The organism is Halanaerobium saccharolyticum, assembly GCF_003053565.1.
GTDB classification, from domain to species: domain Bacteria; phylum Bacillota; class Halanaerobiia; order Halanaerobiales; family Halanaerobiaceae; genus Halanaerobium; species Halanaerobium saccharolyticum_B.
This window is the reverse complement of the sequence record NZ_QAXS01000010.1, coordinates 1-57671: the sequence shown is the minus strand read 5'-3', so window position 1 is coordinate 57671 and position 57671 is coordinate 1. Positions and strand designations below refer to the sequence as shown.

The following is a 57671-nucleotide window of genomic DNA, read 5'->3' as shown; positions in this document are numbered from 1 at the left end:
AAATGGCTGTGGGAAATCAACACTGGCCTACACTCTGATGGGGATTAATAATTACCACCCGCAAAAAGGAGAAATTCTTTATAAGGGTGAAAAAATTAATGACCTGAAAATTAATCAGAGAGCAAAAAAAGGAATCACCCTAGCCTGGCAGGAACCTGCCCGCTATCAGGGAGTAACTGTGAGAGAGTTTTTAGCATTAGGTTTAAGAAGCAAAGGTGAAGAAGTAACAGAAGAAAAGCTGCGGGATGCCTTAAATAAGGTGGCAATCAGTCCTTATCAGTATTTAAACCGCTTTGTCGATAAAAGTTTGAGTGGAGGAGAAAGAAAACGGATTGAGCTGGCTTCCTTAATTTTAATGCATCCGGAGCTGATAATTTTAGATGAACCGGATTCTGGAGTTGATATAGTTGCTTTAAATAATATTGCAGATATGATTAAGTATTTTAAGGATTCAGGCAGCGGCCTGCTTTTAATAACTCATTCTGAGGAGATGCTGCAGTATGCAGATAAGGCTGCCTTAGTCTGTGAAGGAGAAATCATTCGTCAGGGTGACCCAGCAGATATCAGCGAATATTTTAAATCATTCTGTTTCCCCTGTGCCAAAGAAGAAGACTGTGAGACGGAGGTGGCCAGCTGATGAATGACTACGAAATGATGGTCGATGCCTACAAAGATGCAGGTGGGGATGATATTTTTTCTGACAGTGAAGTAGCACATGTTGTTTTAGAACAGGACAGAATTCTCGGTATGCATGCTGTTGAAGGACTGGAAGTTGAAGCTGATAAAGTCGAAGCTAATAAAGTACGGGTTAAGGTTACTGTCAGAGAAGGATATAAAATCAAAAACCCGGTGCATATGTGTTTTGGAGTTCTGCCTAAAGAAGGCAAGCAAATTATAGATATGAATGTTGATATCCAAAAAGATGCCCAGGTAGAAGTAAGAGCTGACTGTGTATTTCCCAACGCTGTTAAAGTTCAGCATATCATGGATGCGGTGATTAATATTGGTGAAGGCGGCAGCTACATTTATAAGGAGCACCATTTTCACGGAGATAATGGTGGGGTAGAAGTAATTGCTAAATCTGATATTAATGTTGAAGCCTACGGAAAACTGGTGACCAAATTTGATCTGCTTAAAGGTAGAGTTGGAAAAATTGATTTTGATTATGAAGCTGAGATAGCAGAGCATGGAACTGTTGAAATGCTGGCCCGGATCAGCGGTCAAAAAGATGACCTGATTAAAATACGGGAGGCAGCTCATTTAAATGGTGAGTCAGCCAGAGGAATTCTGGATTCTAAGATTGCTATAAAGGATCAGGCAGAAGCTGAAATTTACAATGAGCTGACAGCAGATGCGGCAGATGCGATGGGACATGTGGACTGTACTGAGATTATTAAGGATCAGGCAGTTGCGCGGGCAATTCCAATAGTAGATGTCCGCCATCCTGAGGCAAAGGTGACTCATGAGGCAGCAATTGGTAGTGTAGACAGCACCCAGCTGCAGACTCTGATGGCACACGGCTTAGATGAAGAAGAAGCTTCTGATGTAATTATTCAGGGCCTTTTAAACGATTAATGTACATGCACCGGGAACCACCCGATTTATGTCACAATTAGTCGAAAATAGGGTGTTTTAGACAAAAAAACATAAAAACCGACAGGTTCACGGTGCGTGCACATAAATGAGCACAAATAAACATAAACGAAAATACAGGAGGAATAATTTATGTTAAAGAAAAAGAGATTATTAACATTAATTTTATTAGTAAGTATTATGGCTTTAGCAGTATTACCTGCTGCTGCCAGGGAAATAAATATTCAGACACCTACTGTTCCAGCTGCACTTCCATTTTTATGGATGCAGGAAGAAGCTGAATTACCGGAGGCAGTTGACCTAAATATTAATCTGTCTTCTGATCATCAGCGCGGTATTTCACTGCTGGCCCAGAATGATATAGACTTTTTAGTTACTGGTTCTAATCTTGGTGCTAATGCCTATAATCGAGGAATTAATATAAAGATGCTTAATGTTAATACCTGGGCGATTGATTATCTGCTGACCGATGGTTTTAAAGCAGAAAGCTGGGAAGATTTAAAAGGAAAAGATCTGGCACTGCCGCTGCAGGGAGGTCCGCTGGATTTTCTGGCCCGCTATCTGGCCTCAGAAAATGGACTTGATCCAGAAACCGATCTCAACCTGGTTTATAGAGCCCTGCCTGGTGCTGCTCAGTTATTTATGGCTGGAGAGCTTGATGCTATTATTCTCCCTGAGCCGCTGGCAACTGTCAGCCTGGCTAATAGAGAAAGCGCAGAACTATCAATGGATATTCAAAAAGAGTGGGCTAAAATTCATGGTGATGAGAGAATTCCTTTTGTAGCACTTTTTGTAAATGGAAATTTTGCCGAAGAAAATCCCCAGTTTACAAATATAATTAATGGTTATTATAAACAGGGTGTGGAATGGGTAAATAACAATCCAGAAGCAGCAGCTCAGCTTGCTTCCAAAAATTTTGAGATGCCGGCACCTGTTTTGAAAAAGTCATATAGCAGAGTTAACTTAAATATTTATTCTGAAGCAGAAAGCCGTGAGTTGACAGAACTCTACTTTGGTGAGATTTTGGAGATGTATCCAGACTTATTAGGTGGAAGTCTGCCCGATGAAGAATTTTATTACTAAACCATTCTGGCTCTTATTAATAGTAATTTTTCTGATCTGGGAAAGGGGTGCGGCCGGCTTAAACAGCCTCATCCTGCCCTCGATTGGAGAAAGTTATCAGGCTTTAAAAGAAATTGCAGTTTCAGGAATTTTAGTTAAAAGCTTTATCATAACTTTAAGAAGAACACTTATTGCCTATGGGGCTGCGGTGCTGGCTGGAATAATTCTGGCACTTCTACTGCACCGCTTCTCTCTGCTGCAGCGGACATTTCGACCCCTGATTACAATTATTCAGGCTACCCCACCAGTTGTCTGGGTTTCACTGGCTGTTGTCTGGTTTGGTGTAGCTGATGATCTGACACCAATATTTTTGATTTTCACCGTTTCGCTGCCTGTGATTTTCGTTAATATCTTTCAGGGGCTGGAGGAGATGAATACCGATCTAATTGAGATGGCGAAGGCCTATTCAACCCCACGCTTAAGAATTTTAAAGGAGATATATTTACCTTCACTACTCCCGGCTCTGGTTTCTGCTTTAAGTGTAGCTTTTGCCTTTGCCTGGAAGTCATCAGTTTTTGCAGAGTTTATTGCTTCCTCGAGTGGGATCGGTTATCAGCTCAGTCGGGCTAATTCTATGATGGCAACAGACCGCCTTTTTGCCTGGACCATAGTTTTAGTACTGTTTATGCTTTTTGTGGAATACTATCTTTTAGAAAAATTAAAAGCTCATGTCAGCAGGTGGAAAAATGACTGATCAAGAAAAAATTTTAGAACTCAATAATATCAATAAATCATTTCAGGATTTAAAGGTACTGCAGAATTTGAATTTGGAAATCAACCAGGGAGAAATTTGCTGTCTTTTAGGACCTTCAGGCAGCGGTAAAACAACCCTCTTTCGTATTGCAGCCGGGCTCGAGGCAGCAGATTCGGGGCAGATAATTAAAAAGAACAGGCCTCGTTTTGCTTATGTTTTTCAAAGCCCACGACTTTTACCCTGGAAAACAGCTGCAGAAAATTTAATTTTTGTTCAAAAAAATTATGGTCTGGAAAAAGAAGAGAAACTCAGAAACTTACTTTTTAAATTATCCGGACTGGAAGATTTTAAGGATTCCTACCCGCATGAATTATCGGGAGGAATGCAGCAGCGGCTTGAATTGATCAGAGCCTTTGCAGTAAAGCCAGATTTAGTGTTTTTAGATGAGCCGTTTAAATCCTTAGATATGAAAACCAGGGTTAATTTAAGAAAACTGATCAGTTTAATTCAGCGAGAAAGTGGAATCTCAATTTTTTTGATCACCCATGATCCGGAAGAAGCCCTCCTGCTTGCTGACAGAATTTATATTCTAGCAGCCGAAAAAAAGGGGATCCTAAAAGAAATCAGGGTAGAAGAGCCGCGGGAAAATCGTAAACTAGCTGATCCTGAGCTTTATCAGCAGCTGGAAAATATAATGAATATTTTTACCAGTTTAGTCTCTGATTTAGATTATGCAGTTGAAGATATTAGGAAGCTCTTTTAGCCAGTAATTTTTTAAAAATTTAATTTTATTAGATAAATATAAAGAGAGGATGATTTTATGGCACCAAAGATAGGAATTGCCTTATCCGGGGGAGGAGTTAAGGGTTTTGCTCATTTAGGAGTTCTGCAGGCCTTAAAAGAAAAGGGGATTGAGCCAGATCTGCTGGCAGGAGTCAGTGCCGGGGCTATTGTGGGTTCTTTTATTGCAGCCGGAAAAAGTCCAGCAGAGGTGATGGAATTAATTAATGAAAATGATTTCTTTGATTTCGCCAAGCTGAGTATTCCAGACCGAGGTATTTTTACCTTAGATAATATGACAGAAAACTTAGAAAAATCACTCGGAGCTAAGACTTTTGAAGAATTAAAAATTCCATTTTATGTTGGTGCAGCAAATATTGAAAAAGCGAGAATGGAATATTTCAGCAGTGGGGAGTTAGTGAAGATTATTCAGGCTTCTTCTTCAATCCCTGTGCTCTTTTCTCCAGTTGAAATTAACGGAGATCTCTATGTTGACGGCGGCTTATTTGAAAATCTTCCGGTTAACCCACTAATTAATAAATGTGATAAACTGATCGCTGTCAATGTAATGCCGGTAAATTTAGAAGAAAAAATGGAGAGTATTACAGATATTGCTGTCAGAACCTTTCAGCTGAAGAAAGTTGTTAATGCCATGGAACTGAGAGAAAAGGCAGATATTTATATTGAGCCGACAGGGATAGAAAAGTATAATATTTTAAATACTAAATACAGTCAGGAATTATATGATCTCGGTTATAATTACTGTAAAAACTTAGAGATTGATTTATAACTCAAAAACAGGCAAGAGGAGGTTATAAAGATGCTGACAAAGAAAATTCTGAATGCTGTTTTTAAAAGAGTTGACGGGCAAAAATTTGAAATTGAATACTGGGACGGAGAAACTCAAGTTTTTAATTCAGAACTTAAGTCTAAACCTGCATTTAAAATAATTTTCTCAGAAAAATTAAGTTTAAATGAAATTAGAAAAAGTCCACAGCTTAAACTTGCAGAAGCCTATATGGAAGAAAAAATCAATTTTGAAGGTGATATCAAAAATCTGATTGAAACAGCAGGTGACAATGTTTTCGAGCTGATGGAAGAAATTAAAAAATATAAAGTTGATCAGCCGCTCAACTTTCAAACTTCTGATTCGCTGGCAGAAGAGGAAGAAGGAGTTAGAAAACATTATGATCTCGGCAATGATTTCTTTAAACTCTGGCAGGATGAGACAATGACCTATTCCTGTGCTTATTTTAAAGATGAAAATGATGAGCTTAAAAAAGCACAGCTGCAGAAACTTGACCATGTTTTGAAGAAATTAAATTTAAAACCGGGCGAAAGACTGCTCGATATTGGCTGCGGTTGGGGTTCACTTGCCCTGCGTGCTGCTGAAAAATATGGAGTAGGTGTAATGGGGATTACTTTGAGTAAGGAACAGGAGATAGAAGCCAAAAAGAGAGCCGCTGAGGCAGGTCTGGCTGATAAGATAGAAATCAGAAGACAGGACTACCGCAGGCTGGCTGAGGAAGAACAAAAATTTGATAAAATAGTAAGTGTAGGAATGTTTGAACATGTGGGTAAAGATAATATCCCCCAATATTTTGAAGCTGTAGATAAGATGTTAAAAAACAGGGGGCTTTCACTGCTGCACAGTATTACTCACTTAAAAGAAAAGCCAACTCATCCCTGGCTGCAGAAATATATTTTCCCCTGGGGCTATATTCCGTCCCTGAGAGAAATAGTCTGGGAGCTGCCCGAAAAAAACTTTCATCTTGTCGATGTCGAGGATATTGGCTATCATTATTCACTGACTGCAGAAAGATGGCTTGATAATTACGAAGAGGTCAGTCAGGCAGTTAAAGAAAAGTTTGATGATCATTTTTATCGCATGTGGCAGACTTTTTTAATGGGGGCTGTATTTACTTTTAGGTTTGCCTCAACTTCAGTCCACCAGCTGCTTTTCTCAAAAGGTAAAAATACTGATCTCCCCCTGACGAGAGATTATATCTATCAAAATGATTGATAAATTAGAGCAATTAAAATAGACAATAATAATAATTTAAAAATAAAAGGAGCTGAAAAAATGGCAGACAAAAAATATAAAATTGCAATCATAGGAAGTGGGCCCGGAGGCTATACAGCCGCTTTAAGAGCCGGTCAGCTGGGTGCGGATACTGTTTTAATCGAGAAAGAAGCTCTGGGAGGGACCTGCTTGAACTGGGGCTGTATCCCAACCAAAGCTTTTGTTCGTTCGGCAGAGGTTTTTGCCGATATTCAGAATGCTGAAGATTTTGGAATTAAGGTAGAAAAGGCTGAGCTCGATTTCCCAGCAGTTGTAAAAAGAAAAGATAAAATAGTTAAGCGGCTGGTAAGAGGGATTGATCATCTGCTCGGCAAAAAAAACATAGATCGAATCGACGGCAGGGCATCATTTATTGATCAGAACAAAATAAAAATAGAAAAAGAAGCGGAAACTATAGAAATTGAAGCTGAGAATATTATTATAGCGACCGGGTCTGAAACTGCTGCTCTTCCAATTCCGGGTGCGGATCTGGACGGGATTTTAGACAGCCGCTCTGCCCTTGATCTGAATGAACTGCCGGAATCAATGGTTATTGTTGGTGGTGGAATAATTGGGATGGAATTTGCTTTTATCTTCCGCAATTTTGGGGTTGATGTAACAGTAGTTGAATACTTAGATCAGCTGGTAAGCGGAGTCGATTCTGAAATTGCTTCTGAACTAAACCGCTCTGCCCGCCGCCGCCGGATAAGTGTTAAAACTTCTGCTGAGGTCAAAGAAATCAGAAAGCAGGCTGATGCTTTTGAGGTAGTCTACCAGCAGAAAGGAAAAGAAAAAACCGCTGCAGCCGAAAAAGTTCTGATGGCAGTCGGCCGCCGACCATATACTGAGGGCCTTAATCTGGAAAATGTAGGGGTGAATCTTTCTGAAAAAAGAAGGGCAGTTCAGGTAAATGAAAAAATGGAGACAAATGTTCCGGGGATTTATGCGGTTGGTGATGTGACAGATAAAATTCTGCTGGCTCATGTAGCTTCTCATCAGGGAGTTATTGCGGTAGAAAATATAATGGGAATGGATAAAAAGATGGATTATCAGGCTGTACCTGGTGCTATTTTTACTTCACCTGAAATTGGAACAGTTGGTTTGAGTGAAGAAGAAGCGAAAGAAAAAGGCATAGATTATGAGGTCGGTAGTTTCCCCTTTGCAGCCAGCGGTAAAGTTATGGCCATGGGCGAAAGAGAAGGTAAAATTAAGCTGATTACTGAAAAAGAAAGTGATAAAATTATTGGAGCGGCTCTGATTGGAATTGAAGCCAGTGATTTGATTGCCGAACTGACTCTGGCGGTAAATCTTGGTCTAACTGCAGAAAACTTGAGGGAGACCATTCATGCTCATCCGACAACAGCAGAAGTTGTTCACGAAGCTGCTTTAGACCTTGGCGATGGGTCTCTCAATGCCTGATTAGAATTGGATTAAATCTGTGAAGCTCACTTTTTAAATACTATCAGGACAGGGTTTATCAACATTTTTCGACAAAGTTAAAATTTGACTTCAGCAGAAAATGAAGATATAATTAATTTGAAAATGAATATCAATTTTCCGTTTAAATTTAGGTATTAAAATTTAAGGGAGGTTAGATTTATGAGCGAATATCATGAACCAGAGGAAAAATTATCTGAAGAAGCGATTGATTATCATCGTGTTATCAAAAGTGTAATTGAGGAGTTAGAAGCCGTTGATTGGTATAATCAGCGTGCTGAAGCAACAAATGATCCCGATGTTCAGGCAATTGTAGAACATAACCGTGACGAAGAGATTGAACATGCCTGTATGGGTCTAGAATGGTTGCGCCGTAAAAATCCTGTCTGGGATGAAATGTTAAGAACTTTCCTTTTTCAAACAGCAAAAATAACTGAAATAGAAGAAGAGGGTGAAGGTGAAGAAGGTGGAGAAGGCGGCGGAGAAGAAGCGCCTGCTTCCAGCAAATCACTTGGTTTAGGCAGTATGAGAGGAGGAGAATAAATGGATATTTTAAAACGCTCTTTAGCACCATTTGCAGCAGAAGCCTGGAATTTCTTAGATGAAGAGGCAACTGACGTACTGAGCCAGAAATTAAAGGCTCGTAAGGAAGTTGATTTTCTGGGACCTAAAGGCTTAGAACTTTCTTCAATAAACACCGGCCGCTTTAGTCCGGTAGGAATTGAAGATGTGGAAGGTGTAACTTATTCCACCAGAGAGGTTCTACCTTTAGTAGAATTAAAAGTTCCATTTACAATGAAGCTCAGTGAGATAGAAGCGCTGGCTAGAGGAGCAGAAGATGTTGACACAGATGATTTAGTTGATGCTGCTTCTAAACTGGCTAAAGCTGAAAATAAAGCTGTATTCTATGGTCTTGATGAAGTAGGAATTGAAGGTATTGTTGAGGCTTCAGAATATGATGAAGTTAGTGTTTCCGGTGGCGAAAAAGAACTGATTTCTGGTCTCTTGAGAGCGCTAACCTTATTTGAAGAAAATAGTGTTGGTGGATCCAAGCGTTTACTCTTAGGACCTGAACTTTATTCTCTGCTTTATGAATTAGATGATAAAGGTTATCCACTAAAGCGTAAGGTTGAAGAAATGGTTGATAATGGTGCTGTCTTAGTACCTGATCTCGGCAACAGAGGTCTATTAATTTCCGAGCGCGGTGGAGACTTTGAATTAACAGTTGGTCAGGACATTTCTCTAGGATATGAAGATAGAAATGGTGATGAGGTAGAATTATTCTTCCTTGAAACCTTTACCTTTAGAGTTAATGGTCCAGAAGCAGCTGTTGTCTTAAAGTAAATCAAATCTAAATAATATAGAATCTAAACTACCGTCTGCTGAATAATTTTAGCGGGCGGTATTTTTTTTACTTCCTCGACAAACATTTGTTTGAAAAAATTGTGTAAGTATAGTATAATGTAATTAAAGATATCAATAGTAATACAATCTTCATTTAACGTATATTTTGTTATTTTTAATTACTGGGTTAAGATTATTAAACAGCAAAAAACTAATTCCCTATTATGGATTATTTAAAGCTATTTCGATGTAATCATTTATTTGAAACTGTCTAATTATGAGGGGCAGGAGTTTTCCTAACTCCTTTTAGTCAGACAGAGGAGAGCCATAAACCTCAAAATTTAATATAATTTATGATTTAATTACTTAAATGTAGTATACTAAAAATAGGAAAATTTAATAAAGGAGGGAGAAATAATGGAATATATTAGAAAAATAATAGATAGTGAAATTTTAGAGACAATCATTAATATTCCTGACGAATTAAAACATAAAAGAGTAGAAATTATTATTCTTCCGATCGAAAATGAGGTCGAGACAGATGAGAAATCACAAAAAGAAAAAAAATTATTTGGCATTTTTGAGGAATATGCCAATCCTTATTTAATTAAAAAAGAGGAGAATGCATGGAGAAATGCGGTGAGTGAAAAAAATGCTGATAATTGATGCAAATGTGATTTTAAGATATTTTATGAATGATTCTAAAGATATGTCAAAAAAAGCTGCTCAAATTATTGAATCTGAAAATATTTTGCTTTTATCTGAAGTGATAGCTGAAGTTGTTTATGTACTAGAAGGAGTATATAATCTTGATAAAAATAAAATATCAAATACCATATTGGAATTAATTGACTATGATAATATTAATATAAAAGAAGAAGAACTCATAATTAATTCTTTAAAAAAATATAAAGAGGTTAACTTGGATTTTGTAGATTGTATTTTATATTCTTATAATCAGATTAAAAAATTTGATGTCTTTTCTTTTGATAAGAAATTAAATCGTGAAATGAAAAGAGATTAAGAAAGGAAAAAAAGATGGATCTTCAGAAAAAACTTGAAATTTTAAGTGACGCAGCTAAATATGATGTTTCCTGTTCTTCAAGCGGCAGCAGTGGGCGTGGTGACAGCTCGAGTCTTGGCAATACTGCCGCAGGCGGAATCTGCCACAGCTGGACTGATGATGGCCGCTGTGTTTCCCTGCTCAAAATTTTATTTACTAACTACTGCATCTATGACTGTCAGTACTGTGTAAATAGGGCCAGCAATGATCGACCGCGTGCTTCTTTTACTCCGGAAGAGGTGGCCCAGCTGACTGTTGATTTTTATAAGCGCAACTATATTGAAGGTCTGTTTTTGAGTTCAGCGGTTAATAGAGATCCCGACTGGACCATGGAGCAGCTTCTAAAAACTGTGCAGCTTCTGCGCAACAAACATAATTATCAGGGATATATTCATCTTAAAGCAATTCCGGGCGCTGATTTTAAACTGATTTATCAGGCGGGACTGCTGGTGGATCGGATGAGTGTCAATATTGAGCTGCCCAGCGAAAGCAGCCTGGAAAAGCTGGCTCCCCAGAAGAAAAAAGCAGGAATTTTAGCTCCGATGAAGGGGATCGGAGAGGGAATAGAAAATAATATTATAGAGCGCAAGAAATATAAGCTGAAAGATAAATTTGTGCCGGCCGGTCAGTCAACTCAGCTGATTGTAGGGGCCAGCCCCGAATCAGACAGGCAGATTATTTCTTTATCAGAAGGCTTATATGACCATTTTAATTTAAAGCGGGTATATTATTCGGCCTATTTACCGGTTAATAATTCTTCACTTTTACCTGCTTTACCAGGACCACCACTAAAACGCGAGCACCGGCTCTATCAGGCAGACTGGTTATTGAGATTTTACGGTTTTAAGGCGGGAGAATTGTTAACTCCCGGCAGAGAAAATTTTGATTTAAAAATTGATCCCAAAGCTGACTGGGCCTTAAACAATCTGGATAAATTTCCGGTAGAAGTCAACACTGCTGATTATGAGATACTGCTTAGAGTTCCAGGGATTGGACTCCGCTCAGCTGCTAAAATTGTAAAGGCCAGAAAAGAAAAGACTTTAAGCCATTATAACTTAAAAAAGATGAGAATTGTTTTAAAGCGGGCAAATTTCTTTATCACCTGTGACGGCAAGTATGCAGCCGCAGTTCCTTTTGAGAGCGAGGTTATTTACAACCGGCTGGCTGAAAAGGAAAGTGAACAGCTGTCCTTATTCAGCGCCGATCAGAGCCAGGAAAAAGAATGGGATTTAGATTTAGTTAATTAAGTTATTTTTGAGGATATCAATCTAAAAAAGGTTTGATGAGAATGGATAGCAGTAATGATTCAAAAAAAGTATATATTTATGACGGCAGCTATCAGGGGTTAATGACATCTCTTTATACTGCTTTCAAAAATAGAGAGGCACCAGTTAAAATTTTGGCTGAATCAGAATTTCGTGATGATTTATTTTATCAAAAGAAAAAAATTATTACTGATCAGGAAAAATCAGATTTTTTTTGCCGGACAGATTAAAAAGCATATTTCAGCTCAGGCGCTGAACAATATTTTCTACTGTTATCTGTCGGAAGCAGAAAAAATGGAATTATATATCTTTCGTTATTTATTTACCGGTTTTAAGGTTGGTAAAAGTGTGGACGAACTTTTAACTAAAGATTTTATCCGCCAGGTTCACGATCTGGCCCACAGGGTGAGGCATGAGAGTCACCGCTTAAAGGGTTTGATCAGACTTAAGGAGGCTGTCGGAGGTAAATATTATGCAGCAGTTGAACCTGACTATAAAACTCTAATTTTGCTGGCACCGCATTTCAAAAGTAGGTTTTCAACTATGGACTGGATAATCCATGATCACAAACGAGAGGAAGCTGTAATTTATTCTGCTGAGGATAAGGAGTGGCTTTTAATTGATTTAGAAAAGGGATTTGAGCCGCAACTTTCAAGCAGAGAAGCAGAAGTTCAGGATCTCTGGCGGGCATTTTTCTCTGCAGTTAGTATTCAAAATCGAAAGAACAGAAAAGTTCAGCAGCAGTTTATGCCCAAAAAATACTGGAAGCACCTGATTGAAAGACCGGGCAGCAGCCAGAATTATAAATTAGAATAAAATTTTTTGCTGCAGTTTAAATGACTGCAGTTTTTATTTTTTTTAGAGTCTTGACAGAAAGCAAAAAGGGGATTATACTTAAGTAGTAATTTAGTAATTTACTAAACTAGTAAATAAAATGGAGGTCTGAAAATGAAAATACCAACAAGTTTAAAACACAAGCCGGTAATAGTCTGTGAGAATTACGAAAATATTGACGGCAGGAATGCTTATGATTCTGATGCTAAAGGACTTTCTTTAGGTTTAGCTCAGTGGAATGACCGCGGTAAAGTAGATATTTCCGCCAAAGTCTGGCGCCATACAGGAAATAAATGGTCCAGGCAGTCAGAGGAGTTACCCCTACATCGGGTGCTTGACCTTGCAATTTTAGTTGCCAGGACTTCCAAGCATTTTAGAGAAGCTTACCGCTACGAGAATTTATATGACCAGGAAAATCCACAGCTGGACAGAGTTGGTCTCCAGGGTGATGCAATGACAGTTGCAGTTGCAGAAGATAATGAAAATCTGGAAGAAGATATTAAACTTTTTGATCAGGCACTGCGAAATGACAGTGAACTGATTGGTGAGAGGTTATCGGTGCTGGCAAGAATTCTAAAAGATATGGGGTATTAAAGATGGTTAAGATGCAGAAAAAAATCATGGCTGTTTTTGGGACCAGACCGGAAGCAATTAAGATGGCGCCTCTCCTGAAGGCAGTTAAGAAAAATGAAAACTATAAATTAATAATTACAGTAACTGCTCAGCACAGAGAAATGCTGGATCAGGTGATGGAACTTTTTAAACTGGAAGCTGATTATGATCTGGATATCATGCAGGACAGGCAGACTTTAAGCGGCCTTTCTGCCAGAATAATTAACAAACTGGATGGCATTTTGAGTGAAGAAAAACCCGATCTTTTACTGGTCCATGGAGATACTTCCTCCACCTTTATTGGAGCCCTGACTGCTTTTTACAATCAGATAGATATTGCTCATGTGGAGGCAGGCTTAAGGACTCATAATAAATATTCACCCTTTCCAGAGGAGATGAACAGACAGCTGACAGGAGTGCTGGCTGACCTCAATTTTGCCCCTACCAGCAAAGCAAAAGCTAATTTGCTGCTGGAAAACACTGCAGAAGATAAAATTTTTGTGACCGGAAATACTGTTATTGATGCTCTGCTTTCTGTGGTAGATGAGGATTATCAGTTTGAAAATCAGCTGCTTAAAAAGATTAATTTTGCAGAGAAAAAAGTAATACTGCTGACAGCTCACCGCCGGGAGAATTTAGGCCAGCCGATGGAAAATATCTTTAGAGCGGTGAGAGACTTAACAGAGCAGATTTCAGATTTAGAAGTTATTTTTCCAGTCCATCTAAATCCGGTGATTCGAGAGCTGAGTAAAAAAATGCTGGCAGAGAATAATCAGATCCATTTAATTGAGCCGCTTGATTATTTACCCTTTGCCAATTTGATGGCCAGAGTTAACCTGGTGCTTACCGATTCCGGTGGGATTCAGGAAGAAGCGCCTTCACTCGGTAAACCGGTATTAGTCTTAAGAGATACAACCGAAAGACCGGAGGCTGTAGAAGCTGGAACAGTGCTTAAAGTTGGAACTGAGTATGATGATATTTATCAGCAGGCTTATAAATTACTAACTGACAGCAGGGAGTATAATAAACATGCGGCAGCTGTCAACCCCTATGGGGATGGTAAGGCTGTAGAAAGAATTATAAAAGCGATGAATTTTCATTTTGAATTTAGTCAACAAAGGCCGAATGATTTTAATTAATAATAAAATATGAGATTTTTTAGAGGGCTCTCAGTTAAAATTATTTTAACCGAGAGCTTTTTGTTGTCAGTAACAATAATTATTTTTAGTATTAGATAAATCAAAATCTTTCTAAAATCAAGCCAAAATATTTCCATTCGCAAGCAGGATTTACCAGCTCTCTCTTGAATAATATATATTAGACAGAGAGTATAACTCAAGTTTTGTTAAAAAGAGAAAATAAGATTTGGGAATTCGCAAAGGAGGTAATAAGATTGGATTTTAACATTGTAATTGCTGGAGAAGCAGGTCAGGGTTTAAAAACAGTAGAAGCAATGCTGACCAAAACTTTTTCCCGTCACGGTTATTACTTATACAGCACTAAAGATTATATGTCACGTGTTAGAGGTGGCCATAACTTTATGCAGATCAGAATAAGTGATCAAAAAGTAGAAGGACCGGATGAGGGAATAGATTTACTTTTAGCTTTAAATGACGAAAGTGTAGAGATTCACCGTTCAGAAATGAATGAAGATGGAACAATTCTTTCTGAAGTTGAATCAGATAAGGATGAGATGGTATATATTGATGCCAGGGGAATGGCGAAAGAGGTTAACCCCCGAGCGGTCAATACTGTCTATGTTGGTGCTGCTTTTAAAATTATGGGACTGCCTACAGATCAGGCTGAAGAAGCAGTAAAAGAACACTTTGCTAAAAAAGAATCAGTTATTGATGACAATCTTGAATTACTTAAAAAAGGTTATGAAGCAGTAGATCAATTATATAATCTTAAAGACCTCGGTAAAAAAGAAGATAGAATGGTGATTGACGGTAACAGTGCAGTTGGTTTAGGTGCTTTACTTGGTGGCTTAAGTTACTATACAGCCTATCCGATGTCACCTTCAACTGGTATCTTACATTATGTAGCCGGTAAACAGGAAGAACTGGGCATAGTTGTTGAGCAGTCTGAAGATGAGATTGCCTCGATTAATATGGCACTTGGTGGTTCCTATGCAGGCATGCGCTCGATGACAGGTACCTCAGGTGGAGGCCTGGCTCTAATGGCTGAAGGAGTTGGACTGGCTGGAATTACAGAGACCCCAATTGTAATTGCCGATGTACAGCGTCCGGGCCCGGCCACAGGTTTACCTACCAGAACCGGTCAGGGAGATCTGCTTTTTGCAGTTAATATTGCTCAGGATGAGTTTCCACTGATGGTTTTAGCGCCCAAGGATCAGGAAGATGCAGTTTATCAGACCTTTAGAGCGATGAATCTGGCTGATAAATATCAGATTCCAGTAATTATTCTTTCCGATCAGTTTATTGGTGATGGTTCTAAAACTATTCCAGTAATAGATACATCTGAGATGAAAATTGAAAGACATTTAGTTGATCCGGCAGAGGTAGAAGGAGAGTATAAGCGCTATAAATATACTGAAGATGGAATTTCTCCCCGCGCCTATCCGGGCCAGCTTAAAGATAATATAGTTTTATTAGACAGTGATGAGCATGACGAATATGCTCATATTGTAGAAGACGGAGAAACAAGAGATAAGATGGTTGCCAAAAGAACTAAAAAGATGAAAAAATTAGCAGCAGAAGATCTGCTGGAGCCAGAATATACAGGTCCAGAAGCGCCTGATTATATTTTAGTTGGCTGGGGTTCAACTGCCGGTCCACTTAGAGAAGGAAGAAAGATTCTTTCTGATGAATATAATGTAGGACATTTAGAATTTAATGATCTCTGGCCGCTGCCGACTAAAAAATTAGAAGAGCTGGCAGCAACAGATGCTAAATTGGTCTTTGTAGAAAATAATGCTGGTGCTCAATTTGACAGACTTGTACGCAGTGAAACAGGAATCAAAGCAGACTACAATATCTTAAAAGATGATGGAAGACCTTTCTCAGGTCAGGAAATCTACAGAAGATTTAAAGAAGAGGTGAGTAAATAATGGTAGATAAAAATATTTATCAAGCTGACCGCGAAACTGCCTGGTGTCCGGGCTGTGGTAACTTTCCTTTAAGAACCGCTCTGGCTGATGCTTTAGCTGAGATGGATTTAAAACCGGAAGAAGTTACAATGTATACCGGAATCGGACAGGCAGCTAAGATGCCTCATTATATTAAAGTTAATGGTTTCAATGGACTGCACGGACGCTCACTACCACCTGCAATCGGAATGAGAGTTGCCAATCCTAAGATGACAGTAATTGTTGAATCTGGAGATGGCTGCAGTTATGGTGAGGGTGGAAATCATATTCTGCACAATATAAGAAGGAATCCGGATATTATTCATCTGGTCCACGACAACCAGATTTATGGTTTAACCAAAGGCCAGGCTTCTCCAACAAGTGTGCCGGAGCTGAGAACTCCAGTTCAGACTCATGGAGTTAACGCTGAGCCCTTAAATCCAGTTCAATTTGCAGTTGGAATGAAGGCCAGCTTTGTTGCCCGCAGTAGTGTTGGTGACCGGGAGCACCTTAAAGAAATGATTCGAGAAGCTAAAAAGCACAAGGGTTATGCTTTAATTGATATTTTCCAGCCCTGTGTTTCCTTTAATAAAATTAATACCTATCAGTGGTACAATAAACGAGTCTATAAATTAGAAGATCATGATCCAACTGACCACGCAGCTGCAATGAAGGTAGCTCAGGAATTTGGAGATAAAATTCCAATTGGAATTATCTACAGAGAAGAAAAGCCGACCTTCAGGGATCGAATGCCTTACTTAGAGGATAAAGCCTTAGTTGAGCGTGATGTTGAAGTTGATGATCTGAAATTCTTAATTGATGAATTCAAATAAGAAGCTGATTTAATTCTGAATAAAAATTAATTGTCCAGTAAGATGGAGAAAATAAAATGGAGATAAAAATATTTAAGGAGGCTTATAATTATGAATATTTATGATTTTGCTATTGACTTTGAAATTGAAAATCGTGAGTTTTACGAAGAGTGTGCAGCCAATACCAGTCATGAGGATTTAAAAAAGGTATTTTTAGAACTGGCAGAGGAAGAAAAAAAGCATGAAAATATTGTGCGCCAGTTAAAAGAAAACAAAGAGGTTGACGAAGTAGAGTCCGGAATTCTGCCTAAAGCCAAGGAAGCCTTTGATAAAATTGCTGATAATATGCCTACTGGTGATGATGTAATGCCGGAAGAACAGGTAGATGTTTATAAAAAGGCAATTGATTTAGAAAGAAAGAGTTATGAATTCTATACCGAAAAAGCGGAAGAATCAGATTCTGAGCTTGTCAAAAAGACCTTTAAGCGTCTGGCAGAAGAAGAAAAGAAGCACGAAAAAATCATGGATAATATTACCGAAATGGTAGATCGTCCTAATACCTGGTTAGAAGATGCTGAGTGGTATCACTTAGAAGATTATTAAAATAACAATTAATAATAACAATTTAGATAACTAATAAAATATTTTCAACAATACCTGCAGCCGGAATTTAAATAGATTTTGCATTAAAAGATTATTATTTGCTGAGATTAATTGTATCGAATTCAGTCAATTTGATTCAATTGTAAAGCTAGATAGATAATTGTAAGTGTAAGTTTAAGTTATTCCTGCTGCAGGTGTTTTTGTTAAGAAAATTTTTCTTCTGTGACTTATATCATAGAAGAATATATTCAAAGTTATATAATAATACTTGAGTAAAGCACTTGTAATTCAAATTTAATTTCAACTGCAGAAAATAAATTACATAAACTGCAGAATATATTTATTTCAAGGGAGGAATAATTTATGTCCATGTTTTGTTATCAGTGTCAGGAAACAGCAAAGAATGAAGGCTGTACTGTAAGAGGTGTCTGTGGTAAGGATGCAGATGTTGCTAATCTACAGGATTTATTAGTATTTGTTCTCAAAGGTATTTCTGTTTATGCAGAAAAAGCTAAGGCTGAGGGTGTTGATCTGTCAGATAAGACTGCACCATTTATTATGGAAGGTCTTTTTGCCACAATTACTAATGCTAACTTTGATGCTGAAAGATTTGAAGATTTAATTGAAGAATCTTTTGCTTTAAGAGATGAAGTTAAGGCTGAATTTGAAAAAGCATATAAAGAAAATCACGGTGAAGAATTTAGTGGTGAGTTACCTGAACATGCTACCTGGTATAGTGATGATGTAAGCGATTATTATGATAAGGGTACTGATGTTGGGGTTCTAGAAACTGAAGATGTTGATGTTAGATCATTACGTGAGCTTGCTACATACGGTCTTAAAGGTATTGCAGCTTACGGTGACCACGCAAGAGTTTTAGGTAAGCATAAAGAAGAAATTGATAGATTTACTCAAAAATGTCTTGCTGCTACAACAGATGACAGCATGAGTGTTGATGATCTTGTAGGTTTAGTTATGGAAACCGGTGAGATGGCTGTAGAAACAATGGCTCTCTTAGATGAAGCTAATACTTCTACTTATGGTCACCCAGAGCCAACTGATGTAAATATTGGTGTTCGCGATAACCCCGGTATTCTAATCAGTGGTCACGACTTAAAAGATATGGAAGAGTTATTAGAGCAGACAGAAGGTACTGGAGTAGATGTTTATACTCACAGTGAAATGCTGCCTGCTAACTCCTATCCGGCTTTCAAAAAGTATGATCACTTTGTTGGTAACTATGGTAACTCATGGTGGCACCAGGATAAGGAATTTGAATCATTTAATGGTCCAATCCTGATGACAACAAACTGTATTACCCCTGTTAAAGATTCATATAAGGATCGGATCTTTACAACAGGTATGGCAGGATATCCTGAGGTTACTCATATTCCTGACCGTAAAGAAGGAGAAAGCAAAGACTTCTCCGAGCTGATCGAAATGGCTAAAACCTGTGATTCTCCAGTTCAGTTAGAAGAAGGTACAATCCCTGGTGGTTATGCTCGTAATACAGTAATGAGCGTTGCTGACAAGGTGATTGAAGCTGTTGAAAATGGAGATATCGGCCGCTTTGTAGTAATGGGTGGTTGTGACGGCCGCTTTAAAGATAGAGAGTACTTTACAGATGTAGCTAAAGAATTACCAGAAGATGCTGTAATTCTAACCGCTGGTTGTGCTAAGTACCGCTACAACAAGCTTGACCTGGGAGATATCGGTGGCATCCCAAGAGTATTAGATGCAGGTCAGTGTAATGACTCTTATTCCTTAGCTTATATTGCTTTACAGCTGAAAGAAGCTATGGGTGTAGATGATATTAATGACCTCCCAATTTCTTATGATATTGCCTGGTATGAGCAGAAAGCTGTAGCAGTATTACTTGCACTGCTATCCTTAGGAGTCAAAGGAATCCGTCTTGGACCCACACTGCCAGCATTTGTTTCCGAAAATGTGCTTAATGTATTGGTTGATAAGTTTGATATTAAGCCAACCGGTGATGTTAAAGAAGATGTTGCCGCAATCATGGCTGGTGAGTAAAACCAGGAGGGTACCGGGTACCTGGAGAAAAATGTAAATATGCCTATTAGAGATCTGTCTGCATTATGTAGGCAGGTCTTTTTTTATTGCAGTCATTAATTTTAAAACTTAATCTTCAAGCCTAAACTCAGAAGACAGCAGTAAATTAATTTTAAAATATAATGATTTATGTGATATATGTCATAGTACTGCCTTAAAATTAATGTCATAATTAAAACATAGTAAATTACTCAAGTTTAAATATAATTAATATAAGGAGGCAGTACAATGACTGCAGAAACAAGAAAAGAAGAACTTAAGAATCTTTTAGAAAGATTAAATAGTGGTGAGGCAACTGAAAAGGTAAAAAAAGAGGCCCAGGAGTTAATAAACAGCATTAGTGCTAAAGAATTATCTGAAGCTGAACAGGAATTAATAAATGATGGTTTAGAAGAAACTGAATTAAGACACCTCTGTACTGCTCATATTGAAGCGATGGCAGAGGAATTAAAGGCATTGAAGGCTAATGTTCCAGTTGGCCATCCTTTAAGTACTTTAATTTCTGAACATGAAGAAATTCTGAAAATATTAGATCGTCTGGATGAATTAAATGCAGAAATTCAAAAGCTAAATAAATTTGAGGCAGATAACCCTCTATTTGAGGAATTAAAAGAGATCGGAACTAAATTGCTGGATACAGAAAAACACCACACCAGAGAAGAAGAAACTCTTTTCCCTGAGGTGGATAAAGGCGGAGTAACAGGGCCAACCAGAATTATGCGGATGGAGCACGATGATCTCTGGCCCCACAAGGAAGAAATAATGAAGCTGGCAGAAAATGCTGACGAGATGAATTTTGATCGGTTTAAGGAAGAATTAAAGATGCATTCAGAATATGTTGTGGTTACTTTAAGAGACCATATTTTTAAAGAAAATAATATTTTATATCCAACAGCTAAAGATATGATTGCAGAGGAAAAGTGGGAAGAAATAAAGGCTCAGAGTGATCAGATTGGTTACTGCAGCTTTACACCGGAAGCGGAACTGGCAGCTAACTAAATTTTAGGCTGATAAATTAAAAGTATATAATTTTACAAAAGAGGTGAAAAAATGTTTAAATTAAATGATACAGTTGGAAATATTGTAACGGAATTTCCGGGTGCTGCAGAAATATTAAAGGAAAATAAGATTGATTTTTGTTGTGGCGGAGATCGAGAATTAAAGCTCGCTGTTAAAGAAGATTTAAATGATGATTCTAAGGCAGCAGAAATACTGAAAGAGATAAATGAAAATTACTCTGACAAAAATGACTATTATCAGGAAATAGAAGACCCGAAGAATTTATCCCAGTCACAGCTGATAGAATATATAATAGATAAACACCACGGATTTTTACAGCAGACTCTGCCTCAGCTTTCAGAGCTGACAAAAAAGATTCTGCGGGCCCATCGAGAAAAGCACGGTCAGGTTTTGAAAAAGGTTCACCGTCTATTTAATACTTTAAGAATGGAGCTTGAAGAACATTTAATCAAAGAAGAAGAGGAAATTTTTCCTCTAATTATAAAGTATTCACAGGCTGAAAATGGTGGCGAAAATGAAGAAACTCTGAATGGAATTCTGGAATTAGAAACTGAACATGATACAGCAGGTGAGATAATCAAAGAATTGAGAGAAGTTACAGCTGATTATCAGCTGCCCGAAGACGCCTGTAATTCATTTAAACTATGCTACAGTCTGCTTGAAGATTTAGAATCTGATCTTTTCCAGCATATTCATCTGGAGAACAATATTTTATTTGCCCGGCTGGAAAATAATAAAAAGTAAAATATAAATCAAAATAGTATAACTTAATATCAAAACCCCCTGACTGGAGAATTTTGCTCCTGGGCAGGGGGTTAATTGTTTTAATTATTAAATTAGAGTAGCTAACTCTTACTCTACTTTAAAGTTAGCAATCATATTTTTCAGGTTATCTGACATTTCAGATAGTCTGTGGGCAGCGGAGACAATTTCTTCAGTAGAAGCAATCTGTTCTTCACTGGAAGCGGCAACTTCTTCAGCATTGCTTGCTGCTTCATCACTTACTGCAGCTACATTATTAATCATATTATTAACATCATCACTAACAGCTGCCATTTCGCTGGTTTCACTGTCAATTTCAGTAATTAAACTGCTTAAATTAGCAACAGCTTTTTCAATATTATTGAACACTTCACCGGTATTTTCGATTACTTCTACACTGCTGTTGACGGCAGTTTCAGTTCCATCCATCTTTTGAACTGCATTATCGACCCCAGCCTGAATCTTATCAATTAACTGGGAAATATTATCTGTTGCTTCGGCAGACTCTTCAGCCAGCTGTCTGATTTCATCAGCTACAACAGAAAAACCGCGGCCAGCTTCACCAGCTCTGGCAGCCTCAATAGCTGCATTTAAAGCCAGTAAATTTGTCTGTTGAGAAATATTATTAATCAGTTGAACAATATTTCCAATTTCTTCTGATAAATCCCCAAGATTATTGATAGTAACTCCAATTTCTGCAGAATTATCCTTAACTTTATTGACCTCTTTAATTGAGCTCTGCATTGATTCGGTACCAGTTTTAACATTTTTTATTACCTGCTCAGAAGATTGATCCATCTTTTTTGATTTTTCTCTGGTGTTTTGAATCTTGCTAATCAATTGATGTAAGTTCCTGCTGGTTTCAGAAATCTGGGCTGATTGTTCTTCAGCTCCAGAGGCAACATTTTCAATAGCTCCCCCTACCTGTTCAGCAGCTCTTTCTACTTCCTGTCCTGAAGCTGCAAGCTCTTCACTTTGAGCGCTGAGTTCACTTACTTCCATTTGAATTTCTTCCACCATTTTTTTCTGAGCAGAAGCAGTTTGATTATAGGCCTGAGCAAGTTTTCCAATTTCATCTTCACTTCTAATATCCAATCTGTAGGTTAAATCTCCTTCAGACATTTGATCCATTCCAGTTAAAATCTTATTTATATTTTTAGAAATGTAGCGGGAAATAAAGAATATTACTAAAGCAAAAATCAGAGCTGTAATTACTGCGAAAATTAATAATGAACTTGAAATATTAGCAATAAAACCATCTAATTCATTCTGCACAGAATTTACTTCACTATTAATTATGCCGGCATAGGTTCCAGCGCCGATGAGGTAATTTGTGCCCTCAATTGGGGCAACATAACTAATTTTATTTTCTTCTTCACCTGTATCAGGGTTGGCGTAAATATAATCTACAAAAGCCCCCCCACTTTTAGCGGCTTCAACCAGAGATCTTAATATATATTTTCCATTTGCGTCCTGCAGGTTCCAGCGATTTGTGCCCTCGATTTCAGGTGTTGGTGGTAATGAGACTGTATTTCCGTCAGAGTCATAAATAAAAAAGTAACCAACCTCACCAAATTCCAGGTCCTGATTATAGGTTCTGATTAGAGAAGTTAATTCTTCTAAACTGAGGTTGTTTTCGCGTTCAGCCACCAGTTCTTCCATAAAACCAGCAGCAGTTTCTGTTGCATGCTGAATTCTTTCTTTTTCTGAATCCAGTAAATATCTACTTACGGTTTCTGTGTTGTCATGGCTGAGCTTATTAAATTGGTAGTTTAAAAAATATCCCATTATTAATACTAAAACTAAAAAACTTAGCCCAATTACTAAGAAGATTTTTTTAGCAATACTCAAATTTTTAAAAAACATCTACTTTCCTCCTTATATTCCTTAAGAATTATAAAATGTAAAAAATTAAAAATAGTATTTCTATTATAGCATATATCGAAGATCTTTTAAATAAATTTGAAAGAAAATAGCCTGAAATTAGGTCCATTTTATCATATAATTTTAGAGTGAAATTTCGTAATTAATTGTGAAAAAAAGTTTTTGGCAAAAAGTGTTGATTTTTTAGAGATGAAGTTATATATTAATTAAGCAGAGTTTAAAGCCCATTCCTCTCTGATTCTGTTCAAAAAGCAGGATTAATTATCCTGACCTAGAAATAAATATTAGTAAAGTAATCAAATTTAATAAGTGGAGGAATTATTTATGCTTAATATAGGAATCATTGGGGCCGGTGACGGTGGAGCTTCAATTTTAGAAACTTTTTTAGATATGGAAGATGTAAAAGTTATTGGAATCTGTGACAAAAATCTGGAAGCTCCCGGGATTTTAAAGGCAGAGGAAAATAATATTTCAGTCTACAAAGATTTTAATGATCTTTTAAAAATAAATAGAGAAAAGGTTATACTGGAGGTTACAGGTAATAAAAAACTTTCTGAGCTGGTTAAAGAGGCAGCTGATCAAAAAACAAAAATAATTGATTCTGAGACTTCTTTAATTCTCTTTAAAATTGTAAACTCCAGAGAAGAAATGTTAAATAGAATGGAAGTAGAAGCAGATAAACTCTGCAATCTGGCCGCTGATATCGGAGGAACAATTAAAGAAATTAGCAGCAGCAACACTCAAAATATAGCAGAACTTGATCAGACAGCAGAAAAATTACAGCAGGCATCAGAAAACAGCAAGGCTAATCTGGAGAAAACAAACGAAATAGTTAAATTTATTAAAACTGTTTCTGACCAGACTAAAATGCTGGGCCTTAATGCAGCAATCGAAGCTGCCCGGGCTGATGTCAATGCCAATGGGTTTAATGTAGTTGCTGATGAGATTAGAAAACTTGCCGATGAGACAGGCTCCTCAGTCAAAGAGATTACTGGTTTTATAGATAATCTAAATCAGTCAACTGAAAATACAAAAGAAAATATCGATAAAATGAACCAGAAGGTCGAATCTTTTACTGAAAACGAAAAATTAATGACTGAAAAACTACATAATGCAGCTGACCAAATTACGCAGATGGCAGAAAGACTTTCAGAACTTATTAATTAGAACAACTTTAAAATATCTTTGTCTAAATTTAATTAAAGAGTATATTTAATTTATAATTGGGGGAGTAAAAATGAGTGATAATGTAATTGATGTTTTTGTTGAAATACCAAAGGGCAGCAACAACAAGTATGAATATGATAAGGAAAAGGGGAAGTTTAGACTGGATCGGGTAATGTATTCACCGGTTTATTATCCAGCAGATTATGGTTATTTAGAAGAAACTTTGGCTGATGATGGTGATCCCCTTGATGCAATGGTTTTAACTACATTTCCGACCTTTCCTGGCTGTATTATTACTGCAAGAGTAATTGGGATGTTTATTATGGAAGATGAAAAGGGAAGAGATGAAAAAATATTTACAGTTCCCGAACATGACCCGCGTTTTAGAAATACTAATACCTTATATGATTTAGAAGAGCATCTGCTCAAAGAATACGAGCATTTCTTTTCAGTTTATAAAAATTTAGAAGAAAAAGAAGTAAATATTATCGGCTGGGCCGGTGTTGAAGAAGCACTTGCAGTAATTGAAGAGTCCAAAAAAGCTTATCAAAATAAATAGAATAACTAAAAAAGGGTCCTGAACAGCAAAAACTGTTTAGGACCCTTTTTGAATTCTGCATTAGTTTATTTCTTAGTTGTTTTTAGAAAAGTACAATTCAGCTAATTGTGGAATTATTACTATCCCCACCATTACAGCTGATATTAGAAAATCTCTCATTATATCAACCTCCCTTTCTTATATTCTTATAGGCTTATAAAAGGTTGTTGAGATTATTATATAAATTTATTTGATTCTTGCAAGTAAAACAGCTAACAAAAAAATTAATTAAGCTGCCTTTAAGTGTAAGCTTTAATTTTATCTAATTTATAGATAATAATTTTTTTGCGGGAGGTTTTAATCAGATCCTCACTTTCGAACTGTCCCAGAACCCGGGATACAGTTTCTCGACTGCTGCCGATCATACTGGCTAATTCCTGCTGGGTTAGAGAAATATCTAAAATAATTCTGTCCTTTTTCTTTTTGCCATATTTTTCAGCCAGAAAAATTAAAAGTCCGGCCACTCTGGCAGAGCTGTCTTTTAAGGCCAGGTCTCTTACATTCTGCTGTGCCCGGCGCAGGCGTCCACTCATTTCTCTCAGCAGTTTAACTCCAATTGAAGGATGTTTTAAAATTAGATTTTCTAATTCAGACTGATCAAAGACAATAGCTTCAGTATCGGTCATTGTTACAGCAGATGCCGGATAATTACCTTTATCAAAAGCAACTATTTCTGCAATTATATCATGGTCACTAAAAATATTTAAAATCTGTTCATCTCCATTTTTGATCATTTTTGTCAGTTTGACCTGACCATTTTTAATAATATAAAATTTATCTCCTTCTTCACCCTCAAAAAAGATATATTCTCCTTTTTTAAATTCAGTTTCACTGGCAATTTCATCAATTAAATCCAGTTCTTTTTCTGTTAGTAAACTAAAAAAAGGTATTTCTTTAACTACACTCATCTATTACCACCTCTAATTTATTCTATATGTTCTATAATAAGCAATAATTTTTATAAAAGCAAGTAATTTGCTCAACATTAAGCAAATTTCTCTGCTAAATAATAAAAAACTTTGATTTTTGTGAGATAAAACGCAGAAAAAATATATTTAGACTGATATAATTAAAATGTTATTGTTATCAATTATTATAACAAATATAGAAAGCTAAAAAAAGTTTTAGCTGGGTGACACAGGTCACAGAACAAAGTTGAGTAAAATGCTAAACTTTAAATAGTAAATAATTATCCAAATGAACTTATACAAATGAACCAGGTCCAAATGAACTTAATTAAACCAGGTCCAAATGGACTCATTTGGACCTGGTACCATTAAATATAAAGGAGTGTTTGTTAAAATGGAAAGAAAAATTGATGTTAATAAAAATTTATTTGAGATAACTGAGGAATATCCAGCAGTTATTTCGGTACTGGTTAATAAAGGTTTTAATCAATTAGATGATGAGGCAAAGAGAAAGAGTTTTGGTAAACAGATTACTTTAAAGCAGGCGGCAGGACTTAAAAACCTGGATCTGGAGAAGCTGGTAGAGCTGATGGAAGCAGAAATTGAAAAAAGTTCGACTCAAAAAACAGGTGGAGCTAAAATAAAAGTCTCCGGCTCTTTACCCTGTCCGGTGAAGATCCCGATGACCGAGGAACTGGAAAAAGCTTCCCAGGAACTTGATTATGAGGTTGAACTTGATCTCAAATCAGCTTCTCAGGGACTGGAGTGGCTGCAGGATGGATTTGACCAGATAACATCTCCGGATGAACTTTCGGATATCTTTATTTCTGCCGGTTTTGACCTTTTCTTTGATAAGGATTTAATGGACCGCTTCCGCCGCCAGAATGTTTTTAAAGATGCGACTGGGATCAAAGAACTGAATAGTGATTTCACTGAAGCAGGTGTTGATTTACTTGATCCAGAGGGAGATTACTCAGTTTTAAGTATTGTGCCGGCAGTTTTCCTGGTAAACAAAGAAGAATTAGACGGGAGAGAGGTCCCCAGAAGCTGGGAAGAAATTTTAAGCGAAGAATTTGCCAACAGTGTCAGCCTCCCGGTCAGTGACTTTGACCTCTTTAATGCAATTTTATTAAATATTTATAAAGTATACGGCAGAGAAGGAGTTCAGAAGCTCGGCCGCTCAATGAAAAAAGCCCTGCACCCATCTCAGATGGTTAAAGAGGGTGGACGCAAAGCTGATGATCAGCCTGCAATTACAATCATGCCCTATTTCTTTACCAGAATGGCAAAGCGCTTCCCCCACATGGAGTTTGTCTGGCCTGAAGATGGAGCAATTGTTTCGCCAATATTTATGCTGACTAAAAAAGAGAAAAATGAAAAAATGCAGCCTTTAATTGATTTAATGGCTTCCGAAAAAATGGGTAAGATTCTGGCTGAACAGGGATTATTCCCGAGTGTGCTGCCGGAAGTAGATAATGGACTGCCCGAAAAGGCTCAGTTTATGTGGCCGGGATGGGATTTCTTAAGAGGAGAAAATCCAGGTGAATTATTAAGAGATCTGGAAGCAGAATTTAACAAAGCTGTGGAGGTGGCTTCAGTATGAATTTAGTTACTTTTTCAGGACCACCTTCCTCAGGTAAAACTGCTGTTATTTTAAAAACAATAGAAGCAATTAAGCAGCAGGGATTAAAAGTTGGGGTGGTTAAGTTTGACTGTTTATATACAGATGATGATGAACTCTACCGTAAGGCAGGAGTGCCGGTCAAAAAGGGTTTATCCGGTTCCCTCTGTCCTGACCATTATTTTGTGAGCAATATCGAAGAAGTTGTGCAGTGGGGTAGAGAAAGAGATTTAGATCTGTTAATTACAGAAAGTGCCGGTTTGTGCAACCGCTGCTCCCCTTATATCAAGGACATTAAGGCAATCTGTGTTATTGATAATTTAAGTGGAATTAACACCCCAAAAAAAATTGGCCCAATGCTGAAAACTGCAGATATTGTGGTAATTACTAAAGGAGATATTGTTTCTCAGGCGGAAAGAGAAGTTTTTGCCTCCCGGGTGAGCACAGTTAATCCTGATGCAATGGTAATGAATGTTAATGGTTTAACCGGTCAGGGAGCTTTTGAGTTTTCAACTCTGCTCTATGATCAAGATGACCATATCGACACTGTAACCGGTAAAAAACTAAGATTTTCCATGCCTTCTGCTATGTGTTCTTACTGCCTTGGTGAAACTAGAATTGGTGAAGAACATCAGTTGGGTAATGTCAGAAAAATAGAACTGGGTGATGAATAATGATCAGTAAAGATAAATTAAAGAATTCAAGCATCAAGGAAATTATAGAGGAATATCCCTATACAGAGAGCTTTTTTGAAGACCAGAAGCTGGCTGTTGATGACAAAGAAAAAACTTTAAAGGAAATTTTTTCAGAATTAACCATTGAAGAAATGGAAGATGTGGTATTTGATCTGGACCAGTTTGCCGATAGTCTATCTTCTCACATCAGAAATATGCAGGAATTTCTGGGTGAAAATGATTCGATTGTCGCCAAACTTTCCATTCTGGCCGGGAATAATAAGGATGGCGAAAAAGAAAATTATGAGAAGCTGGATATTCACAGTGGAGAGATAATTTCGATTGTTGGTCCTACCGGCTCCGGTAAAAGTAGACTGCTGGCAGATATAGAATGGACTGCTCAGGGGGATACTCCGACTGAAAGACAAATTTTAATCAATGATGAGGTGCCTGATAAAAAGTGGCGCTTTACCGGCGGTAAAAAACTGGTTGCTCAGCTCTCACAGAATATGAATTTTGTCATGGATCTGTCGGTAATCGAATTTTTGAATCTGCATGCAGAGAGCCGCTTAATTGATAATCAGGCAGAAGTTGTGGAAAGAATTTTTAGAGAGGCCAATCAACTGGCTGGAGAACAGTTTGGCCGCGAGGCTCAGATTACCAGTTTGAGTGGAGGTCAGTCACGGGCCCTGATGATTGCAGATACTGCAATTTTAAGTTCCTCTCCAATTATTTTGATTGATGAGATTGAAAATGCCGGTATAGACCGCGAAAAAGCGCTGGAGCTGCTGGTGGGAGAGGAAAAAATTGTGCTGATGGCCACCCATGATCCAATTCTGGCTTTAATGGGAGATAAAAGGATTATCATTAATAATGGTGGAATCAAAGATATTATCGATACAACTGCAGAAGAAAAGGAATTAATGCAGGAATTGAAGGTTCTGGACAAGGTTCTGACAGATTTAAGAGATGATCTTCGTTATGGTAAGAATTTATCAAGAATCAGTGAGGAACTCGCAGAAATAAAAAGTGCATAATATTATTCATCTGAACCAGGTTCAAAACGGCCGTTTTGAACCTGGTTCAGGATATTATATTTCCTGAAAGGTATTGATATAGGCTGAGAGCAGATAATAGGCTGCAGTTATCGAAAGAATGACGGGAATAGTATTTACTTCAATTATATTAACAATACTAACTGCCAGAATTACAATTAATAATTTTTCTAAATTGTGCTGAAGAATAATTTCTTTAATTTTCTGGTGATTATTTTGTCTTTTTGATTTTTGATAATAACTGCAGTAAGCTCTGTTTAAAACTCCATAGACAGGTGCTGTACTCAGAACAAGCAGATAAAAGGCTGCTGTATTCAAAGTAAAACTATTATAGATTAGCAGAGCTGCAGTAAATGTAATCAGTGCCAGAGTACATTTAGTAAATATAAGCGTATTTTTCAGTTTGAGTTTCTGAATAATTATCTCAGATTTTCGGGCACTGAAAAGAAAGCTCAGAACAAATAATGCTAAGATCAGAGATAGTTTAGCTAGATTAATATTGGAGCTTAAAAGATAATAGATTACAGTGCTCATAAAGAAATAGATACATAGATTAAGAACAAAGTGGCCGGAATGGCTGAGTTTAAGATTTTTTTGCTTAAGAGTCATTTTGGACCCTCCTTTTTAATTAAGACTAACTTCTAACATAGATACTTTAGATATACATCTAATATTGTTTTAAAAAAATTAGATTAGATTGTCAATAGACTTTAAAATTGTTTTTTTGAAATTTTTTTTATTTAATTGAAAATATAATTTATTATCTTCTTTGTGGGCCTGAATAATGTTGTTCATCAATAATTTGCTGACATGGTGAGAGATAGTAGCATTAGTTAGATTTAATTTTTCAGCTATCTCATTACCGTACATAGTTTTCTCTCCCAGAAGAGAAATGATGTTTAACCTTGTTTCATCTGCCAGAGCTTTGAATATTTCCAGACTTCCCAAAATTCCTTCCTCATCGGCGGCAAAGATCTCCGGGAATCGAAATCCGATCAAATAAAAATTGCCTCCATTTTTTGTGCTGCTGTTTAAAAGAGAAGTTTCGTAAAAATAAGAAAAGGCAATATAGTTTTCTTCTGCACTTAATGGTTCATCTATTAATTTTTCTAAGATGTTTTTTAAATATTTTTCTCCATAGCGGTTTAAATTTTCCTGATAAGTATCATTAATTTTCTCTGATTTATCACTTATCCAATCCTGATCTTCCTTAAACAGCTCTTCATAATACCATTCAAGCAGACCAATAAATTCTTCCTTCATTGTTTCCGGATTAAAATAAAACTGAAGTAAATTCCATTTTTGATCAGAGGCTAAATTAATCTTATCATTTACAAATTTTGCAGCTTCTTTTTCGCTGTTAATTAGCTCCTCAACTTTTTTTAGATCAATATTTTCTGAAGGAGCCGGGCCGTAGCCTGACTGAGTAAATCTCTTGATAAAATCTGCCGGTTCTTTTGTTTTTAGATATTCTAAATATTCTGCAATAGTTGTCAGTTCAAGCTGTGGTATTTCGGAAACAAGACAGAGGCCAAAATAGCTTTCTTTATTGAAATATTTGGCTATTAATTTCTTTTTAGTTTCTGGGATTTTTGCAAGTTTTTCCTCGACCCAGTTAACAATTTCCTTCTCCAATTTTATTTCTTTCTCCAGGTCAAGCTGTTTAAGTTTCATTCCTTCATCATTTTCCAGACGAAAAAGACTCAATAAAAACTCATAAATTATTGATCTATCAAGCTGATATTTTTTCGAACCCATCAAAAACATCTCCTTTTGATTAACTTCTAACTATATTATAATTAGATACTCATCTAATGTCAAGTTAAATTTTAAATTTTTTAAAAATTTGTTTTCAAATAACTTTCAATTTTTAGCATTTAAGGATATAATAAATTTAACAGTAAAGATTATTAATTTGAGTACGCAGGAGGAGATTGGGATGAAAATAACCTATCTTGATGGAAAAAGATTATATTATGCTTTTTTATCTGGAGCAAAAGAAGTTATTGCCAATAAAAAGGAATTAAATAGAATCAACTTATTTCCGGTTGCAGATGGAGATACCGGGAGTAATCTGTCACGCACTCTGAGTGTTGTTAGAAGTGAAGCAGTAAAGGATGATTCTTTGACTGTGACTTTAAATTCTATGGGGGATGCGGCTTTAAGAGGGGCTATTGGTAATTCGGGGATTATTTTTGCACAGTTTATCAATGGTTTAAAAAATAGTATTGATCGAGCTGAAAGTGTTAATGTCAGCAAATTTGCGCAGGCAGTAGATAATGCAGTCAATTATACCTACCAGGGAATTAATAATCCTGTTGAAGGAACAATTCTGACAGTGATGAAAGACTGGGCGGATTCCTTAAAAAAATTAAAAAATAGGAGCAGTGACTTTGCAGAAGTGATGGAGGAATCTCTAATAAGTGCTTCCAGTTCTCTGGAAAATACTAAAAACCAGCTTGCAGTTTTAAGAGAAGCGGATGTGGTTGATTCTGGAGCTCAGGCTTTTGTACTTTTTTTAGAAGGAATTGTAGGTTTTATCAAAACTGGTGATTTAAAAGACTTAAAAATTAATTCTACAGCAAAAATTGAGATTGCTCAGGAAGAAGAGATTGGTAAAGAAACGGAGATTAAATACCGCTACTGCACAGAAGCCTACCTTGAAAACCTGGAGATTGAAATTCCTGAACTGAGAGAAAAGATCTCTGATCTCGGAGATTCTTTAATTGTAGCCGGTGACAGGAGTAAGCTGCGGGTTCATATTCATACCAGTAATCCACCTGAACTTTTTATTAGATTAAAGAAATTTGCAACTATTCTAGATCAAAAAGCTGATGATATGCTGCTGCAGCAGGCAGTTAAATATAATAGAAAATCTGAGATTGCAGTGCTGACAGATTCAATTGCAGATTTACCGGAAGAATATCGTGATCAGCATCAGGTTCATCTGCTGCCTTTAAATATACTGCTTGCTGGCACCAATTATTTAGATAAAGTAACAATAGACAGCAAAAACTTTTTTGACATTATTGATGAGGCGGAGGAGTATCCATCTTCTGCCCAGCCGGCTGTTAAGAAAATTGAGGATCAGCTTAATTACCTGGCAGAACATTATGATTCGATTATTGCAATTACCGTCTCGGCAAAAATGAGTGGAACCTATGATAATCTAACTAAAGCAGCAGAAAATGTTAAAAAAGAAAATGAGGGGCTTAAAATTGAAGTTATTGATTCCAAAACAAACTCTGGCGCTGAAGGCCTCTTAGTTATGGAGGCAGTTGAACAGATAGAAGCAGGGAAAAGTTTTGAGGAGGCTGTAAGCTATCTAAAATCAATTAGAGAAAAGCTCTATATTTATGTCAGTGTAAGTGATTTCAAATATATGGTTCGCGGCGGTCGGGTCAGTCCGCTAAAAGGAAAACTGGCCGGATTTCTTAACCTAAAACCGATTATTTCAATTGATCGAGAAGGTAATGGGATAGCTTTTGCCACCGCTTTCAGCAAAAAAGGTAATTTTAAAAAGATAAAATCTATTTTAGAAGATCATCAAAGCGAAAATGGAATTAAACGCTTTGCAGTTGTCCATGGTGATGATCTTGAGCGGGCAAAAAGGTATCTGGAAAGTTTTAGAGAATTATTGGATATAGAGGTAGAATTTTTGGAAGCGATTTCTCCGATTGTGGCGATGAATGCCGGGAGAGGAAGTACCGCTGTAGCTTTGCTGGAAAAATAATCTGATCATTATTTACAGATCAGAAATGAGGAGTTGTTAAAATGTTGAACTCAATTTATTTTCAGTTATTTCTTTTAGTCCTGCTTTATTTTTCAATATTCTTTGTGATTGCTGTTTTAAAAAAAGATAACTCAATTGTTGATATTGGCTGGGGCCTGGGTTATGTCTATACCGCAAATATGGCTCTCTATTTAACAAATAATTATAATCTTAGATCATTTATCATTACTTTTCTGGTGACAATCTGGGGTTTGAGATTAAGTTACCATATTTTTAAACGTAATCTTGGTAAGGGTGAAGATTTTCGTTATGCAAAATGGAGAGAAGAATGGGATAATTTTTATTTAAAATCATTTTTAAGAGTTTTTATGCTTCAGGGTGTTCTTTTATTTATAATTTCTACTCCGATAATTAAGATTATTTCTGCTCCTTATCACAGCCTGAAAATAATTGATTTTATTGGTCTATTTGTCTGGGGAATCGGTTTTGCTTTTGAGGCAGCTGGTGATAAACAGCTTAAAGATTTTAAGTCCAGACCTGCTTCAGAAAAAGATGGACATGTAATGAAAGAAGGAGTCTGGAAGTACACCCGCCATCCCAATTATTTTGGTGATGCTGCGGTCTGGTGGGGATATTATATTATTGCCCTGGCGGTAAGTGGAGGCTGGAAATTTATCTTTAGTCCAATAATTATGACCTATCTGCTGCGTTTTGTTTCGGGAGTACCACTTTTAGAAAAACGCTATGCTGATGATGAGGAATATCAAGAATATGCGGAAAAAACAAATATATTTTTTCCCTGGTTTCCTAAAAAATAAAGATAGAAACAGGAGGAATTTATTTTGAGAGAATTTAAAAAACCCAATCTGATTTTAAGTAAATGCCTTGAATACTGTAAATGCCGCTATAATGGTGATAGTATTCCTGATAAATTTGTCCGTGCTTTAGAAAAACATGTTAATTATATTAAAATTTGTCCTGAAGTTGAGATCGGACTTGGAGTTCCCCGCAACTCTGTGCGCTTAATTAAAAAAGACTCTGAATATCGGCTTGTAGATTCGATGACAGGAGAGGATCATACAGAAAAGATGGACAGCTATCTTGAAAAGCTTGTTTCTGATTTAAATGAGGAAGAAATTGAGGGCTTTATTGCCAAAAATCGCTCACCATCCTGTGGGACAAATGATTCAAAAGTTTATCCCAAGGCAGGTAAAGTGCCTGCGCTGGGAGAGAAAAGAGCCGGTTATTTTACAGACAATCTGGCCCAGAATTTTCCTTCTTTAGTTATTGAGAATGAAGGTCGACTTAAAAACTTCAAGCTGAGAGAAAATTTTTTGATTAAGATATTTTTGCTGGCCGATCTGCGGCATGTGATTGAGGGTGGGAAGATTAAAGATTTAATTGATTTTCACAGCAATAATAAATATTTAATAATGTCTTATAATCAGAATGGTTTAAATAAGCTGGGGAGAATAGTTGCTGCCCATGAAAAAGGAAAGACAGAAGAGACGATGCATAATTATAGAGAGCAGATGCTGAAAACTTTAGATGTGCTGCCTGACACAGGTAAAAGAGTGAATATGCTGCAGCATATTTTTGGTTATGTTTCTTCTGACATCAGTAGAGATGAAAGGGAATATTTTTTAGAGACTCTGAAAGATTTTAGGAATGATAAAGTTCCATTTTCCTTACCGCTGGCACTGCTGAGGTCCTGGATTATCAGGTTTAAAGTAGAGTATTTAATGCCTCAGACCATTTTCAAGCCTTATCCAGAAGGATTGATTGACTTAAGTGACTCAGGTAATGGTAGAATTTAAATAAAAAAAGTGCAGAGCTTAAAAATTAAAGCTCTGCACTTTTTATTATATGTTTGTGAAATCATTTATTTGAACCAGGTCCAAAAGCGCTGTTTTGGACCTGGTTCAAAAATTATTATTCCCACTCGGTGTGGAAAATGCCATCTTCATCCCGGCGCTGATAGGTATGAGCACCAAAGAAGTCACGCTGGGCCTGGATTAGATTAGCGGGAAGTTCTTCAGATTTTAAGCTGTTAAAATAATCGAGAGCAGAATGGACTGCTGTTAAGGGTAATCCTGATTGAGCAGCAGTTGTTATTAGTTTTTCAATTTCTTCTGCAGCTGCATTAAGTTGAGCTTTAAACTGATGAGCTGTGATTAAAGTTTTCAACTGCATATCATCGGCAAATGCTGCCTGAATTGGCTCTAAGAGTCCGGAGCGAATTATACAGCCATCTTCCCAGATGCGGGCAATCTCTTTATAATTCAGCTGATAATTATATTCTTCTGAAGCTGTTTTTAAGAGTTTAAAGCCTTCTGTATAAGCAATTACTGAAGCAAAATAGAGAGCAGATTTAAGTACCGGCAGCATTTCGTCTTTACTGACTACAGCTCTGGTGTCATCTGCAAACTGAGCTGCATTTTCGACTCTTTCGCTTTTAATTGCAGACATTAAGCGAGCATTAACCCCGGCATTAATTGTTGGGATTGCAGTACCGAGATCTAAAGCACTCTGAACACTCCATTTACCAGTGCCTTTGTGTTTGGCTTTATCCAGAATTAAATCAATTAGCTTTCTGCCTGTTTTAGGGTCATCTTTTTTCATGATTTTAGCAGTGATTTCTACCAGATAGGAATCAAATTCCTGATTCCATTCAGCAAAAATATCTCCCATTTCTTCTGGCTTAAGCTGCAGGACTTTGCGCATATAATCATAAATTTCAGCCAGAACCTCCATGATCCCGTATTCGATACCATTATGGACCATTTTGACATAATGGCCGGCCGAATTTGGTCCTAAATAGCTGACACAGGCGCCTTTTTCAGTCTGGGCAGCTGCATCTTCCATAATCTCTGAGACTTCGGCATAAGCTTCTTCATTACCTCCGGGCATAATCGATGGTCCGTGAAGAGCACCATATTCACCACCACTAATACCTACCCCAAGATAGCGGATATCTTTTTCTTTAAGATTATTTAATCTTCTATTTGTATCATCAAAATGAGAATTTCCACCATCAATAATTATATCACCTGCTTCTAAATAGGGGAGCAGGCTGTCAATAACTAAGTCTACAGGTTTTCCGGCTTTGATCATCAGCATAATTTTGCGCGGCTTTTCTAATGAAGCAACAAAATCCTCCAGCTCATAAGCTGCTTTAAGATCCTGATTTTTCACTTTATCTTTCATAAAAGCTCTAGTTTTGCTTTCTGTACGATTATAAACTGCAATTGAGTGATTGCGGGCAATATTAAGAGCAAGATTCTGCCCCATTACCGAAAGCCCGATCAGTCCAATCTCATATTTTTTCATTTATAACTACCTCCTTAAAATCCTAACTTTAATAATCTATTTGAATAACTTAAGCATGGTTTCGATTTCTCCCTGCTCAAACAAATAAGCTCTACCGGGCAGCCCATCACTTTCTGCAATTTTTAGGAGAGAAAGCAGCAGGATATAGTCACCTGCCGGTACTTCATTTAAACGCAGGCCCTCTAAAATCATAATTTTCTCTCGCAGCAGTTTTTTGTGAGTTGGATGCTCGGATTGAGCTCTTTCTATGCCGTTGGTATCAATTCCGACTCCCTTTATTTTTTTGTCAATCAGGTACTCGGCTCCACTTTCGGCTAAGTATATAAATTTTTCTGGAGTTTTTTCCAGAAATCCGGGTTGAGAGTTTTTGGTTTTTAAAATTAAAAATGAATTTTCTTCAATATTATATTCTTTTAAATCTTCAGCAGTGATTTTTTCCTCCAGCTCAGTCAGATCTATCAGCTGAGCTCTGTAAAATGGATTCTCAGCAAAAAAGAGATTGGCATTTTCACCGTCTTCCAGCATGTGCAGAGGAGCGTCCACATGAGTCCCGGTGTGGACATTCATCTGCAGCTCGGATTCGTGGGCGTCTCCTTGAGAGAAATCCCTAACAGTACTCAACCTGGGCCTGATCTCATCTTTACCTTTATAAACTAACATATTTTTTCTGATTGTCATTGAGATATCATACATAAAAATCCCCCTTAGATTAGTGGAATTAATTTTATTGAAAATGTCTTAATTATTTGTCAAACTTATTCGTTATCCAGCCAGCTTCGACCATCTGCCTCCAGGAGTCTGTCAGCTGCATCAGGCCCTTCACTTAAAGCTGGATATTGATGCAATTCAATATTTTCATCTACACATTTCTGCTGGATTTTATCGATAAACTTCCAGGAGTAAGATACCTCTTTCCAGCTGGTAAAGAGTGTTTTGTCCCCGGCTATCATATCATAGATTAAGCCCTCATAATTTTCAGGTGAGTTGAAAAACTGCTGACAGCTCTGACAGAATTCCATTTCAACCGGAATAATCTTATTATTACTGGCCGGTTTGCGGGTGTTAAATCTTAAAGAAACACCTTCCTCAGGCTGAATTTTAATCAGCAGCAGATTACTGTCCAGGTTCTGGTTCTGCAGATAGGAAGAGTGAAAATTATCTTTAAATTCGACTGCGATTGCAGCTTCTTTTTTACTTAATCTTTTACCAGATTTAAGGTAAATTGGGACATCACGCCAGCGCTCATTATTTAAAAATAATTTAAGTGCCATAAAGGTAGCTGTCTGAGAGTTAGGATCAATTTGATCTTCTTCGCGGTAGGCTTTGATCTTTTCATTATTGACGGTGTTTGAGTCATACTGTCCCCGAACAATGTGTTTATCTATATCACTTAAATCATTGTCAGCAAGTTCTTTAAAAACTTCAACCTTTTTCGCAGAGATTTCTTCAGCACTTAGATTTTCCGGTTCTTCCATTGCTATTAATGATAAAACCTGGAGGATATGATTTTGAAACATATCTTTGATTACTCCGGTATCATCATAGTATTTTCCGCGATCTTTAACACCTTCTGATTCATTTAGATAAATCTGAATATTGTCGATGTGGTCCTTATTCCAGAGTGCTCTAAAAATTGGATTGCTTAATCTGATAACCATGATATTCTGAATCATTTCTTTGCCCAGATAGTGGTCAATTCTAAAGATGTTTTTCTCAGAGAAAATATTGCTGAGAGTATTATTTAATTTTTGAGCTGACTCGAAATCGTGCCCAAAGGGCTTTTCAATTACCAGTCTGGAATCACTGTGCTCAAAACCAGCATTTAAAAGATTATATTCCTTTAAATTTTCTGCAATTTCTGAGAAGAATTTCGGTGCAGTCGCCAGATAGAAAATACGGTTAGAGATTTTCTCTCTTTTAGATTTTTCTAAAAGTCTCTGGCGGAGCCTTTCAAAGTCATCTGGTTCTTTAAAAGAGAGCTGAAAATATTCGATATGATCTGTAAGTGACTGCCAGATCCGGTTATCAATTTTTTCTTTTTTATTTTCAAGTGAAGCATATAAATTATTAAGATATTCATTTTTGTTGTCATAACGGCGGCCGGTAGCTATTATTGTGTAATGATCCGGCAGTATATCTTTGGCTGCTAAATTATAAAAAGCAGGAATGATTTTATTATGTGCCAGATCACCTGTACCACCAAATAATATAAATTGAAAATTATCTTCGATATTTTTATCGTCTGGATTATTATAAAGTTTATCTATTGTTTGATTCATAAAGAACACCTCCCATAACTATACTAAATTTAACACAATTACTCAGTTATTACTGTAAATAGATTAACATTCTAAAATCCCAGTTCTTCGCCAACCAGAATAACTTTAATTCTGTCATCCTGGCGGGAACGGCGGGTAATAACAGTCTGGCAGCAGATTGTATCATCTATCTGACAGCTGTTACAGTAACCGGTTTTAGCACAGGGAGTTTTTTGGTCCAGTCGAACAGAATTGGCAGGAGCTGCCTGGTTGCGGACTCTTTTAACTGCACTCTCCTGATCAACTGTAACTTTATTCATTCCAGCTACAATAATCACATTTTTGGGACCATAAATTAATGCTGCCAGTCGATTGCCGTTACCATCAACATTTACCAGTTCTCCAGCCTGAGTAATTGCATTTGAACTCATTAAGTAGTAATCAGCACTTAAAGCCTGATGATAAATTTTTTCTTTTTCGGCTGAATTTTTAGCTTCTGCCCGATCAAGCAGCTTATAATCACCAGCTTTTAACTTATCAAAAATTCCAATTTCAGCTAGAGTCATTGAGCCTCCCCAGGAGACTGATGTTCTTTCTTTGATTAGCTCAAGCACTTTTGCTGTGGCTGCTTTTGAATCTTCTACATAAAAACCTTCAATATTTCTTTTCTCAAAATTTCTAATTAAATTTTCCGCTTTAATTCTGTAGTATTCTTTTTTTGCACTCATAAAAATTCTCCTTTCAATATTTATTCCTCACTAATAATAATTGTACAAAAGTACTCAAATTACCTGCTTTATTTAATTAATTACTCAAAATAGTGGAAAAAAAGCCTGAAATCTGCTATTATTAAAATACTGATTAGTTTAATTAAGATTAATTCTCAAGGGAGTTGATATAATGAGCAGTATAAATGCTGCAATGCAGAATCAGATAGCAAGTGTTCAGCAGGCTTTGAGTATTTCTGGAATGAGGCAGGCAATGGGTCAGAGTGCTGATCAGGTCTCTAAACTTGTTGAAGGTATGCAAGAAACCTCCCAGGCTGTGCAGCAGGCTAGAGCTGCCGGACCGGGCAGAGGCCAAAATATTAATCTGATGGCATAGAACGCGTTAACTTAAAGATAAAAGGCCTTTATCGGGCCTTTTTTTATGTGCTGTTTAAATTTTTGAAATTTTGTGATAGCTAAGAAATAAGCGGGGTGAAAAATTTGTTTGCTCAAAAAAACAGGCTTTTATTTGTATTAATTGTAATTATAATTTTGCCAGCGCTTTTGACTTCTGCAGCTGGAGCAGAAAATATTCAGGCAAATGAAAATGATGAAGAAATTACTATTGCTTATGTTCCGCGGTCACTTGACAATCCAATTTTTTTAGATGCTTTTGAACATGCCCAGGAAAAAGCCATTGACCTGGGAATTAATATTGAGTGGGTTGCTCCTTTTGTCTACAATGAAGAAGCACAGATAAAAATAATTGAGAGTTTGATTGCCAGAAAAGTGGATGGAATGGTGGTAAGTGTTAATAATACACCTGAATATATAGATGTAATTAACAGAGCTATAGAGGCAGGAATTGCAGTAGCAACATTTGATGCTGACGCTCCTGACAGTAGAAGGCTTTTTCATATTGGAATCAATAATTATGAGGCGGGAAAAGTTACTGCAGAAGGTTTACTTACAGTTTTAGAAAACAGAAATATTGATTACAACCAGCAGGAGAAAAAACTGGATACTATGATTATGACAGGTGTCCGGGGTGCGCTTAATCTCGACAGTCGGATTGAAGGTTTTCTGGACACTGTTGAAGCTACAAATATTAGAGTGCAGGATATAGTTGAGAATCAGGATAGTGTTAATCTTTCGGTGGAACTGCTGGAACAGTATTTACAGCAAAATCCTGAGATTGATATTATATTTTTTGTAGGCGGCTGGCCCTTTTATGTACCGGCAGAGGCTCTGCCTAATTTTCAGCAGTGGTCGAAAAACGGAGGAGTTGCTGTAGGTATAGATATCTTTTATGATGCGCTCTTACTACAGGAAAGGGGACTACTGCAGTATTTGGTTGGTCAGGATATGGCCACAATGGGTTCTAAAGGTCTTTCTACATTATATAACTATATAAAATATGGAGCTGAACCGAGAGAATATATTGAAACGGGCGTAGAAGTTGCTGATGATGATAATTTAGAGCGGCTTTTGCAAACTCATCGACCCTGGAGGGTTAAATAAGGTGGAAATTTAATGTTTAATAATCTTTTTAAAAAATTATTTAATAAAATAGAGATTCATACGATCAGAACAAAATTGATTATTTCTTTTCTGATAATTGGTCTGCTGCCAATTTTATTATCCGGGCTGCTTTCTTTTAATATTTATCGGGGGGCAATTAATGATCGAATCAGTGCTTACTCACAGGAAATGGTAAATAGAATGGAAAGAGATCTGGAAGACTATATTAGTGAGATTGAAACTTTTTTAAGCCGGGAGCAGGATTTTTATATTAATCAATTTATAAAATTAACCCAGGCCAATGATTTTAGAAATAACAGGAAGTATGCTTTTAGAATCTGGGAGGATTTTAATAATCTAAAACAGATGAAGCCCGGACTGGAGGATATTGCAATAACCTTTCAGGATGGACGCAGAATCAGCAGTTATGGGACTTATAATATTGATTTGGAAAATTTTAGAGCCAGGATGTATTCTGATTCAAGTGGAGACATATCTTTTACTTCTCCCTATACAAATTATTTGCAGCAGGAAGTAATTACTATTGTCAGTTCATATTATCCCGAAATTGCCGAGGAAAATGTTTTGATTTCTGCAGATATTGATCTGGATGTACTGGCAAATTTAACCGATTTTAATCTGGGAGAAAAAAGTTACTTTTTAATTGCTGATCAAAATGGTGATATTATTTATCACCCCAACCAGGAACTGATAGGTGAGAGGAGCCTCTTATATAATGCTGGTTTTCCAGACCGCAAGCTTAATCTAAATGGAGAACAGTATATTTTGACTTCTACTTTTTCCTATGCAACTGGCTGGTATATAATCAGTATGGCCTCGGCAGATGAGGTAGAAGCAGAGTTGAATTATATAACTGATATTACATTATATATGACTTTAGTGGTACTCTTAATTATTATTTTGCTGACCATTTATTTATCATCCTCACTTTCAAGGCCAATCCAGAAGCTGCAGGAGTTAACTCACCGGGCTTCCGAAAATGACCTGTCAGTTAAAATTGATACGAGTGGTAATGATGAAATAGCTGAGCTGGGTCAGAGTTTCAATAAGATGATCAGGCGGATTAATAAATTGATGGAACAAAATGTTAGAGAACAGAAGCTGCTTAGGAAACTGGAGATGGAGAGTCTTGATAACCAGATTAAGCCTCACTTTATTTATAATACTCTTGACCTAATAATTGGACTTTTGGAAAACAAAGATTTTGACAGAGCAACTCATATGGTTGAGGCTCTTGGTAAGTTCTTTCGCCTCAGTTTAAGCCACGGTAAAGAAATGGTCTTAATTAGAAATGAAATTAAACATGTAAAAAATTATCTTTTTATTCAGCAGTTTCGGCATGGAGAAGAATATGAATATATAATTGATGTTGAAGATCATGAAATTATGGATAAGCATATTCCAAAATTAATACTGCAGCCGATTGTTGAAAATGCTATTTACCACGGTTTGCTGCCGTCTGAGAAAAAAGGACTGGTTATTGTAAAAGGCTACCGGGAAAATAAGAATATATATTTTAAAATTGCAGATAATGGAGTTGGTATTCCAGCTGCAAAGGTAGAAGAGATAAATAAGATTTTAACTGGCAGGCTGAAAACTGATGATCAGCAGAAATATTTTGGCCTGCGCAATGTGGACCAGCGCTTAAAATTAATGTACGGAGGCAGTTCTGGCCTGAGGGTTGAAAGTGTTGAAGGTGAGAAAACTACTGTGATTATTAGGATTGATCAGAGAGGAGGAAATTGATTTGAACTTTAATTTACTGCTTGTTGATGATGAAAAACCAATTCGAGAAAAATTAATTAATAATACTGACTGGGAAAAGGAAGGTTATCAGATCTTTGCTGCTGCAAATGGAGAAGAAGCTTTAAGATTTGTTAGAGAAAATGGAATCGATATTCTGGTAACTGATATCCAGATGCCCAAATTGAGTGGTATGAATTTGATAGAAAAAGCCCGCAAAAATGGGAATCATTTAAAGGTAATTGTGATTTCTGGTTTTGCAGAATTCGAATATGCTCAAAAATCAATTCGTTTTGGTGTTAATGATTATTTATTAAAACCCTTTCGCTCAGAGAAACTGCTGGAAGTTGTCAATAAAGCCAGGGATGAGCTGGTTAGGGAGAAAAATAATGAACAGAGACTGGCGGCATTAAGAGGGGAAATATCCAATTATATTAATGAAAACAAACTGAATACAATTTATAATTGGTTAATAGATGATCAATTTTTTCAGCATCAGTCTTTGATAATGGATAGAATTGATTTAAATGCTGTTTTAAAAAGAGGCAGTAAAGAGGATGTTTTGCAGACAGTAAATAAAATTATTGAAGAATTAAAAGCGGTAGAACTCAATAAAGAAAAATTATTTGTTGTCCTGAATAATCTAATCTTAGAAAGTTTTAAGATTATCAAGGATTTAGACTATCAAGCAGAAGATTTAATGGAAATAATTGATAAAGAGCGCATAGAAAATTTAAACTATGGGGAAATAAAGGAAGTTGAGATTATACTCAAGGAATTTCTGCTGAGGCTGCATGATTTAATTTCCTTTACTCCTGGTGAAAAGAATGCTGAAATAATCAGTGAAATGAAGGCCTATATTGCAGAAAATTATCAGGATGGAATTACTTTAAGTGAGCTGGCCCGTAAATTTAATTTAAGTACGGGTCATTTAAGCAACCTTTTTCACGAAGAAAGTGGAGAAAGTTTTAGTGACTACCTTAATATGATCAGATTAAATAAGGCAAAAGAGCTGTTAAAAACTACTGATGATAAAATTTATCAGATTGCTGACCAGCTTGGTTTTAATGATGCCTATTATTTCAGTTCCTGGTTTAAAAAACTGGTCGGAGCTTCTCCCACAACTTATAGAGATAATATAAATCTTTTGTAGAATGATTGAAATTTCCAGTAAAATAGAAATCAACCAAACGGCTAAGCCTTTAAATACTGAAGGTTTAGCCGTTTTTTGATCGAAGAAGTTAATTTTTGACAATGAGTGAAGCAGGACGCGGTTGAATAATCTCTCCCAATTTTTGCTAAGTTCTTGAAAGTTTTTGTATTAATGAATTATTAAACAAAATAATTTTTTTCAAAGCTATTATCTTTTTGGATGACTCTAGAAATTAACTGTAGTCAAGGATGGCGGAAGTTAATTTCTCTGACAGTAAACGGAGCAGGAGGCGGAGTGAACGACAAAGGAAAAAAGATAATAGCTTTGAAAAACTTATAAAAAAGATATAATTCATTAACACAAAAAATATTCAAGGGTTTAAAAAAATATTCTATGGTTAATCCTCAGATAATTAAGCGAATTTCATAAAAATAAGCCTTGATATAACAAAGAATTTAATGATATAAAAAGGGCTTCACCCCAATCTTGTCGAATTTAATAGTAGCACCCAAAAAACTCGAAAGAAGGTGAAGCCCTATTAATAATATTCGACAAGAGTGTCTCTTTCCCTTTGAAGAATTAGTAAATTTATCGGAAACAGACAAATTAATTTGTATTTTAGATCCTATTGATCTTAAACCTGTTGTTGAAAAGATAAAACCTAAGTCTAATAAAGGTCCTACTGGATACAATCCAGAAGCTATTTTAAGAGCTTTTCTGGTCCAACAGATCGAAAAGATTCCTACTAGAGCAGACTTAGTAAGCAAAATTGATAGAAGTCCATACCTCAGATATGTTTGTGGTTTTTCTACCACTGGCAGGGTGCCCAGCGAGTCAACTTTTAGCCGATATTACAGCAAATTATCTGAGACTGATGAACTGGAAATACTGATGAATAATCTTTTGGATCAATGTATAGATTTTGACTTATTGGACACTGAGACAATGGCTATTGATGCTTCAAAACTGGAAGCTTATGAACGAGCTAAGCCAAGGTCAAAGATAGATAAGGAAAATTCTTTTACCCCTGATTGGGGTACTAAATTTGACTCCCATAAAAATCAGATAACCTGGTATGGCTGGAAGATACATGCTGCAGTTGAAACTAAATCAGAATTACCAATTGCTTTAACTTTAACTCCAGCTAATCATGCAGATAAAACTCAGGCAATACCATTAGTTGAAAAAGTCAATGACTTTTTAGCTAAAAGAGATTTAACTAAACCTAAATACTGGACAATGGATTCAGGCTATGATTATACTGATATCTATGAACATATTCTCTTTGAGCAGGAGTCTCAGGCTATTATCCCAATTAACAAGCGTAATGCTAAACAGCCACCAGCTGGATTCTATGATTTTAAAGGAACACCAGTCTGCAGTGGAGGCCACAAAATGTATTACTGGGGTCATTACAAGGGAGTCAACAAATTTAGATGCCCACATGTATGTGGTAAAGTTGATTGTATTCATGGTACTAAGTGGTGTTCTAACAGCAACTATGGTCGAGTAACTAAAACCAGACCAAAAGAGAACCCAAGATATATTTCAACTCCACATAGAGATTCTAGAACCTGGAGAAAGATCTACAACAAAAGAACCAGTGTTGAAAGAACTTTTTCCAGACTAAAAGAGCATTTAAATTTAGAAAACTTAACTGTAATGGGAACTAAAAAAGTTAAAACTCATCTGCTATTAAGTTCTATCAGTTTGATAGCTGCAAGAATTGCAGCCGAGAAAATCAAACTCCAAAATCAAGTTTTAGCTGCTTAAATATCTTTTTAAAACATGATTTTAAGATACCCAAGCTAAGTGCGTCTAAATTTAGCAGTAAATCTATGGTAAATCATTAAAACCTATAATTTCAAGTTAAAAGGCTTATTTTTATGATTCGTAGACAATATTTTTTTGAATTAAACTAAATTAAGCGTATTATGAAATTCGCTTAATTATATACAATTTAGATAAATCAAATAACTCTTTGAGGATTATAAGCGATTATAAGTTAATAATGGTTCGCATTGAGAAAACTATTAGGGGGTAAATAATGAAAAAGTTAAGTATTTTGTTGGTAGTAGTTTTACTCGTTTCCTCAATGTCCATGACAGTTTTTGCTCAGGACGGCGGCTGGTTAGACAATCTCTTAGGAGATAATGAAAGAGAAGATGATGGAGTAATCAAGGTAGGTTTTCTGTTAAAGACAATGCAGGAAGAAAGATATAAGACAGATAGAGATGCTTTTATAGAAAAAGCAGAAGAATTAGGTGCTGATGAGGTTATCTTTGATGCAGCTAATAATGATGAAAATGAACAGCTTTCTAAATTTGAAAATATGTTAACCCAGGGTGCTGATGTAATTGTATTACAGCCAGTTAACACAGGTACTGCAAGTAATATGGTTAGAAAAGCACATGATTCCGGGGTTGCTGTAGTAAATTATGATTCATTAATTATGAACAGTGATGTAGATCTATTCTTAACTCAGGATAGCTGGGCAGTTGGAGAACTTCAGGGAGAAGCTATGGTTGAATGGTTTAAAGAAAACCGCGGTGAAGTTAAAGGTAATGTAGTTCTTTTAAGAGGACAGCCTGGTGACTCCAACGCCAATGCATTTTCTCAGGGAGTTTTAGATACAGTTGCAGAATATGAAGGCTTAGAATTAGTAGTGGATCAGAGTCACGAAGGCTGGTCACCTGACTTAGCTATGGAAACTACAGAGAATGCATTAACCAGATATGATAATAAAATTGATGCTGTAGTAGCTAACAACAGTGGTATGGCTTCCGGTGCAGTTAGAGCTTTAGAAGCTCAGGGTATGGCAGACACAGATAAGGTATTTGTTGCCGGTTCTGATGCTGATTTAATTAATATGAGATATATTGCTCAGGGTAAGCAGACAATTGATATCTTTAAGAAAGTTAAACCTCTAGCATATGAAGCTGCAAGAGCTGCAGTAGCACTTGCTAAAAACCCAGACAGACCAATCGATGAAATTGTAGATATTACACGTTATGTAGACAATGGTCAGGTTGAAGTTCCTACTGTAGTAACCGAAATTGTAGTAGTTAATCAGGATAATATTATGGATACTGTTGTTGCTGATGGTTATCACGAAGCAACAGATATTTTTAGCGAAGAGTAAATATAAGCTTATAAGCAATAAAATTACAGGCAGTCCCATCCAATTGGATGGGATTGCTCTATCAATAATCAATTCTGGAGGTAAAATAGATGGCTGAAGAAATTCTGGAAATGAAAAATATTATTAAAGATTTCCCCGGTGTTAGAGCTCTTGATCATGTTAATTTTGCTCTAGAAAAAGGAGAAATTTTAGCGCTGGTTGGAGAAAATGGTGCTGGAAAATCAACATTAATGAAAGTTTTAAGTGGTGTCTGGCCCTATCCTACTTATGAAGGAGACATTTATCTTGATGACATGCTTGTTCGCTTTGAAAATACAAGAGAAGCCGAAGAAGCAGGGATTGGAATTATTCATCAGGAATTGAATTTGCTGCCTGACCTATCTGTTGCCGAAAATATATTTTTAGATAGACAACCTTTGAATAAATTTGGTGGAATTAAATGGGAAGAATTATATCACAATGCCGAAAAAGTTTTAGCACGTTTAAATATGAATATTGATCCAAGAACTGAACTTGGAGATCTAACAGTTGGTAAACAGCAGATGGTTGAGATTGCAAAAGCTCTTTCCTTAGATACCAGAATTTTAGTTTTTGATGAGCCAACTTCTGCCCTAACTGAATCGGAAGTAAATGAATTATTTACAGTAATTAATGAATTAAGAGCCAGTGGAGTTTCTATTATTTATATTTCTCACAAGATGGAAGAAATCGAAGAAATAGCAGATTCGGTTGTTGTTTTAAGAGATGGAGCAACTATTGGCGAAAAAATTAATATTGATCAGGTTACTTTAGATGAAATTATTACCAGAATGGTTGGAAGAGATATTAATGACCTTTTTCCAAAAAAAGATTTTCAGCGAGGAGAAAAAACGCTGGAAGTAAAAAATATTTCTGTACCTGATCCATTTAGTCCTGACAAAAAATTAGTTGATAATGTCTCATTTTCAGCTTATAAGGGAGAAATTCTTGGTATTTCAGGTCTGATGGGAGCTGGAAGAACAGAGCTGGTTAACGCAATCTTTGGAGTTTATGGCAAAAAACGTGAGGGTGAAATTTACCTAAATGGTCAAAAATTGAAGATTAAATCTCCTGCTGATGCAATAAAAAATGGAATAGCTTTAGTTACTGAGGATAGAAAAGAATTAGGACTGCTGCTTGATAAAAATTTAGTGATGAATATGACTCTGCCGTCAATTAAAAAATTCAGTTCCAAAATGGCCATGGATAACCATGCAGAGCGAACTGTGGCTGAAAAGTATGTAGATGAGTTGAATATAAAAACCCCTTCCCTTGATGTCTTTGTAGAAAAACTAAGTGGAGGTAATCAGCAGAAAGTTGTTATTGGTAAATGGCTGATCACAGATTCTGATGTATTGATTTTAGATGAGCCAACCCGAGGGATTGACGTTGGTGCCAAAACAGAAGTTTACAGACTGATGAACCAGCTGGTTGAAGAAGGAGTAACTGTAATCATGATTTCTTCTGAACTGCCAGAAATAATGGGAATGAGTGACCGAATAGTTGTTATGTCAGAAGGAAAGAAAACTGCTGAGCTGGATCGTTCTGAAGCAGATCAGGAAACTATAATGAAATATGCAACCGGTAATAAAGGAGTTGAATAATTTTGAAGAAGTTTATCAAAAATAATGGTACATTTATAGCTTTAATTGTTTTAGTAATTATTTTAAGTATTGCTTCACCTTCATTTTTAAGTTCAAGAAATCTGACCAACCTGATTCGCCAGGTTACAATTAATGGTATTATTGCGGTTGGAATGACAATGGTAATCCTTTTGGCCGGGATTGATCTTTCGGTTGGTTCAGTTGTAGGATTATCAGCTGTAACCGTAACTTTATTAATGCAGGCTGGCCTCGGAATCTGGCTGGCAATTTTAATCACCTTAGTTGGTGTTGGTGGAGTTATTGGATTTTTCAATGGGTTTATGAGTGCGAAATTTGATATTCATCCCTTTATTATCACTTTAGGAATAATGACCATTGCCAGAGGTTTAAGTCTGGTTTTAACCCAGGGAGTATCAATACCGGTAACAAATATGACCTTTGCTGTAATTGGCAGTGGCTACATACCCAAATTACCTTCTCTGATAATTCTGGTAATTGCGCTGGCACTTGGTATTTTCGCTGTCTTTAAAACAAGTGTTGAGATTAGAAAAGGCGAAAAGGTTAGAAATAAGGCAAAATTAACAGTAGGTATAATTTTAATTGTGGTTGGATTTATCGCTGGTTTTTATGCTTTTATCGGCTATCAGGGGATCCCAATTCCGGTGGCTATTTTTGCAGTAGTTGTAATGGCAGGAGCTTATACTTTGCGTAAAACTCGCTTTGGCCGTAAACTATATGCAATCGGTGGTAACGAAGAAGTAGCCTGGTTATCAGGGATTAATATCTTGAAATCTAAAACCATGGTTTTTGTAATCACAGGTGTTTTAAGTGCTGCTTCAGGTATTCTGCTTGCCTCCCGTCTAAATGGAGCTTCCCCTAACTTAGGTGATGGTTTTGAGCTTGACGCTATTGCCTCAGTAATTATTGGTGGAACAAGTTTTATGGGTGGTGTTGGTACTGTTACAGGAACAGTAATTGGTGCTATTATCATTGGTGTAATTAATAATGGTATGAGTCTTCTTGGAATCAATTCATTTTACCAGATGATAGTCAAAGGCTTTATTATAATTCTGGCTGTAATGATTGATGTCCTAAATAGAAGAGAGACTGCCTAGTCTAAATTTAATAAATAGATATTTAAGACAGCTGAGCTATCACTTTTCAGCTGTCTCTTTTTCTTTTCAGACAGCTTTTTATATGATAGAATAATAAAAAAGCAGCAGATACTGCTCTGGAGAGGTTGTTATAATGAAGAAAAATAATGCTCATTATAGAGAGGCAATGAATTTAATCAAAAATAATAATGTGTCAGATGCAATTGATGAATTAAAATTGTGCTTAAAATTTAATTCGAAAAGTGTATCTGCTCTTAACCTGCTTGGGCTGGCCTATTATCTTAAATGCAGATTTGATAAGGCGGAAAAGACCTGGCGTAAAAGTCTCTCACTACAGAAGGATAAAAATAAGGCTCGCGATTATTTAGAGTTAATTACCAAACAGGATTTTAAAGAGATTCGAAAAGAATATAGAAATATCCTTTTTAGTGATGAAGCAGAAAAAAGTCAAAAGATAAAATTTTTAAAAAAATTGATTGAAGAATATGATGAATTAATTGAACCTTATGTGATTCTTGGTCTTTTATATAAAAAAGAGGAGAACTACGAAGAAGCTTTAAAATATTTCTATCAGGCATATGAATTAGACAGCGGTAATCAGAACATTAAAAATTATATTATGCAGTGTGAAGAGGAAGATAAGGAAAGCAGTGCTTTTAACTTTCAGTCAAAGACGAATAAACAGAGTGCTTTAATAGCTGGAGTGATTGCAGTAGTTCTGTTTGCAGTTTTTCTAAATTTAAGTGGAGTTAGTCCTTTAAGCTGGATTGAAAGTAATATTCGGGGATTTGAGTTTTCTGAGCCTGCAGACAGGGAAAATTCTGAAGAGACTACTGATAATTTGACTTCAAATCAAACTGCTGACCCAGTTGCTTCCGAAGGCGGTCAGCTTGAAGCAGGAGCGAATAGCCCCCAAACCGATGAAGCTGGCGATGATTTTGCAGAAAAGAATAAAAATAAAGAGGATAAAACACAGGGGAGCAGTTCAGAAATTTTAAATGAGATGAACTTACTCGAATATCAGAACAGTTCAGCTTTGATTTCAATTGAAGAGCTGAGAGAAATTAAAGCACGGGAAAGAGAAAAGGATAAACTGGAAGAAGCAAATACTTTTTTAGAGGAAGGTACCGAACAGCAGTTATTTAATCTGGGAATGGATTATTTTTCTCGTCAGGATTATCAGGATGCTGCCGACATTTTTAACAGTATATATAGTCTAACAGAAACGGATTATTTGAGGCGGGAGAGCTTATTTCTGCTTGCCAGAAGTCACGAGAAAATGGATAACTATCAGTCAGCAGAGCATTTTTATCGAATTTATTTAAATGAATATAATGAGAGCAACTATTATGATGAAGCCCTTTATAATCTCGGCCTGATGCTCAATGAAGCAGGAGAAGAAGAAAAGAGCAGGGAAGTCTTAAAAAGATTAAGAGAAGAAAACCCATACAGTGAATATAATAATTCTCATGTTTATGATATTTTAAACCAGTGATTAGAGCATAATCAAACCCTTAGGAAATTTTTCAGCAAACACTTTCCTAAGGGTTTTCTATTTTTAATCAGCAAATTCAATCCTGTACATTTTAGGCCATAACTTTCCTGTTACCAGAAAGTTTTGAGCCTGAGGATCATAAGCAATTCCATTTAAGACATCGATTTCTCCTTGATAGTCTGTACTTAAAATCCCACTCAAATCAAGATAGGCTGCAGTGGCGCCACTTTGAGCATCAATTTTTATAATATAATCTGTCTGCCAGATGTTGGCATAAATAAACCCTTCCTGATACTCCAGTTCATTAAGATTTTTAACCGGCTGCTTATTATTTTTAACGCTGATTTTTTTGAGCACTTCAAATGTTTCCGGGTCCCGATAATAAAGATACTGACTGCCGTCACTCATTATTATCTGCTCTCCATTATTAGTCAGGCCCCAGCCTTCTCCCTGATAACTGAATTTTTTTAGTAAATTAAAATCAAGGTCGTAAACAAAGGCTGTATTCTCTTTCCAGCTTAACTGATAAATTTTGTTATTTAAGATAGTTATGCCTTCACCAAAATATTCGGACTCCAGCTTGATTTTATTTAAGACTCTGCCGCTCTGAATATCAACTTTTCTTAAACTTGATCTCCCATAAAGTCCGGTTCCTTCATATAAATAGTTTTCATGAATTTCTAAGCCCTGGGTAAAAGCTTTGGGGTCATGGTTGTAACTATCCAGAACTTTATATTCCAGTTCTGCTAAGGATTCAGTGTCCAAAGCTGAAACAGTACCTGTCAAAAATCCAATCAATAAAATAGCTATTAAAATTATACTTTTATTTTTCATAATTCATCACCTCAAATTTTTAATTGCCTAACTTAAATATTCTTCATTAATATTTTAAAACCTTTTTTAAATAATGATAAGCAGCAGTAAATTGAAGAATGCTCTATTTAAACTGATTTAAAGATATCTAAAAGCAGATAATTGGATTTAATATTTTAGCAGTCTTTGACGATAATTATTTGTAGAGAGGATGTGATCTAATGCTGCAGAACCTGGATTTGCAGATTGACAGTTATCCATCCAGAAAAGCAATGGGTTTTTACAACTTAAAAGACAGTACAGGTAATTATGCAAAAAAAGCTGTGGAGACAGCACAGAAGGCAGCCGCTTTTTATGCATCAACTGGAGATAAATTGAGTGATTTTGAAAATTATAAAGTATCTGATCTGGGTGCGGAAATAATGTACAGTGAAGAAAGAGAACTGGTTATAGCCTATAAACCGGGTCCCAGTATAGATTTTAAAGCTTAAAATTTTAATAAATAAAAATTTGGAGGGATTTAAATGGAAATAATGACCCGTGATTTTGGTAGATTAGAAATAAAAAAATCAGATATAATTTCTTTCAAATCAGGCCTGCCTGGCTTTGAAAGTTTAAAGGATTTTGTTTTACTGCCCCTGGGGGAGGATTCACCATTTATTGTTATGCAGTCGGTTGATGATCCGGATATAGCATTTGTAACAGTAGAACCGGGGAATTTGATTCAGAATTATGAATTTGAAATTAATGATAAAACTGAAAAAGAGTTAGAAATTGAAAAAATTTCGGATCTTTTGATCTTAAATATAATCACACTTAAAGACGAAATCAAAAAGAGCACAGCCAACTTATCAGCTCCAATAGTAATTAATATCGAGGATAAACTTGGGAAACAGGTAATACTTGATGATCAGCGTTATCAGGTGAGATATAAAATTTTTGCTCCTGTAGAAGAGGTGGCAGAATAATGCTGGTACTGACGAGAAAATTAAATGAAAAAATAGTTATTGATGGGCAGATAGAAGTCACTGTTGTTGGAATAGAAAATGGAAAAGTCCAGCTTGGAATTGAAGCACCTCAGGAAATTGAAATTATGCGAAAAGAACTGCTGGAAGATGTAAAAGAAGAAAATAAAAAGGCAGTTAAAAACAAAAAACTGCTGGAAGAATTAAATAATATTAAATTTGAGCTCTAGTTTTATTGCTATTTTAAGCAAAAAAATATAAAATATGTTTAGGAGGTAATTATTATGCAGGGAAGAAGCGCTGATCAGTACAAGCAGATGCAGATAAAAACAGCAAGTCCAGGCAAACTTTTACTGATGCTTTATCAGGGTGCGGTTAAGTTTATGAAGCTGGCTAAAAAGAATATAAAAGAAGGAAAAATTGAAGAAAGTCATAAAAATATAATTAAGGCTCAAAATATTATCTTAGAGCTGCAGAGTACTTTAAACAAGGAACAGGGTGGACAAATTGCTGTTCAATTAGAAAGTCTCTATGATTTTATTTACAGAGAGCTAATCCAGGCCAACCTTAACAAAAACACAAAACATCTTGATAATGTAATTCCTCTGGTAGAAGAATTATTTGTAACCTATAAAGAAATAATAATCAATCAAAATTCTGGAGAAGAAAAAAGAGTAAATGTTGGAGTTTAGTCTGGAGGTTGATAATGAAAGATCTTTTTAAACTATACCAAAAATTAAAATCACTGACTGAAGCAGAAAGAAATCTGATTGAAGCTGGTGATTTTGACATTTTAAAAGAAAAATTGGCCCAGAAAAATGAGATAATGGCAGAAATTGATAAGGTTGAGCAGCAGGATTATTTTGCTCAGCTTGCTTTTTCTTTAAACAGAGATGAGCTGCAGGATAAAAAAGATGAGCTATATAAACTGATGCAGGAGATAAGCAAACTGCAGGCTCAAAATATGCAGGCTCTGGAAGATAAAAAGAAAGAAAATAAAGAAAAAATGATTTCTCTTTACAGCCGTGAAAAAAGTATTAAAGGCTATCTCAATTCTGATAAATATGAGGCCAAATTTTTTGATGAAAAAAGCTAATAATTAAACTCAGGGGGGAAGTTAATGCAGGACAATGGTTATTTAGATATGTTTTTTGATGAGGCAAAAGAATATGTTGAAACTCTGAACAACGGTATCTTAACCCTCGAAAATAATCCAGGGGATAAAGAAACCATAGATGCAGTATTTAGGGCAGCTCATTCGCTTAAAGGAATGGCTGCAACAATGGGCTTTGAAAACTTAACTGAACTAACTCATAAGATGGAAAATATGCTTGATCGAGTTAGAGAAGGTAAACTTGAAGTTAGAACAGATTTTATTGATCTGCTGCTGCAGGGGCTGGATAATATTCAGTTTTTAGTAGAAAAAATTAGAGAAAATGAGGGAGAAGAACCTGCCGATGTAAATTTAGCAGGTTTTATTAAAGAGCTGGCTAATTATGGTCAACAAGCTGCTGCTAAAATGGATAATAATCAGGATGATTTAGAAGCTAAAGAAGCTGACTTCAGCCTGCAGCTTAGTCAGGTTGAAAAAGAAGAGCTGGAAAAAAGAAAGAAAGATAAGGAAAGAATTTATCATTTAAAAGTTGTTCTAGATGAGCAGGATTTTCAGAGTGTAAGGGCCTTTATGGTTCTTAAGAAGATAGAAGAGATTGGAACTCTGTTTAAATCTGTGCCGGCAAAAGAAGAAATCGAAAATTCGGAGGAACCAATTTCCGAACTTGATATTTATGCTTTAAGCTGGCTGCCTGCTGAAGAGTTTAAAGAGGAAGTAGCAGAGGTATCAGGAGCAGATGTTCCTAATTTTAATGAAATAGAAAACCTGGAACTGGAAGAAGAAAGTTCCGAAAGTGATGAGGGAAGTCTGCACGCAGAACATAAAGTTAATTCTTTCCAGAGTAGTTCGACTGTTCGGGTTGATATTTCAAAACTTGATACTTTAATGAATATGGTGGGAGAATTATTAATCAATAAAACCCGACTCCAGTCACTAGACATTCAAAAATCAAAATTTAATGAGATAATTCCCCAGTTAGATCGGGTGACAATGGAATTACATCATATTGTAATGCAGATTAGAATGGTACCGGTGGGAGTAATGTTCAGCAGATTTCCCAGGATGATCAGAGATCTTTCTAATAAAATGGATAAAGAGATTGATTTTATTATGGAAGGCCAGGAAACTGAGCTGGACCGCTCAATTATTGATGAATTATCTGATCCGCTCACTCATCTGCTCAGAAATGCCATTGATCATGGAATAGAGAGTCCGGAAGCCAGAAAGGCCAAGGGTAAGGATGAGGAAGGCAGAATAGAACTTAGAGCCTACCAGAAGGGTAGTGAAATCATCATAGAGGTTAAGGATGATGGTGCCGGTATTGATGCCGATAAAATCGGTCGCAAAGCAGTAGAAAAGGGGATTGTCGGAGAAGAAGAACTTGAGCAGCTGGAGAGAAGAGATATTCTTGATTTTGTTTTCCATCCCGGTTTTAGTACTGCCTCCGAAGTTACCGATGTATCGGGCCGAGGAGTTGGAATGGATATAGTTCGGAATGTAGTTAAAAAACTTGATGGTCAGATCAGTATTGAATCTGAGCTAGGAAAGGGCAGCACTTTTACTATTTCACTGCCGCTAACTCTGGCCATAACTCAAGCACTGATGATTACAGTCGATGGAGATACATTTGCAATTCCTCTCAATGCTGTAAGTGAAACCCTTACTATCAGTCCTGAAAATATCAAAAAGGTAAGAGGAAAAGATGTAATTGTTTTAAGGAAAAATACAATTCCACTTGTTTCTGCTTCCGAAATTTTCGGCAGTAAAAACATTGATTCATTTAAAAAGTCAGAAGAGGATCTCTCAGTTGTTATTTTAAAGAGTGGAGATCGTTTTATTGGCTTGATAGTAGAGGAACTTCTAAATCAGCAGGAGATTGTAATCAAATCTCTCGGTAATTATCTGCAGGACACTGAATATATCAGTGGTGCAACAATTATTGGTGATGGTGATGTTGCTCTGATTATTGATGTAAGGGATATTGTAGCTTAAATAAAAAATATATAATAGGGGAGATAAAAAGATGGACCTAAGCATCGACAAAATAAACTGGCAGAGTATTAGAACGAAATTAATTATAATTATTAGTATCTTAGTTTTAGCTTTAATTTTACTTTCTTCAGTTTTTACATATTTTCAATCAAGAAGTATTTTAGAGGAAAGTATTTATCAGGCAGCCTTAGATAAGGTGCAGAATAATGCCAGGCAGCTTGATATGGTTATTGATCAGAGCATCAGTTCAGTTAGAAACTTAGATCACAGCTGGTTTGATACCCGAACAACTCTGGATACCGAACTGGCAAGAGAGCTTTATTTTAATATGGGTAATAATGAACATTTTGCTACCATAGTAGAAGAACATCCTTATCTTTCTTCACTTTTTATAGTTGATTTAAATGGAAAGATGGGTACAACCTATACAGAAGATGAAGTAGATATCTCAGAAACAGAAGTTTTTCAGCGTGCGTTAGAAAGTAAAGAAATTTTTCTCAGTGACCCGGTTAAGACTCCCGGTGGAGAAGAAGATGCAGTTTTAATAATGGAACCTTACTATGTAGGGGATCAGCTGGCAATGATCTTTGGTGGTTCAATTCCGCTGGCTGTATTCAATCAGCTGAGTACCTCAATGGATATTAATGGTGAAGGATCAGGTTTTATAATTAATGAAAATAATTACGTGATTGCCCATGAGAATCCTGAATACCAGGGTAATCAATCTCTGCTGGCAGCAGGGGGAGCTCAAATGGAAGCTTTATTTGAAAAAATGAAATCAGATGTCAGCGAGATTGAGTTCTATGATTTGCTCGGTGCTGAGCGCGGAGTAGCCTTTGCCCCTTTAGAATCTGTTGACTGGCAGCTTGCAATCCAGGCAAATAATGCTAATGTGATGGCACCAATTACTACCATGAGGTATATGAGTATTTTGATTGGGATCATTGCTGTTATTATAGGGATGGTTGTTGCCTATTATATTGCCGGTTATATTTCAAAACCAATTTTAAAGTTGCGCGATTCAGCTAATGTCATAGCCGGTGGTGACCTAACAGAAAAAGTTGAGATTGAAAATAAAGATGAAATTGGAGAACTTGCAGATGCCTTTAATCAGATGGTAGATAATATTAAAAAGCTGGTTGTAAATATCAATGATTCAGCTTTAAGAACTGATAAAACTGGAGAAGAACTTAAGGACACTGCAGCTCAGACATCCAGATCTATTGATAATGTTGCTGCTTCAGTAGAGGAATTTTCTGCTTCAATTGAAGAGGTAGCTGCTTCAGCCGAAGAATTTGCTTCTTCTAGCACAGAGATTAACGAAAATGTTCAGGGGATTACTAATTATACAGATCAGGTTAACGAACTTGCAGTAAGTGGTCTGGAAGAAATGCAGAAAACAGAAAACGAAATGGAAGAAGTAATGGATGTATCTGCTGAATCTATTGATAAAATTAACAATTTAAATGAGTCTGCTGGAAAAATTAACGGTATAGTTAATATGATTTCTGCTATTGCTGAACAGACTAATCTGCTTGCCTTAAATGCTGCTATCGAAGCTGCTCGGGCTGGAGATGCCGGTAGAGGTTTTGCAGTCGTAGCAGATGAAATCAGAGAATTAGCTGAAGAAACAAAGGGCTCAACCGATGAAATTAGAAATCTGGTAGATGATCTGCAGGATGAAATTAAAGATACTGTTGGAGTTATTAATAATACCAATGAACAGATTAAAACCGGAGCTGCCTCAGTATCTGAAACGGGTAAGACCTTTAATAATATAACTCAACTTTCGGCGTTAGGTTTTAGTAATAAAACCTTGATAAACATAGGAAGAAGCTCAAAAAAGTAGTCATAAAAAATACAAAAACACCCCTAT

At 36.3% G+C, this 57671-nt stretch carries 56 protein-coding genes (1 of these 56 running past the window's edge); 47 read left to right on the top strand and 9 right to left on the bottom strand.

The window, feature by feature from the left end; translation table 11 throughout:
• The 23 genes from C8C76_RS05925 to ric all read left to right on the top strand — a co-directional run.
• Positions 1-637 carry the 3' portion of an ABC transporter ATP-binding protein gene (locus C8C76_RS05925; protein WP_108139588.1) on the top strand. The gene continues 113 nt to the left of window position 1, outside the view, so 637 of the gene's 750 nt are visible here — the last part of the coding sequence; the start codon falls outside the window, past its left edge; its stop codon occupies positions 635-637.
• A complete protein-coding gene (locus tag C8C76_RS05920) occupies positions 637-1575 on the top strand; it encodes a SufD family Fe-S cluster assembly protein (RefSeq protein ID WP_108139586.1) in 939 nt (312 codons plus the stop codon). Before C8C76_RS05925 ends, C8C76_RS05920 begins: the two co-directional genes overlap by 1 nt.
• A 150-nt stretch (positions 1576-1725) precedes the next feature.
• On the top strand, positions 1726-2676 hold the full coding sequence (locus C8C76_RS05915) for an ABC transporter substrate-binding protein (protein WP_108139584.1): 951 nt from the start codon (positions 1726-1728) through the stop codon (positions 2674-2676).
• A complete protein-coding gene (locus C8C76_RS05910) occupies positions 2657-3409 on the top strand; it encodes an ABC transporter permease (RefSeq protein ID WP_108139582.1) in 753 nt (250 codons plus the stop codon). Before C8C76_RS05915 ends, C8C76_RS05910 begins: the two co-directional genes overlap by 20 nt.
• Positions 3402-4172: an ABC transporter ATP-binding protein gene (locus tag C8C76_RS05905; protein ID WP_108139580.1), complete on the top strand. Its 771-nt coding sequence runs from the start codon at positions 3402-3404 to the stop codon at positions 4170-4172. Before C8C76_RS05910 ends, C8C76_RS05905 begins: the two co-directional genes overlap by 8 nt.
• A 57-nt stretch (positions 4173-4229) precedes the next feature.
• Positions 4230-4979 carry a patatin-like phospholipase family protein gene (locus C8C76_RS05900; protein ID WP_108139578.1) on the top strand — a complete coding sequence of 250 codons (750 nt, stop codon included), beginning with the start codon at positions 4230-4232 and terminating at the stop codon, positions 4977-4979.
• A gap of 30 nt (positions 4980-5009) precedes the next feature.
• Positions 5010-6212, top strand: coding sequence for an SAM-dependent methyltransferase (locus C8C76_RS05895; protein ID WP_108139574.1), 1203 nt, complete (start codon positions 5010-5012; stop codon positions 6210-6212).
• 60 nt (positions 6213-6272) lie between these two features.
• Positions 6273-7670 carry a dihydrolipoyl dehydrogenase gene (gene lpdA / locus C8C76_RS05890; RefSeq protein ID WP_108139572.1) on the top strand — a complete coding sequence of 466 codons (1398 nt, stop codon included), beginning with the start codon at positions 6273-6275 and terminating at the stop codon, positions 7668-7670.
• Between the two features lie 180 nt (positions 7671-7850).
• Complete coding sequence (locus C8C76_RS05885; protein WP_108139570.1) at positions 7851-8231, top strand: encapsulin-associated ferritin-like protein; 381 nt, start codon at positions 7851-7853, stop codon at positions 8229-8231.
• A complete protein-coding gene (locus C8C76_RS05880) occupies positions 8232-9032 on the top strand; it encodes a family 1 encapsulin nanocompartment shell protein (RefSeq protein WP_108139568.1) in 801 nt (266 codons plus the stop codon).
• Between the two features lie 417 nt (positions 9033-9449).
• Positions 9450-9698 carry a hypothetical protein gene (locus C8C76_RS05875; protein WP_108139566.1) on the top strand — a complete coding sequence of 83 codons (249 nt, stop codon included), beginning with the start codon at positions 9450-9452 and terminating at the stop codon, positions 9696-9698.
• Complete coding sequence (locus C8C76_RS05870; protein ID WP_108139626.1) at positions 9685-10056, top strand: PIN domain-containing protein; 372 nt, start codon at positions 9685-9687, stop codon at positions 10054-10056. The genes C8C76_RS05875 and C8C76_RS05870 overlap by 14 nt, the downstream gene beginning before the upstream one ends.
• Positions 10057-10070: 14 nt before the next feature.
• Positions 10071-11342, top strand: coding sequence for a putative DNA modification/repair radical SAM protein (locus C8C76_RS05865; RefSeq protein WP_108139564.1), 1272 nt, complete (start codon positions 10071-10073; stop codon positions 11340-11342).
• 41 nt (positions 11343-11383) lie between these two features.
• On the top strand, positions 11384-11590 hold the full coding sequence (locus C8C76_RS15335) for a hypothetical protein (RefSeq protein WP_258222429.1): 207 nt from the start codon (positions 11384-11386) through the stop codon (positions 11588-11590).
• Complete coding sequence (locus tag C8C76_RS05860; protein WP_258222428.1) at positions 11517-12176, top strand: TIGR03915 family putative DNA repair protein; 660 nt, start codon at positions 11517-11519, stop codon at positions 12174-12176. The genes C8C76_RS15335 and C8C76_RS05860 overlap by 74 nt, the downstream gene beginning before the upstream one ends.
• 132 nt (positions 12177-12308) lie before the next feature.
• Complete coding sequence (locus C8C76_RS05855) at positions 12309-12788, top strand: DUF6530 family protein (RefSeq protein ID WP_108139562.1); 480 nt, start codon at positions 12309-12311, stop codon at positions 12786-12788.
• Positions 12789-12799: 11 nt separating this feature from the next.
• Positions 12800-13945: a non-hydrolyzing UDP-N-acetylglucosamine 2-epimerase gene (gene wecB / locus C8C76_RS05850; protein WP_108139624.1), complete on the top strand. Its 1146-nt coding sequence runs from the start codon at positions 12800-12802 to the stop codon at positions 13943-13945.
• 254 nt (positions 13946-14199) lie between these two features.
• Positions 14200-15876 (top strand): 2-oxoacid:acceptor oxidoreductase subunit alpha, encoded by a 1677-nt coding sequence (locus C8C76_RS05845; protein ID WP_108139560.1) that lies wholly within the window; start codon positions 14200-14202, stop codon positions 15874-15876.
• Positions 15876-16727, top strand: coding sequence for a thiamine pyrophosphate-dependent enzyme (locus C8C76_RS05840; RefSeq protein ID WP_108139558.1), 852 nt, complete (start codon positions 15876-15878; stop codon positions 16725-16727). The genes C8C76_RS05845 and C8C76_RS05840 overlap by 1 nt, the downstream gene beginning before the upstream one ends.
• 90 nt (positions 16728-16817) lie before the next feature.
• Positions 16818-17309: a ferritin-like domain-containing protein gene (locus C8C76_RS05835; protein ID WP_108139556.1), complete on the top strand. Its 492-nt coding sequence runs from the start codon at positions 16818-16820 to the stop codon at positions 17307-17309.
• A gap of 369 nt (positions 17310-17678) precedes the next feature.
• Positions 17679-19343 (top strand): hydroxylamine reductase, encoded by a 1665-nt coding sequence (gene hcp, locus C8C76_RS05830; protein ID WP_181248158.1) that lies wholly within the window; start codon positions 17679-17681, stop codon positions 19341-19343.
• 267 nt (positions 19344-19610) lie between these two features.
• A complete protein-coding gene (locus C8C76_RS05825) occupies positions 19611-20381 on the top strand; it encodes a DUF438 domain-containing protein (RefSeq protein WP_108139552.1) in 771 nt (256 codons plus the stop codon).
• A 51-nt stretch (positions 20382-20432) separates the two neighbouring features.
• Entirely contained in the window at positions 20433-21146 is a 714-nt protein-coding gene (gene ric / locus C8C76_RS05820) for an iron-sulfur cluster repair di-iron protein (protein ID WP_108139550.1), read from the top strand.
• Between the two features lie 108 nt (positions 21147-21254).
• On the opposite strand, the gene C8C76_RS05815 is transcribed toward ric, so the two are convergent.
• Positions 21255-23030 carry a methyl-accepting chemotaxis protein gene (locus C8C76_RS05815; protein ID WP_108139548.1) on the bottom strand — a complete coding sequence of 592 codons (1776 nt, stop codon included), beginning with the start codon at positions 23028-23030 and terminating at the stop codon, positions 21255-21257.
• A 342-nt stretch (positions 23031-23372) separates the two neighbouring features.
• On the opposite strand from C8C76_RS05815, the gene C8C76_RS05810 reads away from it, so the two are divergent.
• Positions 23373-24215: a methyl-accepting chemotaxis protein gene (locus tag C8C76_RS05810; RefSeq protein WP_108139546.1), complete on the top strand. Its 843-nt coding sequence runs from the start codon at positions 23373-23375 to the stop codon at positions 24213-24215.
• A 70-nt stretch (positions 24216-24285) separates the two neighbouring features.
• Positions 24286-24774 (top strand): inorganic diphosphatase, encoded by a 489-nt coding sequence (locus C8C76_RS05805; protein WP_108139544.1) that lies wholly within the window; start codon positions 24286-24288, stop codon positions 24772-24774.
• Positions 24775-25052: 278 nt separating this feature from the next.
• Here the strand turns inward: C8C76_RS05805 and C8C76_RS05800 are convergent, their stop codons facing one another.
• On the bottom strand, positions 25053-25721 hold the full coding sequence (locus C8C76_RS05800; RefSeq protein ID WP_108139542.1) for a Crp/Fnr family transcriptional regulator: 669 nt from the start codon (positions 25719-25721) through the stop codon (positions 25053-25055).
• A gap of 394 nt (positions 25722-26115) precedes the next feature.
• Between C8C76_RS05800 and C8C76_RS05795 the strand changes: the two genes are divergently transcribed.
• The 3 genes from C8C76_RS05795 to C8C76_RS05785 are packed head-to-tail and all read left to right on the top strand — an operon-like array spanning position 26116 to position 29053.
• A complete protein-coding gene (locus C8C76_RS05795) occupies positions 26116-27324 on the top strand; it encodes an ABC transporter substrate-binding protein (RefSeq protein WP_108139540.1) in 1209 nt (402 codons plus the stop codon).
• Positions 27321-28016 carry a GTP-binding protein gene (locus C8C76_RS05790; protein WP_108139538.1) on the top strand — a complete coding sequence of 232 codons (696 nt, stop codon included), beginning with the start codon at positions 27321-27323 and terminating at the stop codon, positions 28014-28016. Before C8C76_RS05795 ends, C8C76_RS05790 begins: the two co-directional genes overlap by 4 nt.
• On the top strand, positions 28016-29053 hold the full coding sequence (locus C8C76_RS05785; protein ID WP_108139536.1) for an ATP-binding cassette domain-containing protein: 1038 nt from the start codon (positions 28016-28018) through the stop codon (positions 29051-29053). The genes C8C76_RS05790 and C8C76_RS05785 overlap by 1 nt, the downstream gene beginning before the upstream one ends.
• A gap of 54 nt (positions 29054-29107) precedes the next feature.
• Here the strand turns inward: C8C76_RS05785 and C8C76_RS05780 are convergent, their stop codons facing one another.
• Positions 29108-29680, bottom strand: coding sequence for a hypothetical protein (locus C8C76_RS05780; protein ID WP_108139534.1), 573 nt, complete (start codon positions 29678-29680; stop codon positions 29108-29110).
• Positions 29681-29758: 78 nt separating this feature from the next.
• The gene (locus C8C76_RS05775; protein ID WP_181248157.1) at positions 29759-30829 is read right to left on the bottom strand and encodes an ArsR/SmtB family transcription factor; all 1071 of its coding nucleotides are present in this window, start codon (positions 30827-30829) and stop codon (positions 29759-29761) included.
• A gap of 181 nt (positions 30830-31010) precedes the next feature.
• On the opposite strand from C8C76_RS05775, the gene C8C76_RS05770 reads away from it, so the two are divergent.
• Genes C8C76_RS05770 through C8C76_RS05760 form a run of 3 tightly spaced genes read left to right on the top strand, consistent with a single transcriptional unit; the run spans position 31011 to position 34621 of the window.
• Positions 31011-32804 carry a DAK2 domain-containing protein gene (locus C8C76_RS05770; RefSeq protein WP_108139530.1) on the top strand — a complete coding sequence of 598 codons (1794 nt, stop codon included), beginning with the start codon at positions 31011-31013 and terminating at the stop codon, positions 32802-32804.
• A 41-nt stretch (positions 32805-32845) separates the two neighbouring features.
• On the top strand, positions 32846-33622 hold the full coding sequence (locus C8C76_RS05765) for a DUF1295 domain-containing protein (protein WP_108139528.1): 777 nt from the start codon (positions 32846-32848) through the stop codon (positions 33620-33622).
• A 24-nt stretch (positions 33623-33646) separates the two neighbouring features.
• A complete protein-coding gene (locus C8C76_RS05760; RefSeq protein WP_108139526.1) occupies positions 33647-34621 on the top strand; it encodes a YbgA family protein in 975 nt (324 codons plus the stop codon).
• Between the two features lie 115 nt (positions 34622-34736).
• Here C8C76_RS05760 and gndA read toward each other — a convergent pair whose 3' ends face one another.
• The 4 genes from gndA to C8C76_RS05740 all read right to left on the bottom strand — a co-directional run bounded on the left by gndA (position 34737) and on the right by C8C76_RS05740 (position 39120).
• The gene (gndA, locus tag C8C76_RS05755; protein ID WP_108139524.1) at positions 34737-36134 is read right to left on the bottom strand and encodes an NADP-dependent phosphogluconate dehydrogenase; all 1398 of its coding nucleotides are present in this window, start codon (positions 36132-36134) and stop codon (positions 34737-34739) included.
• 36 nt (positions 36135-36170) lie between these two features.
• On the bottom strand, positions 36171-36827 hold the full coding sequence (locus C8C76_RS05750; RefSeq protein ID WP_108139522.1) for a cyclase family protein: 657 nt from the start codon (positions 36825-36827) through the stop codon (positions 36171-36173).
• A gap of 62 nt (positions 36828-36889) precedes the next feature.
• On the bottom strand, positions 36890-38413 hold the full coding sequence (gene zwf / locus C8C76_RS05745; protein WP_108139520.1) for a glucose-6-phosphate dehydrogenase: 1524 nt from the start codon (positions 38411-38413) through the stop codon (positions 36890-36892).
• 71 nt (positions 38414-38484) lie between these two features.
• Positions 38485-39120 carry a lactate utilization protein gene (locus tag C8C76_RS05740; RefSeq protein ID WP_108139518.1) on the bottom strand — a complete coding sequence of 212 codons (636 nt, stop codon included), beginning with the start codon at positions 39118-39120 and terminating at the stop codon, positions 38485-38487.
• Positions 39121-39292: 172 nt separating this feature from the next.
• On the opposite strand from C8C76_RS05740, the gene C8C76_RS05735 reads away from it, so the two are divergent.
• The 9 genes from C8C76_RS05735 to C8C76_RS05695 all read left to right on the top strand — a co-directional run bounded on the left by C8C76_RS05735 (position 39293) and on the right by C8C76_RS05695 (position 50911).
• Positions 39293-39496 (top strand): putative motility protein, encoded by a 204-nt coding sequence (locus C8C76_RS05735; RefSeq protein WP_108139516.1) that lies wholly within the window; start codon positions 39293-39295, stop codon positions 39494-39496.
• A 104-nt stretch (positions 39497-39600) separates the two neighbouring features.
• Positions 39601-40620 (top strand): substrate-binding domain-containing protein, encoded by a 1020-nt coding sequence (locus C8C76_RS05730; RefSeq protein WP_181248156.1) that lies wholly within the window; start codon positions 39601-39603, stop codon positions 40618-40620.
• Positions 40621-40632: 12 nt separating this feature from the next.
• Positions 40633-42387: a sensor histidine kinase gene (locus C8C76_RS05725; RefSeq protein WP_108139512.1), complete on the top strand. Its 1755-nt coding sequence runs from the start codon at positions 40633-40635 to the stop codon at positions 42385-42387.
• Position 42388: 1 nt separating this feature from the next.
• Positions 42389-43537: a response regulator transcription factor gene (locus tag C8C76_RS05720; RefSeq protein ID WP_181248155.1), complete on the top strand. Its 1149-nt coding sequence runs from the start codon at positions 42389-42391 to the stop codon at positions 43535-43537.
• A 537-nt stretch (positions 43538-44074) separates the two neighbouring features.
• Positions 44075-45310: a transposase gene (locus C8C76_RS05715; protein ID WP_308812581.1), complete on the top strand. Its 1236-nt coding sequence runs from the start codon at positions 44075-44077 to the stop codon at positions 45308-45310.
• A gap of 274 nt (positions 45311-45584) precedes the next feature.
• The gene (locus tag C8C76_RS05710) at positions 45585-46679 is read left to right on the top strand and encodes a sugar ABC transporter substrate-binding protein (RefSeq protein ID WP_108139506.1); all 1095 of its coding nucleotides are present in this window, start codon (positions 45585-45587) and stop codon (positions 46677-46679) included.
• An 89-nt stretch (positions 46680-46768) separates the two neighbouring features.
• A complete protein-coding gene (locus tag C8C76_RS05705; protein ID WP_108139504.1) occupies positions 46769-48301 on the top strand; it encodes a sugar ABC transporter ATP-binding protein in 1533 nt (510 codons plus the stop codon).
• A gap of 2 nt (positions 48302-48303) precedes the next feature.
• Positions 48304-49416: a sugar ABC transporter permease gene (locus C8C76_RS05700; RefSeq protein WP_108139502.1), complete on the top strand. Its 1113-nt coding sequence runs from the start codon at positions 48304-48306 to the stop codon at positions 49414-49416.
• 133 nt (positions 49417-49549) lie between these two features.
• Entirely contained in the window at positions 49550-50911 is a 1362-nt protein-coding gene (locus tag C8C76_RS05695) for a tetratricopeptide repeat protein (protein WP_108139500.1), read from the top strand.
• 63 nt (positions 50912-50974) lie between these two features.
• Here C8C76_RS05695 and C8C76_RS05690 read toward each other — a convergent pair whose 3' ends face one another.
• Positions 50975-51745 (bottom strand): glutaminyl-peptide cyclotransferase, encoded by a 771-nt coding sequence (locus tag C8C76_RS05690; protein WP_108139498.1) that lies wholly within the window; start codon positions 51743-51745, stop codon positions 50975-50977.
• Between the two features lie 200 nt (positions 51746-51945).
• Between C8C76_RS05690 and C8C76_RS05685 the strand changes: the two genes are divergently transcribed.
• The 7 genes from C8C76_RS05685 to C8C76_RS05655 are packed head-to-tail and all read left to right on the top strand — an operon-like array spanning position 51946 to position 57644.
• Positions 51946-52215: a DUF6470 family protein gene (locus C8C76_RS05685; protein ID WP_108139496.1), complete on the top strand. Its 270-nt coding sequence runs from the start codon at positions 51946-51948 to the stop codon at positions 52213-52215.
• 33 nt (positions 52216-52248) lie between these two features.
• On the top strand, positions 52249-52692 hold the full coding sequence (gene fliW, locus C8C76_RS05680) for a flagellar assembly protein FliW (RefSeq protein WP_108139494.1): 444 nt from the start codon (positions 52249-52251) through the stop codon (positions 52690-52692).
• On the top strand, positions 52692-52919 hold the full coding sequence (gene csrA, locus C8C76_RS05675; protein ID WP_108139492.1) for a carbon storage regulator CsrA: 228 nt from the start codon (positions 52692-52694) through the stop codon (positions 52917-52919). The genes fliW and csrA overlap by 1 nt, the downstream gene beginning before the upstream one ends.
• A gap of 54 nt (positions 52920-52973) precedes the next feature.
• Positions 52974-53381, top strand: a complete 408-nt coding sequence (gene fliS / locus C8C76_RS05670; protein WP_108139490.1) for a flagellar export chaperone FliS — start codon at positions 52974-52976, stop codon at positions 53379-53381.
• Between the two features lie 14 nt (positions 53382-53395).
• Positions 53396-53785 (top strand): hypothetical protein, encoded by a 390-nt coding sequence (locus C8C76_RS05665; protein WP_108139488.1) that lies wholly within the window; start codon positions 53396-53398, stop codon positions 53783-53785.
• 24 nt (positions 53786-53809) lie between these two features.
• On the top strand, positions 53810-55795 hold the full coding sequence (locus C8C76_RS05660) for a chemotaxis protein CheA (RefSeq protein WP_108139486.1): 1986 nt from the start codon (positions 53810-53812) through the stop codon (positions 55793-55795).
• A 31-nt stretch (positions 55796-55826) separates the two neighbouring features.
• Positions 55827-57644, top strand: a complete 1818-nt coding sequence (locus C8C76_RS05655; protein WP_108139484.1) for a methyl-accepting chemotaxis protein — start codon at positions 55827-55829, stop codon at positions 57642-57644.
• Positions 57645-57671: the final 27 nt, after the last annotated feature.

What these genes read in the sequence shown, in the direction of transcription:
- C8C76_RS05920 (WP_108139586.1), top strand. Translation starts at nt 637, where the DNA reads ATGAATGACTACGAAATGATGGTCGATGCCTACAAAGATGCAGGTGGG.
- C8C76_RS05915 (WP_108139584.1), top strand. Translation starts at nt 1,726, where the DNA reads ATGTTAAAGAAAAAGAGATTATTAACATTAATTTTATTAGTAAGTATT.
- C8C76_RS05910 (WP_108139582.1), top strand. Translation starts at nt 2,657, where the DNA reads ATGAAGAATTTTATTACTAAACCATTCTGGCTCTTATTAATAGTAATT.
- C8C76_RS05905 (WP_108139580.1), top strand. Translation starts at nt 3,402, where the DNA reads ATGACTGATCAAGAAAAAATTTTAGAACTCAATAATATCAATAAATCA.
- C8C76_RS05900 (WP_108139578.1), top strand. Translation starts at nt 4,230, where the DNA reads ATGGCACCAAAGATAGGAATTGCCTTATCCGGGGGAGGAGTTAAGGGT.
- C8C76_RS05895 (WP_108139574.1), top strand. Translation starts at nt 5,010, where the DNA reads ATGCTGACAAAGAAAATTCTGAATGCTGTTTTTAAAAGAGTTGACGGG.
- lpdA (WP_108139572.1), top strand. Translation starts at nt 6,273, where the DNA reads ATGGCAGACAAAAAATATAAAATTGCAATCATAGGAAGTGGGCCCGGA.
- C8C76_RS05885 (WP_108139570.1), top strand. Translation starts at nt 7,851, where the DNA reads ATGAGCGAATATCATGAACCAGAGGAAAAATTATCTGAAGAAGCGATT.
- C8C76_RS05880 (WP_108139568.1), top strand. Translation starts at nt 8,232, where the DNA reads ATGGATATTTTAAAACGCTCTTTAGCACCATTTGCAGCAGAAGCCTGG.
- C8C76_RS05875 (WP_108139566.1), top strand. Translation starts at nt 9,450, where the DNA reads ATGGAATATATTAGAAAAATAATAGATAGTGAAATTTTAGAGACAATC.
- C8C76_RS05870 (WP_108139626.1), top strand. Translation starts at nt 9,685, where the DNA reads ATGCTGATAATTGATGCAAATGTGATTTTAAGATATTTTATGAATGAT.
- C8C76_RS05865 (WP_108139564.1), top strand. Translation starts at nt 10,071, where the DNA reads ATGGATCTTCAGAAAAAACTTGAAATTTTAAGTGACGCAGCTAAATAT.
- C8C76_RS15335 (WP_258222429.1), top strand. Translation starts at nt 11,384, where the DNA reads ATGGATAGCAGTAATGATTCAAAAAAAGTATATATTTATGACGGCAGC.
- C8C76_RS05860 (WP_258222428.1), top strand. Translation starts at nt 11,517, where the DNA reads ATGATTTATTTTATCAAAAGAAAAAAATTATTACTGATCAGGAAAAAT.
- C8C76_RS05855 (WP_108139562.1), top strand. Translation starts at nt 12,309, where the DNA reads ATGAAAATACCAACAAGTTTAAAACACAAGCCGGTAATAGTCTGTGAG.
- wecB (WP_108139624.1), top strand. Translation starts at nt 12,800, where the DNA reads ATGCAGAAAAAAATCATGGCTGTTTTTGGGACCAGACCGGAAGCAATT.
- C8C76_RS05840 (WP_108139558.1), top strand. Translation starts at nt 15,876, where the DNA reads ATGGTAGATAAAAATATTTATCAAGCTGACCGCGAAACTGCCTGGTGT.
- C8C76_RS05835 (WP_108139556.1), top strand. Translation starts at nt 16,818, where the DNA reads ATGAATATTTATGATTTTGCTATTGACTTTGAAATTGAAAATCGTGAG.
- hcp (WP_181248158.1), top strand. Translation starts at nt 17,679, where the DNA reads ATGTTTTGTTATCAGTGTCAGGAAACAGCAAAGAATGAAGGCTGTACT.
- C8C76_RS05825 (WP_108139552.1), top strand. Translation starts at nt 19,611, where the DNA reads ATGACTGCAGAAACAAGAAAAGAAGAACTTAAGAATCTTTTAGAAAGA.
- ric (WP_108139550.1), top strand. Translation starts at nt 20,433, where the DNA reads ATGTTTAAATTAAATGATACAGTTGGAAATATTGTAACGGAATTTCCG.
- C8C76_RS05815 (WP_108139548.1), bottom strand. Translation starts at nt 23,030, where the DNA reads ATGTTTTTTAAAAATTTGAGTATTGCTAAAAAAATCTTCTTAGTAATT.
- C8C76_RS05810 (WP_108139546.1), top strand. Translation starts at nt 23,373, where the DNA reads ATGCTTAATATAGGAATCATTGGGGCCGGTGACGGTGGAGCTTCAATT.
- C8C76_RS05805 (WP_108139544.1), top strand. Translation starts at nt 24,286, where the DNA reads ATGAGTGATAATGTAATTGATGTTTTTGTTGAAATACCAAAGGGCAGC.
- C8C76_RS05800 (WP_108139542.1), bottom strand. Translation starts at nt 25,721, where the DNA reads ATGAGTGTAGTTAAAGAAATACCTTTTTTTAGTTTACTAACAGAAAAA.
- C8C76_RS05795 (WP_108139540.1), top strand. Translation starts at nt 26,116, where the DNA reads ATGGAAAGAAAAATTGATGTTAATAAAAATTTATTTGAGATAACTGAG.
- C8C76_RS05790 (WP_108139538.1), top strand. Translation starts at nt 27,321, where the DNA reads ATGAATTTAGTTACTTTTTCAGGACCACCTTCCTCAGGTAAAACTGCT.
- C8C76_RS05785 (WP_108139536.1), top strand. Translation starts at nt 28,016, where the DNA reads ATGATCAGTAAAGATAAATTAAAGAATTCAAGCATCAAGGAAATTATA.
- C8C76_RS05780 (WP_108139534.1), bottom strand. Translation starts at nt 29,680, where the DNA reads ATGACTCTTAAGCAAAAAAATCTTAAACTCAGCCATTCCGGCCACTTT.
- C8C76_RS05775 (WP_181248157.1), bottom strand. Translation starts at nt 30,829, where the DNA reads ATGGGTTCGAAAAAATATCAGCTTGATAGATCAATAATTTATGAGTTT.
- C8C76_RS05770 (WP_108139530.1), top strand. Translation starts at nt 31,011, where the DNA reads ATGAAAATAACCTATCTTGATGGAAAAAGATTATATTATGCTTTTTTA.
- C8C76_RS05765 (WP_108139528.1), top strand. Translation starts at nt 32,846, where the DNA reads ATGTTGAACTCAATTTATTTTCAGTTATTTCTTTTAGTCCTGCTTTAT.
- gndA (WP_108139524.1), bottom strand. Translation starts at nt 36,134, where the DNA reads ATGAAAAAATATGAGATTGGACTGATCGGGCTTTCGGTAATGGGGCAG.
- C8C76_RS05750 (WP_108139522.1), bottom strand. Translation starts at nt 36,827, where the DNA reads ATGTATGATATCTCAATGACAATCAGAAAAAATATGTTAGTTTATAAA.
- zwf (WP_108139520.1), bottom strand. Translation starts at nt 38,413, where the DNA reads ATGAATCAAACAATAGATAAACTTTATAATAATCCAGACGATAAAAAT.
- C8C76_RS05740 (WP_108139518.1), bottom strand. Translation starts at nt 39,120, where the DNA reads ATGAGTGCAAAAAAAGAATACTACAGAATTAAAGCGGAAAATTTAATT.
- C8C76_RS05735 (WP_108139516.1), top strand. Translation starts at nt 39,293, where the DNA reads ATGAGCAGTATAAATGCTGCAATGCAGAATCAGATAGCAAGTGTTCAG.
- C8C76_RS05725 (WP_108139512.1), top strand. Translation starts at nt 40,633, where the DNA reads ATGTTTAATAATCTTTTTAAAAAATTATTTAATAAAATAGAGATTCAT.
- C8C76_RS05710 (WP_108139506.1), top strand. Translation starts at nt 45,585, where the DNA reads ATGAAAAAGTTAAGTATTTTGTTGGTAGTAGTTTTACTCGTTTCCTCA.
- C8C76_RS05705 (WP_108139504.1), top strand. Translation starts at nt 46,769, where the DNA reads ATGGCTGAAGAAATTCTGGAAATGAAAAATATTATTAAAGATTTCCCC.
- C8C76_RS05695 (WP_108139500.1), top strand. Translation starts at nt 49,550, where the DNA reads ATGAAGAAAAATAATGCTCATTATAGAGAGGCAATGAATTTAATCAAA.
- C8C76_RS05690 (WP_108139498.1), bottom strand. Translation starts at nt 51,745, where the DNA reads ATGAAAAATAAAAGTATAATTTTAATAGCTATTTTATTGATTGGATTT.
- C8C76_RS05685 (WP_108139496.1), top strand. Translation starts at nt 51,946, where the DNA reads ATGCTGCAGAACCTGGATTTGCAGATTGACAGTTATCCATCCAGAAAA.
- fliW (WP_108139494.1), top strand. Translation starts at nt 52,249, where the DNA reads ATGGAAATAATGACCCGTGATTTTGGTAGATTAGAAATAAAAAAATCA.
- csrA (WP_108139492.1), top strand. Translation starts at nt 52,692, where the DNA reads ATGCTGGTACTGACGAGAAAATTAAATGAAAAAATAGTTATTGATGGG.
- fliS (WP_108139490.1), top strand. Translation starts at nt 52,974, where the DNA reads ATGCAGGGAAGAAGCGCTGATCAGTACAAGCAGATGCAGATAAAAACA.
- C8C76_RS05665 (WP_108139488.1), top strand. Translation starts at nt 53,396, where the DNA reads ATGAAAGATCTTTTTAAACTATACCAAAAATTAAAATCACTGACTGAA.
- C8C76_RS05660 (WP_108139486.1), top strand. Translation starts at nt 53,810, where the DNA reads ATGCAGGACAATGGTTATTTAGATATGTTTTTTGATGAGGCAAAAGAA.
- C8C76_RS05655 (WP_108139484.1), top strand. Translation starts at nt 55,827, where the DNA reads ATGGACCTAAGCATCGACAAAATAAACTGGCAGAGTATTAGAACGAAA.